This window comes from Paenibacillus sp. FSL R5-0810 (assembly GCF_038002285.1).
GTDB classification, from domain to species: domain Bacteria; phylum Bacillota; class Bacilli; order Paenibacillales; family Paenibacillaceae; genus Paenibacillus_AQ; species Paenibacillus_AQ lactis.
The window spans coordinates 3,635,657-3,693,327 of sequence record NZ_JBBOCF010000001.1 but is presented as its reverse complement, the minus strand read 5'-3'; the positions used below and the strand labels follow the sequence as shown (position 1 = coordinate 3,693,327).

The window sequence follows — 57,671 nt, the reverse complement described above, 5'->3', positions numbered from 1 at the left end:
ATAAGGGGGATGAACATTGACACGCCAATTGCAGCTGAAAAAATGGATGGGCAGACTCCTGATCCTTTTGTTGATCGTCGCGGCCCTGATGCTGTTCTTCAACCGGGGCAAGGATGATCCCGGCGAAATGCTGATCGGTGCTCCGGCGGAATGGAAGCTTGAACGTCCGGCCTCTTTGATACAGACCGGCGCTCAGGCCGGCAAAGCGATGCCCTACGTTCAGTATTTGTCGAAATATGAAGGTAGCGGTCGACCGGGACAAGAAATCATCATCCCCGCTTCCGAGTACAGCCGTTCAGAAGGCGGAGAATTCCGGAAGCTCGACCATTATGAAGGCAGGCCCGGCACATCGCTCTACACCGGCGAGAAGGGCGAGGTGGAGTGGAAGCTCCGAGTGCAGGAAGAGGGACTATACAATCTGTCCGTGCTGTACTACCCAGTAGAGGGAAAAAGCTCCTCGATCGAGCGCTCGCTTCGGATCGATGGCAGCATTCCTTTTCAGGAAGCCGCTTATTTACAGTTCGACCGGATTTGGGGCAATGCGAAAGACAGTGTGGACCGGGACAATCAGGGCAATGACCTTAGGCCAAGGCAAATAGAGCACCCCGCGTGGATCGAGGCGGTATTGAAAGATGCGGACGGCTATGAAACCGAGCCGTTTCTATTCTACTTCACGGAGGGCGAGCATACGATCTCGCTTACCGCCGCCAGGGAGCCGATGGTGATCCGGGAGCTGAGGCTGCTTCAGCAGCCGGAACCGCTTCCTTACTCCGAAGCGAGAGCCAAATACGAAGCCGAGGGAACACCGCAAACCGAGGGAATCCTGCTTGAGATCCAAGCGGAAGCGGCAACGGCCAAATCCTCCCCGACGCTGTATCCGCTGAGCGAGCGCGCAAGTCCGAGCGTGCGCCCGTACAGCGCATCCGAGGTACGGATCAATACGATCGGCGGCTTTAACTGGCGACTGCCGGGTCAGTGGATCGAGTGGGAGCTGGACGTGCCGGAAACGGGGCTGTACAAAATCGCCTTCAAATCCCAGCAAAATTTCGTAAGAGGGATATATTCCACGCGGAAGCTGACGATTGACGGGAAAGTGCCATTTGATGAGATGAATCGTATTCCGTTCCGCTTCAAGAACGGGTACCGGATGGATGTGCTTGGCGGCGAGGAGCCGTACCTGTTCCATCTTACACGTGGAAAGCATGTGCTGCGCCTTGAAGCGAGCCTCGGCGAATTCGCTCCGCTGATTCACGAAGTGGAGGACAGCTTGCTAAATCTGAATGCGATGTACCGCAAAATTTTAATGATCACCGGCACCAATCCGGATGAGTTCCGGGATTATCGGGTGGAGCAGCGCATTCCTGAGCTGATTGAGACTTTGCAGTTTGAAAGCGACAGATTGAAAGCGATCGCTGCCCGTTTGGTAGAGCTGTCGGGACAGTCCGGCGATCAGGAGGCGCTGCTGAAGACCATGGCGTTGCAGCTCGATGAGATGATTGCCAAGCCCGACACGATTCCGCGCCGGCTGGAGGCATACAAGACCAACACCGGAGGCCTCGGTACATGGCTGCAGCAGGCCAGGGAGCAGCCGCTTGAGCTCGATGCCTTATATGTCGCTTCTCCTGACGCCAAGCTGCCGAAGAGCGGAATGGGGGCAGGAGATAAAGTAAAGCACGAGCTGAATACCTTTGCCAGCTCCTTCTTCATCGATTACAACAACATCGGCAATGTGACGGATGGGAAGAATCAGCGTTCGATTACCGTATGGATCGGCAGCGGCCGGGATCAGGCGAATACGGTAAAGGCCATGATTGACGAGACCTTTACGCCCGAGACAGGGATCAGCGTCAATCTGAAGCTGGTCAACATGGGTACGCTCCTGCCCGCAACGCTGTCCGGTCAAGGATCGGATGTTGCCATGCAAATCGGCAACGACCTGCCGGTGAACTTCGCGATGCGCAATTCGGCGGCGGATCTGACGCAGTTTGCAGATTTCGATGCCGTTGCGGGCCGGTTCCGGGACAGCGCGCTGGTACCGTATCAATACCGCGGGGGCGTATACGCCCTGCCGGAGACGCAGACGTTCAACATGATGTTCTACCGGAAGGATGTGCTCGAGGAGCTTGGGCTGGAGGTGCCGGAAACGTGGGACGAAGTGGCAAGCATGCTGGCCGTGCTGAACAAGAACCATATGCAGTTCGGGCTTCCCGTCGTTGCGCAGGCGCCCGACCAGTGGACCACGCTGCCGCCAAACTCCATGTTTGCGGCCCTGCTCATGCAATCGGGGGGACAGTTCTACCGCAACCATGACCGGGAGTCGGATCTGGATTCGAAACCCGCGCTCGAAGCCTTTAAGCGATGGACCGAGTACTACACCGACTACAAGCTTGAGCGGGAGTATGATTTTGCGAACCGCTTCCGTACCGGTCAGATGCCGATCGGCATTTCCGATTACACGACGTATAATCAGCTGTCCGTCTTTGCACCGGAGATTCGCGGCGTATGGGGATTTGCCCCGATTCCCGGAACCGTACGAGAGGATGGAACGATTGACCGGACCGTACCGAGCGGAGGCAGCGCAGTCCTGATGCTCGAAGATGCGAAGGATAAGGAGGCCGCCTGGGAATTCCTCAAATGGTGGACCAGCGACATGACGCAGACGAACTTCGGGCGGGAGATGGAAGGATTGATGGGGGCCGCCGCGCGTTATCCGACAGCAAATATCAAGGCGCTGGACAGCCTGCCTTGGCCCGTGGCCGATTATGAAAATTTAAAAGCCCAGTTTGAATGGGTTCGGGGAATTCCGGAGGTGCCGGGAGGCTACTCCACGGGAAGACATCTGTTCAACGCGTTCTACCGTGCGGTGATCAGCGGTGTCGAGCCGCGGGAGGCTCTGATGGATTCTGTTCAGTATATTCATGATGAAATTCGAACCAAGCAAGAAGAATTCGGCGTGCCGGAGGGATAGGGGGGAATCCAAAATGCATAATGCCGGGCTTCAAGACCCTGAGACGGCGATGCCCGCCGCGGTTCGCCCCGTCAAGCCGCAAACCTGGCGGAGCCGGAAGCTGGCGGAAATCAAGGCCAGCAAGCATTCGTATATTTTGCTTGCACCATACATGATCCTGTTTACGTTGTTTACCGTGCTTCCGGTCGTCATTTCCATGATCCTCAGCTTCACGTACTTTAACATGCTGGAGTTTCCGCGGTTCGTCGGATGGGATAATTACACACGGCTGTTTCTCGAAGACGATATTTTTCTGATCGCACTTAAAAATACGCTTCTATTCGCTGCGATCACCGGGCCGATCAGCTATTTGGCATGCTTCCTGTTCGCTTGGGTCATCAATGAGCTCGGACCGAGGATGCGGGCCTTCATGACGCTGATCTTCTATGCGCCTTCCATCTCGGGGAACGTCTACTTCATCTGGCTTATGATTTTCTCGGGAGACCGCTACGGCATCATGAACGGGATGCTGATCAAGCTCGGGATCATCCTGGAGCCGATTCAATGGCTGAAGACGGAAGCCTTCATCATGCCGATCATCATTCTCGTGCAGCTGTGGCTAAGCCTGGGAACCGGATTCCTGGCCTTCATTGCCGGCCTGCAAACCGTTGACAAGACCTTGTACGAGGCCGGCGCGGTTGACGGGGTCCGCAACCGGTGGCAGGAGCTGTGGTATATTACGCTGCCGTCGATGCGGCCGCAGCTAATGTTCGGCGCGGTGATTCAGCTTACGACCTCTTTTGCCGTCGCCGACGTCTCCATTGCGCTTGCCGGATTCCCGAGCGTGAACTATGCGGCGGAGACGATCGTCACGCATCTGATCGATTTCGGCACGACCCGGTTCGAGATGGGGTTTGCTTCCGCGATTGCCACGGTGCTGTTCATCCTGATGGTCGGCACCAATCTGATCGTTCAAAAACTGCTGCGCAAGGTAGGTGAGTAGCACTCGTGAAAGCTGTATATGAACTGCCGAAGAAACGAAGCGGCCGCCTTCTAAGCCTATCGCTCAAGCGGCGCAGGAAGCGGGTAAACCGTTCTTTCATGGGCACCTTCTCCCTGTTTGCGCTCTTGGCGGTGTTCGGCGCCTTCATGGCGCTGCCGCTCGTGTACGCGATCAACAATGCGTTCAAGCCGCTGGACGAGATCTTCATGTTCCCGCCCACGCTGTTTGTCCGCAACCCGACATGGAACAACTTCTCCGATCTGATCAATCTGCTCGGACAATCGTGGGTGCCTTTCTCCCGATATATCTTCAATACCGTGTTCATCACCGGGATCGGCATCGTCGGGCATGTCATTCTGGCCTCGGCTGCGGCTTATCCGCTCGCGAAGCATCGATTCCCCGGGAAGACGTTTCTGTTTCAGGTCGTCGTACTGTCCCTCATGTTCACGCCGGTGGTGACGGCGACGCCGAACTACATGATTCTGTCGTGGCTTGGCATGATCGATACGTATTGGGCGGTCATTATTCCGGCATTCGCTTATTCGCTCGGCCTGTATCTAATGAAGCAGTTTATGGAGCAGATTCCCGATGCCCTGCTGGAAGCCGCGAAGATCGACGGGGCCAGCGAGTACCGGATATTCTGGTCGATCGTCATGCCGAACGTGAAGCCTGCCTGGCTGACGCTCATTATCCTGCTTTTTCAAATTTTGTGGGGGACCGACGGCAACGGCTTCATTTACAGCGAGCAGCTGAAGACGCTGCATTACGCGTCCAATCAGATTATTCTCGGCGGCATTTCCCGGGCCGGCGCAGGCGCCGCCGTGGCGGTCATCCTGATGAGCGTGCCGATCGTGCTCTTCCTGTTCTCGCAGAGCCGGATTATCGAGACGATGGCTACCTCCGGGATGAAGGATTAGGGGGGATAACATGTCAGCGAAACGATGGCTCATTTCGCTTGCGGCGGTCTCCCTGCTGACCGTCCTGATTCCGGGAACAGCCGCCGCCAGCGCTCCATACGAGAGCTATAACTACAATTATTGGGAGGAAGCAACGCCGGCTCCGGCACCGTATCTTCCGGTTCGCTCGGTTACGGGAACGGAGCTTGGGATCGGCGAATTCGCGGATCCCGGCGATATGCACGTGTCCGGCTCCGGCCATGTTTATGTGCTGGACAGCGGCAACGGGCGGATCGTCTGCCTGGACGACAGCTGGAAGGTGGTCCGCGTGATCGATTCCTTCATCCGGGAAGGGAAGGAGGAGACCTTCGCGAATCCATCCGGCATTTTTACGGACGATAAGGAACAGATTTATGTTGCGGATACGGATAACCAGCGGATCGTGGTGCTAAGCGCTGAAGGCAAGCTGATCCGGGTCATTGAGCAGCCGCAGTCCGACGTTCTGCCGCAAGGCTTTCAATTTATTCCGCTGAAGGTGACCGTGGACCAGGCGAACCGAGTGTTCGTTGTTGCCCGCGGGGTTTACGAAGGCATCATGCAATTCGAGGAGGATGGGACGTTCCTCGGCTATGTCGGCACGATCAAAGTGAAGCGCGATTACGGGGATTATTTCTGGAGGCTCATTTCGACCGATGCGCAGAAAGCGCAGATGCGGCTGTTTATACCGACGGAATTCTCCAATCTGGATATTGACCGTAAAGGATTCGTCTACGCCACGAACATCGACGTCGGATCGAAGGAGCCGATCAAGCGCCTGAATCCTTCAGGGGAAGATGTGCTTAAGCGGTTCGGTTATTTCCCGGTGGCCGGCGATATTTACTACCGGCGAGCCGTCGGCCCGTCGAAATTCGTGGATATCAAGGTGCTGGGCGACGGGATGTACAGCGCGCTGGATTCCACGCAGGGACGTATTTTCACATACGATGATACGGGCAATTTGCTCTATGTGTATGGCGGAATCGGCAACCAGTTAGGAGTATTCAAGACGCCCGCGGCAGTCGAAATGCTCGGGGAGCATCAGCTGGTGCTCGATCGAGGCAAGGGAAGCATCGTGGTGTTTGAACCGACGGCATTCGGACAGAACGTCAATCAAGCGGTTCGCCATCATTACCGCGGGGACGATGTGGAAGCGCAGGCTTATTGGGAGCGGGTGCTCCAGCTTAACGCCAATTACGACATCGCGTACATCGGGATCGGGAAAGCGAAGCTTATGAAGGGGGAGAACAAGGAAGCCCTGCATTACTTCGAGATGGGGATGGACCGCAAAAATTACTCCGTCGCCTTCAAACGATACCGCCGTGAAGTAATGAAGGAGCATTTCGGCACCTTCTTGTCGGCAGCGACAGGCGCCGTGCTGCTGTATGCCGTATATCGGACGGTTCGACATCGAAACAAGAGGAGGGTGAAGGAGGCATGAGGCAGGAGTATTTTAAATTCCCTCTGCATTTGATCGTTCATCCCTTTGACGGATACTGGGATCTGAAGTATGAGAACCGCGGACGACTCGGCGTGGCGTTCTCCGTGCTGGCCCTTGTCGTCATCGCGAGCATCGTGCAGCGGCAGTATGCCGGGTTCCTCGTAAACTTCAACGATCCCCGGAGGCTCAACAGCTTCGATGAGCTGCTGTATATCGTGCTCCCGTTCTTTCTATGGTGCGTGTCAAATTGGTCGGTGACCACGCTGATGGGCGGGGAGGGAAAGTTCAAGGAAATCGTGCTCGCCAGCGCCTATGCGCTCATTCCGATGGTGCTGATTAACCCGCCGATGACGCTTGCAAGCCGGTTCATGGTTCAGGAGGAGACCGTGTTCTATTATCTCCTCACCATGGTCGCGACGATCTGGTTCATCGGGCTGCTCTTCGTCGGATCCATGACGATCCATCAATACTCGGCGGGCAAGACCGTTCTGACGATGTTCCTCAGCGTCATCGTGATGCTTATCATCGTGTTTCTTGGAACGCTTGTCTTCAGCATGATGCAGCAGATCTACACGTTCCTCGTGAACGTCTACCGCGAGATCATATTTAGACAGTAAAGGAGGCCTTAAGCCGTGAAATCAAGAAAATGGCTCTACACGGTGCTTGCATGTGTCGTCATCGCCGGCATTGCAACGGGCTTTCTGATCGGCGCGAACCGGGGCGCGCCGGCGGTGGACGTTGCTGCTTATGCTGCAGGAGCCTCGGAGCCGGCGCCGGGGAAGGAGCTTACCGTTCTGCCGGACCGGACCGAGGGCGTACCAGGCATGAGCCTGGTCGCAGAGACGGCCGGGCTTGGCCTGTACTACCATCCGGAGACGACCGAAATCGCGATTCGGGACAAACGAAGCGGCCGCATATGGTACAGCAACCCGGCGGACCGGGCGGAGGATCCGATCGCATCGCCGTTCGAGAAGGAGGCTCTGTCCTCGCAGCTGACGGTGACGTTCCGCGATTCGATCGGCACGCTCGAAACGTATCCGAACTACACATGGAGCGTAACGAACGGGAATTTCCAAGCCGAAAGCATTGAGAACGGCATCAGGGTTACATACACTCTGGGCGATGTGTCGCTGGGCATCGATGCCCTGCCGAAATATATTACGCCCGATCGGCTGCAGGAGAAAGTGCTCAGCAAGCTGGATGCCACGTTGGCTAAATACGTGCAGGCCCGCTACTACCCGATGAAGGATAACCCCGCCGTGCTGGAGCGCCTGGACGAACAGATCAAGAAAGAGCTGGTCCTGAAAAAAATGCTGGGGGCGTTCGAGCAGGCCGGATACACCGCAGATGATCTGGCCATCGACAATGCGTCCGGGGGTGGGGAGGCGGCAAGCGCAGATTCAAAGCCGCGGTTCACCATTCCGATCGAATATCGCCTCGACGAGGATTCCCTGATGGTGTCGGTGCCGCTTGGCCAGGTAACCGAAAGCGAGACCTACCGGCTGCGCAGCCTGGAGCTCCTCCGCTATTTCGGGGCGGCTGGTACGAAGGAGCAGGGGTATATGCTCGTTCCGGACGGCAGCGGCAGCCTGATTATGCTGAATAACGGCAAGGTGAAGGAAGAGCAATACGTGCAGCGGATATACGGCACCGATCCGAACCATAACAGCGAAAGCCGGGGACAGGTTGCCGATCCGGCCCGCATGCCCGTATTCGGAATGAAGAGCGGAGACGGCGCATGGCTTGCCATCATTGAGGAAGGGGATGCCGTCGCGAGCGTGTCGGCCGATATCAGCGGCAAGCAGAACTCGTACAATCATGTGTTCAGCAGCTTTGCCGTCCGGGGCGAGGATATGCTGGAGCTGTACACCGGAAGCACGGTTCAGGAAATCCAGCTGCTGAGCGACAAAATGTACGACGGCCATCTCTCCGTCAGGTACAGCTTCTTATCCGGCGGGGATGCGACTTACTCGGGAATGGCTCGCTTATACCAGCAGCGGCTGGTTAAGGAAAACAAACTGACGCCGCTGGCGGAAAGCGATTCGCTTCCGTTCTATCTCGACATGCTCGGCAGCGTGGATAAGCAGCGATCCTTCCTCGGCGTGCCGTATCATGCCGTCGTCTCCATGACGACATTTGACCAGGCAGGGGAAATTGCCGGTAAGCTTATGAAGGATGGGGTATCGAATTTGCGCATGCGCTATCTCGGCTGGTTCGGCAAAGGCGTTCATCATAAGCCGCCGGTCAACGCCAAGACGGACGGGGCCGTCGGCAGCGTCTCGGAGCTGAAGGAGCTGGCGGCGGAGCTGCAGGCCGCAGGCGGCGGATTGTACCCGGATGTTGCGTTCCAGCATGTTTACCGGGACGATGGTTCCTTTACGCCGGCATCGGATGCCGCCAGGTTCGTCACCAGGGAAACGGCGGAGCTGCATCCTTACGACCGCAACATGAACCGGATGGATTCGTATTACGGCACCTACTATCTTATGTCCCCGGCGAAGCTTCCGCATTACGTGAGCCGGTTTGCGGATTCCTACGGCCGTTACGGCATCGCTTCATTATCCTTGCGGGATCTGGGCGATGTTCTGAGCTCCGACTACCGGGTACAGCGGGTCGTATTCCGGGAGACGGCCAAGCTGATCGCCCAAGATCAGCTGGAGCGGCTGCGGGAGGCGAGCCCGGATCTGATGGTATCGGGCGGCAATGCATACAGCTGGCCGTACGCGAAGCATCTGATCGATGTTCCGGCGGCAAGCAGCAAATTTGGCCTTACCGATGCCGAGGTGCCCTTTTACCAGATGGTCATTCACGGCTACATCGATTATGCGGCGGGCGCGTTCAATATCGGCAACGAGCAGAATCCCCGCAAGCAGCTGCTCCAGTCGCTGGAGATGGGCTCGGCTCCTCGCTATCTGTGGTCCTACGAGAAGAGCTCGGAGCTGAAATACACGCGGTTCGACGAGATGTATGCAGCCGATTACCGGGATTGGTACGAGGAGGCCGTTGCCCTGTACAACGAGCTGAACGAGGTGCTCGCTCCGGTCCGAACCGAGCGGATGGTCGAGCACACGCAGCATGCGGATGGCGTGGTCGAAGTGAAGTATGAGAGCGGCATGTCGATTCTGATCAATTATACCGACAAGCCGGCCTCGGTTCGCAGCATTACGGTGGAGCCGCAATCCTATGCAGTAGGTGGTGACCGGGCATGAAATTAAGACTGTCCTTAACGCAAAAAAGATCCATGCTCGGCCTGCTGTTCATTGCACCATGGCTCATCGGCTTTGTCTTTCTGTTCGCCGGGCCGCTGCTTCAGTCCATTCTGTTCAGCTTCAGCAAGCTGGTCATTTCCCCGGGAGGGTATGAGCTGGAGGCTGTCGGCTGGCAGAACTTCAAGGATGCGCTGTTCGTGGACGCTAACTTCAACCGGATTTTGACGGAATCCATTCTGGGGACGGTCGTGGATGTGCCTTTAATCCTGTTCTTCAGCCTGTTCTCCGCAGTCCTGCTCAATCAGAAATTCAGGGGCCGGGCGCTGGCAAGGGCGATCTTCTTCCTGCCGGTCATTCTGGCCTCCGGAGCGATTTCTGCTGCCGAAACATCAGGGCTCATCAACCTGGTCGGAAACGCGTCCGTGGCGGAGGAGCTCGGCACGGCATCCGGACAGTTTAACGTGCTCTCCATGGTGCGGATCTTGACGGAAGCCGGATTCCCGATCACGATCACCGATTACATCGTCGAGGCCGTCATGCGGATCTATGACATCATCAGCAGCTCCGGCGTTCAGATTCTGATCTTTCTGGCGGCGCTGCAGGCCGTGCCGAGCTCGATGTACGAAGTGGCCAAGATCGAAGGCGCAACCGCTTATGAATCATTCTGGAAAATTACGTTCCCGATGGTGAGCCCGCTTATCCTGACCAACATGATCTACACCATCATCGACTCGTTTACGGACAGCACGGTAACCCGAACGATCTATGAGACGGCCTTCAAGACGCAAAATTTCGGACTCAGCGCGGCGATGGCCTGGCTGTACACGATCGTGGTGAGCCTGCTTCTGGTCATCATGGGCATCATCGTGTCCAGAAGAACCTTTTACCAAAACTAAGGCTGTCACATTTACGATCGGAACAAGGAACGGGAGGAAGGGAGGAGCAACGCATGGCAATTATTCGGGATCCGTCGAAAGAATCGGTTCAGGCACGCATGAACCAATCGGTTAAGGCGCGCGTGAACCAATCGGCTCAGGCACGCATGAACCGGATCAGGAACAAGACGCTGCCGATCCTATGGTCGGTATTCCGTTATCTGCTGATCATCGGCATCACCTTTATCATTATTTATCCGATCATCTCCAAATTCTCGGTTGCGTTCAAGGATAAGCAGGACATTTATAATCCGACGATTTACATGATTCCGGTACATTTCACGCTGGATAATTTCAAAATCGTGCTGGACCTGCTTGATTATTGGCCGCTGCTGCTCAATACGATGATCTATGTGTTTATTACGATGCTGCTTACGACAATGTCGACGGCGCTTGCGGGCTATGGATTTGCACGGTTCACCTTTCCGGGGAGCAATCTGTTGTTCGCGCTGGTCGTTCTGACGATCCTGATACCGATGAGCACGCTGATGGTGCCGATGTATTTGCACTTCCGAAGCTTTGACGTGCTCGGGCTGGTCCGGCTGTTCAGCGGCCAGGAAGGAATCAATCTGCTCAACAGCTACTGGCCGTCCATCATTACGTCGGCTACGGCGACCGGGCTGAAAGCCGGGCTGTTCGTATATATTTTCCGCCAGTTCTTCCGCGGCTTGCCGAAGGAGATTGAGGAGGCGGCGCTGATCGACGGAGCGGGCGGGCTCAAGACCTTTTTCGCGATTATGCTGCCGAATGCGATTCCGCCGCTCATTACAGTCACGCTGTTTTCGTTCGTATGGCAGTATAACGACACGTTCTATACCTCGCTCTTCATGAGCGAAGGGGCGCTCATGCCGCTGAAGATCGCCTCGCTGCCCGCTGATGCGAATCAGTTCCTGCCGTCCATCATGGGGCTCGGCTCGTCGGCCAAGGCGGATCCGAACTATGTGGCCTTGGTGGTGGACACCGGCATTTTGCTGGCGATTTTGCCGCTCATCGCCCTGTATCTGTTCGTGCAGCGCCATTTCGTGGAAAGCGTAGAGCGTACGGGGGTTGTAGGCTAAGCGTGAAAAGATGGAGCATATCAGAGTCGTAGGCTAAGCGCGGCAAGATGGAGCGTCCGGAGTAGTAGGCTGCCCATGAAAAGCATGGGGTATGGGCTTTGTGGACTAAGCGTGATGTTGTGCAAAGAGTGGCATGAAATTAAGGGTGTGCGCGGAAAGCGGATAATTGAGGGCCGGTAGCTACTGCCAAGAATTGTCCCATAACGACAGGTCAGGAGAGAAGACAATGGCGAAAGCTAATACTTCCCGATTCGAGGTTGCGCCCGAGTTGATTAATCCAAGGGCCTCCGAGGGCGCGAAGCGATTGATGCGTTATTTGTGCAGCATTTACGGAAAGCGGATGCTGACCGGACAGCAGATCGGCGTCGTATCGACGCCTGAATTCGAGATGATTCACAGGGTAACGGGAAAGTACCCTGCGGTTGGCGGCTTCGACTTCATGAATTACTCGCCGTCCAGGGTGGAACGCGGTGCTGAATGCCGCGACACCGATCTTGCAATCGATTGGTGGAACCGCGGCGGGATCGTCACCTTCTGCTGGCATTGGAATGCCCCGAAGGATCTGATTGATCTGCCGCCGGACCGCACATGGGGGAGCGGGTTTTATACGAAAGCCACAACCTTCGACGTTCAGCGGGCGATGTCGGATCAGGACTCGGAGGAATACCGCCTGCTTATCCGCGATATCGATGCAATCTCCGATCAGCTGAAACGGCTGCAGGACGAAGGGGTGCCGGTGCTGTGGAGGCCGCTGCATGAGGCGTCGGGCGGATGGTTCTGGTGGGGAGCGAAAGGGCCGGAGCCCTGCATCGCTTTATGGAAGCTGATGTACGAGCGGATGACCCATGTTCACGGGCTGAACAACCTGATCTGGGTATGGAACGGCCAGCATAAGGACTGGTATCCCGGGGATGCGTACGTCGATATCATCGGCGAAGATATTTATCCGCCCGCTCAGGATTACGGCTCCCAAGCGGAGCGATTCCGCATGGCGGAGTCGTATACAGCTGCGAGGAAGATTATCGCGTTGACCGAGAACGGGGTCGTCCCCGATCCAGACCGGATGCTTGCGGATGACTGCCCTTGGGCATGGAACTGCACCTGGTACGGAAGTTTTGTTTTCACCGGGGAAGGAGACGAGCGTGTCTATTCCGAAGAATATACGGATGCGGAGCAGCTCGTGAAGACCTATGCGCATCCCTTTACGGTTACGCTGGATGAGCTTCCGAATTTGAAGGACTAGGGAAAGATTGGGCGGAGGCGATTTTGGCGCTGCCCATCGAATGCTAAAAAAGGATTTTGAATCTATGTGTGTTATGGTGCAGCAATGTCTTTTCGGAGTGGAGAAAACGATGCTGGATCGAAGCCATGCCGCATGCTAAACGATGAGTTCCATACAAAATATAAAAATAGGGCAAGGTGACTACCATGAATAAAAACATTCTGACATTAACGAAGTGGAATTTTAAGGCTAGCGACGAGACGGAGTGGCTTCCAGCCCAAGTGCCGGGCTGCGTTCACACAGATCTGCTGAGAAACGGCAAGATCCCGGATCCGTTCTACGGAACGAATGAGCATGATCTGCAGTGGATTGACAAGAAGGATTGGGAGTACGAAACGGTGGTTGAAATCGATCCGCAGCTACAGTCTCAAGCCAAGGTTGAGCTGGTATTCGAGGGCTTGGATACATATGCGGATGTGTACTTCAACGGGGTGAAGGTGCTGGAAGCGGATAATATGTTCCGCTCATGGCGCGTCGACGTAAAATCACTCGTCAAGGCGGACGGCAACGCCATCCGCATCCGGTTCCGCTCGCCGATCCAGGAGGATTTGCCGAAGCTGGAGAAGCTGGGATACCCGCTGCCGGCGAGCAATGATCAGTCCGAGCTTGGGGGACTGGGCGACCGGAAGGTCAGCATCTTTGCGCGGAAGGCGCCGTACCATTACGGCTGGGATTGGGGTCCGCGGTTCGTCACGAGCGGAATCTGGCGGGAGGCCCGCATCGAAGCCTGGTCGGAGGTGCGTCTGGATGATGTGTTCATCCGCCAGGATGAAATTACGGCCGTATCGGCACAATTGACGGCTGTGGCATCCATTGAGGCCGAGCAGGCGTGGCAGGGCAAGCTGCGCGTGTCGGCAGCCGGACAGGTATGGGAGAAGGAGGTCCAATTGGCGGAGGGCAGCAACACCGTCGAGCTGGAATTGGCCATTGCCGAGCCAAAGCTGTGGTGGTGCCGGGGATTGGGCGAAGCGCATCTGTATGATTTTCAAGTGGAGCTCGTCCGGGATCAGCACACTGCAGCGTCGTACCGGGTGAGAACCGGACTGCGCAGCGTCCGGCTCGTACGGGACAAGGACGAGAGAGGCACATCGTTCTATATTGAGCTGAACGGCACGCCGGTTTTCGCCAAGGGTGCAAACCATATCCCGAACGACAGCTTCATTACGGAAGTGACCGCTGAGCGTTATCGTCACGAGATTGCGTCCGCTGCGGAGTCCAATATGAATATGCTGCGCATTTGGGGCGGGGGCATTTATGAAGAAAAGGTATTCTATGACCTGTGCGATGAGTACGGCTTGATGGTATGGCAGGATTTCATGTTTGCTTGCAGCATGTATCCCGGGGATGAGGCGTTTTTGGAAAACGTACGGCTGGAAGCGGAGGAGAATATCGTCCGGCTGCGGAATCATCCGAGCATCGTGCTCTGGTGCGGCAATAATGAGATTGACTCTGCTTGGGCCCACTATGACGAGAACGCTGGATGGGGATGGAAGAAGGATTATACGCATGAGCAGCGCGAGCGGATTTGGGCCGACTATGAGGCCATTTTCCACCGGATTTTGCCGGAAGCGGTCGCAAGCTATGCGCCCGGCGCGGAATATTGGCCGTCATCGCCACTCGTATCGCTGAGCGGTGACAAGGATCAGCATGCCAATCCATCCACCACAAGCGGTGACATTCACTACTGGGGCGTTTGGCATAACACTGAACCGTTCGATAATTACAACGTGTATGTAGGACGCTTTATGAGCGAGTACGGCTTCCAGTCGTTCCCGGAGCCGAAGACGGTCCGCACTTATGCGGAGGAAGGCGACATGGAGCTGGAATCGAAGGTCATGCTGGCGCACCAGAAGAATGGGGCGGGCAACAGGCTCATCAAGAGCTACATGGAGCAGTATTATCATGAGCCGAAGGATTTTGAAGCATTCCTGCATATGAGCCAGATTCAACAGGGCGAAGCAATGAAAATGGCAATCGAGGCCCATCGCCGCAACAAACCGTACTGCATGGGTACCCTGTATTGGCAGATGAACGACTGCTGGCCGGTCGCTTCCTGGGCAGGCATGGACTACCTCGGAAGATGGAAGGCGCTGCAGTACGTGGCTAAGCGCAGCTTCCGGGACGTCAGCCTGTCGGTTGATTCCAGGGAACAGGAGGTCCGCGTTCATCTCGTCTCCGACGTGAACGAACCGGTTCGCGGAACGCTGCGCGTCCAGCTGTTCGATTTTGACGGTAAGGAGCTGTACGCTTCCGAACATCCGGTCGATGCGGAGGCGCAGGCATCCTTTGTGGCGTTCCGGGCGGCAGAAGACGGGCTTCTGCAAGGCCATGACCCGTCCCGGGTAGTGCTGCTGGCGCAGCTGCTTCAGGAGGATGACGTGCTCGACAGCAAAACCCATTACTTCGTGAACGACAAGGCGCTCCGCCTTCAACGCCCGAACATTCGCGTAAGCGAGGTTGATGGCAGCGGGGGTACCGCGTTCGTGCTGGAGAGTGACGTGCTGGCCCGTCATGTGTGGCTGTCCCAGGAGGAGGAAGGCTTCTACAGCGACAACTTCTTCGACCTGATTCCGGGCATTCCGGTGACGGTATCCTTTAACCGCAGAAATGCTGCCGGCGAAACGCCGTTCGTCACGGGCCGCCCGGGGCAGGTCGAGGTCCGATCAATGGCGGACTGCATCGATCCGGCGGCGGTCGTGTCGGTATAGTCAGCTACCTTCTTACCGCTACCAGAATTAAATTCATTCGCACGGATTATACGGATGATTCATTAGCAGCCTCGTTCGTAGTGCATATTAGTTGACAGCGATCAACAGTTAGGGTGAGGGATAACCGCTTCTCCAGCCATATAGGCGAGAGGAGCGGTTTTGTTTTTATACAGAACTTCTTTTGGTAATTACCGTGACGGAGAGATTGGTGGGTGTAAGTTTATTTATTGAATTTCTGAGTGAGCTCTGCTTCAGTCAGGTTCACTTCCTGAAAATCCGCTTTGATAGTATCGTCATTGGTAATTGCGACAACCCTATTGTTTTTCAATTGAAAAATATATGGTTCAATCATACCGTAATAACTTGAAGGACCTGACGGTGAAGGAGCTAATGCAAAGATATACTCACCATTCTTTGTTAAAGTAGCCTGTAAGGGAGTGGATTCTCCTTTGTAGTTTCCTCCAGGAACAGCGACATGAATTTTGCTATTCGGTGTGACATCCCCCTTTAAAACTTTGGTTACCTCAACAGCATAATCCGTTCCTGGAACACTGACGTTCTGGTCTTCTTTCGTCGGATCGACCGAATCCCGTCTAAGGTTTCGGGTTGTTCCCTTATCATCGATAATCTTCCCAATAACTACAACCGGGGAGGTTTCAATTGCTAGATCGATGTTATTTGCCGTGGCTCTTCTTACTTCTCCATTCGACGATCCGCTAACCTGTGCATAAACAAAGTAAACCAGAGTAGCAGCTACAAAAGCCGCCAAAATCGTTAGAGCGTAACTCTTTATTCTATTAACCAATTATATTCCCTCCCTTCCATTGATTAAGGATACATGGCATTAGCACCGTTAATGTCATCTTGTAGTGGTTTAGTATCGGTATAAAGTCCTGTTGCCCACATCACTGTTGGGGAAACCGTAGAGTGCCCTAGACCGATAAAGTGTCCGATTTCATGCAGTGCGGTATTAATCTGCAAATTCGTTTTGTTTAGCGGTCCGGAGTAATTATAGAACCACAAGTTGTTTAGACCTGCATCGCCGCTGCTAGCTTCTGAGGTAAAAGGTTTACAGTATAGATGGGCTCTACCCATATTCGATCCTTCTTCGTTATATATGCCGAAAATATTTGCAGTAAGTAAAGAATAATCATGTGACAGACCAACTTTGGTTGGTGTATCATTCCACCCAACGACAGCAGTGGCAAAAATGTTTCTGTAATCACTTGGCGTGTCCCCGATAAATTTATATTTAATGCTTCCGGGAGAACTCCATTTGCCGCACATGTTGTCTTTGTTGTTGTAAGCAAAAGCATAAGAACCTAACGTAAAAGATAGAACGATTAGGAAAACTAAGGCGTGCATTACTTTTGATTTAGTATTCACCGGATTTCCTCCCATCTGTTTAATTTTTGCGGATTATCACTGAAGAATCCGCTTAATGAAAACAGCAGAACCAAATGTTTCTGGGTTATGCTATTTCCCTGTATAATACAAAACGCTTTCTTTGGAAAAGGTTACGGTAATATTTCTCTAAAAAATGGGAAAAAACCAATGGACCTGAGCCAGGAGATGCTCATAGAAGCATTGGGATCAGGTAAATGCATGTGTTCTGAACATCAAAATGACAAAGACCCCGAAAAGGGGTCTTTGTCTTAGAGCTCGAATATGATATATGACTGTCCGCCTTCTAGAACAAAAAAAGGAGATGGCGTTCATATGAATAAATTCATGATGAAGCTTGCGGAGTGGATAAGTAATCCTAAACATGGGTTCACCGCTGCTTATGAAGGGGAACATTTCGTTTTTGGAGCGCGCCGCCCTGGATTTCCTTTTGCTCGTGTTTCCTCCGTGCTATTGCAAAGGTGGATTGCATTTATGCGGACACAAGGCATAATACGCGTCATTTGTTTATTACCCCCACGTCAATTAGCCGCTTATGAGGATCTGCTTCGAAGTTACCACCAGGAGTTTGGTAAAGATAACGTGCTTTGGGTTCCCGTTGAAGATTTCCAGCTGGTAGAAGAGGACCAACTTATTTATCGTATTTTACCATTTTTGGCGGAGTCAGAGCAGCTGCAACTGAAAACGGTCGTTCACTGCTCAGGTGGAGTAGGCCGGACAGGTCATGTTCTTGCTGCCTGGCTCGTAAGCTGTCGAGGAATGTCCAATGAGGAGGCGATTACGGCAGTAAAAAGACAAGGCAGAAATGCACGTGAATCAAGAGACAAAAGATTGGATGAGCTGCTTGATCGATGCAGGGATTCCTTTTCTTAACGAGGGTAAACGAAACTAAAAAACATCACCATACAATCGTTGAAAAGATGTAAGGCGACAACCATACATTTATTGAGGGGAAAGGATGATTGTATTCCTCAAAAATAATTGTTAATATAAGAACATAATGATGAGAGGACTGATGGATGGACAATGGTTAACTAATCTATATTTTTATTTGAGTTGAATAACTTCCAAATACAAAATATAGGGTTAGTCTATCCATTTCTATAAATCAGTGTACATGTCATGAATTTAATGGCAAACTACAAACTTATTTATGAAAATTAACGGCTAATCCTTCCATATCCATTTGGGAGGATTTTTTATTCTCTCATAGGGTAAGCTGTGATGTTTTAAAATCTAAATATAAAGGGGAGAGAGAAATGAGTAGTTCAGACACGATCGTTACGCATGTAATACTCCGTATAAGTCGTTAATATCCATCAAACTTATGCGGAGTATGAAAATAGATGGATTTACCGACTTTGTATACAGAAAGAAGTGCGATATACAAAGGAGGAATTTTTCATGTCAATGATAAAAGTTCAAGACTTAACGTTTTCTTATCCAGGCAGCTTTGACCATATTTTCGAAGGGGTAAACTTTCAAATCGATACCAATTGGAAGCTTGGCTTTATTGGAAGAAATGGGCGGGGCAAAACAACGTTCTTTCAGCTGTTATTAGGGAAGTATGAGTATAGCGGGAACATCCTTTCTTCGGTCGAATTTAATTATTTTCCTTATCCCGTTTCGGATCCTAACAAGTTAACTTATGAAGTTCTTGAAGAAATTTGTCCCCAAGCAGAGGATTGGGAGTTTCTTCGTGAAATATCCTATCTGAAAGTGGATGCCGAGGTCATGTACCGACCGTTCAAAACCTTATCCAATGGAGAACAAACCAAGGTATTGCTGGCGGGACTATTTTTGAATGAAGGCCAATTTTTATTGATTGATGAGCCAACGAATCATTTAGACACCGATGGACGAAAGGTTGTCTCTGATTATTTAAGGAAGAAAAAAGGGTTTATTCTAATCTCGCACGATCGAAGCTTCTTAGACGGATGCGTTGACCACATCTTGTCGATCAATCGAGCGAATATCGAGGTTCAAAGCGGCAACTATTCTTCATGGAAGTTAAATTTTGATAGGCAGCAGGAACACGAAGAGGTAATCAATCAGCGTCTGCAAAAGGACATCGGGCGGTTAAAGGAGTCTTCGAAGCGTTCAGCAAATTGGTCTAACCAAGTGGAAGCCTCCAAAAACGGGACAACGAATTCGGGTTCTAAACTCGACAAGGGTTTTGTAGGCCATAAAGCGGCGAAGATGATGAAGAGGGCAAAGAGCATTGAGTCAAGGCAGCAAAAGGCGATTGAGGAAAAGTCCAAGCTGCTAAAAAATGTGGAGAAAACCGAGCCGTTAAAATTAGAACCATTGGAATTTCAGTCAAAAGAATTGATCGTTTTGGCTGACTTGTCAGTGATGTACGATGATCAAATCGTCAATAAACCCGTTAGCTTCACGGTTGAACAAGGTGATCGCATCATACTTGATGGAAAGAATGGAAGCGGCAAAAGCAGTATCCTCAAACTAATATTGGGGAATGAGATACAGCATACAGGCTCAATCAAACGGGGGTCTGGACTTATCATTTCCTATGTCGAACAGGATACTTCTCATCTAAAGGGGCAGTTATCGGACTTTATAGAAGAACATGAGATTGATGAATCCTTGTTTAAATCCATCTTACGCAAGATGGACTTTGACCGAATCCAATTTGAGAAGGATATCTCCCATTATTCCGGCGGGCAGAAGAAAAAGCTTCTTATAGCCAAAAGTTTGTGTGAACGGGCTCATGTCTACATTTGGGATGAACCGTTAAATTTTATTGATCTGTATTCGCGCATGCAGCTTGAAGAACTAATTCAACAATTTAATCCCACCATGATTATGGTGGAGCATGATCAGGCATTTCAACAATCAGTTGCAACCAAAATGATATCTGTGTAGTTGAATACGAAGAATGGAAGGACATTACATGTTTAGCGACAACTATGTAATGTCCTTTTTCGTTTTTCAATGTTCCAGGCGGGGGAATCATTCCACCCACAACTTTTTCCATCGGCCCCCTAAACAGTATCACTTTTTGACATGATTAAAAGTTATTATAAAGTCAACAAAAGCGATAAGACAATTCAAGCGAAGCTAAAGAAAAGGAAGGGATTAAAAATGGCAAACTACAGTATTGCGGAAAAGGACAGCTTTATCGTAGTAGGGATCGGAACCGAGCTTCAAAGCGATTATACGGATTATGCCGGTATCAACAAGGAAAAGGCAGATTTCTGGGAGGAAGTACAGCAGGACGGAAGGCTGGATGCATTAAAGGCGGCAGCCGCGAATGAATACTTGTTTGCCGTGAACGAAGCGGTGAATAACAAGATGATGTATTATGCTGGCGTCATGACCGATGAAGCTCTACCCGAAGCAACCCGGGTCATTCAATTTCCTAAAGGGGAATATCTCGTTGTAAAAGGGGAAGGGAAGACGGCAGATGAGTTGAATCATATGCTAACTGGCATTGCTTTCGGGCAAGTCTTGCCGGAGGCAAAGGATATCGCCTATGTTGGCGGACCGAACGCCACGGTTGAGATGGGGGAGCGAAACGGATTGGTATTTGGTGAAATGTGGATTCCTGTTGTTAGGAAGTAATGCTTTCGATGCGAGTTTTGCTCGAAGTCGGTTCAAAGAAGTGCCTCACACAAAACTAAGTCTACGCTTTCGATGCGAGTTTTGCTCGAAGTAGTTCGAAGTAGTAACGCTCACAAAACTAAGTTTACGCTTTCGATGCGAGTTTTGCTCGAAGTCGATTCAAGAAGTACCTCACACAAAACTAAGTCTACGCTTTCGATGCGAGTTTTGCTCGAAGTAGTTCGAAGTAGTAACACTCACAAAACTTTGAGGAGAGATGAACATGTCCCATATCGTTGATTTCAAAAATGTATCCACCGCCGGTTTAGAATCTTCACCCGTAGCCGAAGCACTCGCTGGTTTACGAGCCAATGAAGCCCGTTATTTTATGAACAAATATAAGCATGAATTTACGGTTGTACCCGCCAGCGAGAGCCAAGAGGCCCTGGATTACGTGAACCGCATTTTGAAAAAGGAACGTGATATAGAGATTGCGGCCAAACCATTGGAAACATCGCGGTTCCAAGTGGAAAATATCCAATTTACCTATGTTTTTTATGAGGATGGGCTTGCGCTCAATGTCATGTATACGGTTGATGATCCTAAGAAGCGTGCCGTTGGTTTTAAGCTTTCTGAGGGGATGGAGGTACCCGAGGAGCTGGAAGGGAAGTTTAAATTTGCAAGGCAAAAATCAAAATTAGCTGGTACGATTCGTGGCTCGTTTTTTGTAATCAAGAGAGAATATAGCTATGAGGAGGAATCGAAATGAGTAAGCTGATCAGTGCGGAAACAACAATGAAAGGTAATACCCAACCCCGTGGAAGGAAGGTTGCTTATTGGTCGGTCACCATCCTACTCGCAGCAGCTATTACGTTAAGTGGTATCGGCCAGCTGATGCAATTAGGAGGAAATGTCGAATTAGTGACGAAGCTGGGGTACCCATTATACGTAATGACCATTCTCGGGATTTGGAAAGTGCTTGGAGCGATTGCGCTCGTCGTGCCAGGTTTACCGCGACTTAAAGAATGGGCTCATGCCGGTATCTTCTTTTTAATGACGGGTGCGGCATTATCGCATGCATTTGCCAACGACTATGGGGATTACGGGTTTAATTTTATCCTCCCCCTTGCCTATGCTGCATTAAATATCTGCTCGTGGGCGCTGCAGCCATCGAAGAGCCGCTTATCTTAAAGGATGGTAAATATCACGGACGGCTTCCCCTTCGTATCACCAATAGATTTTTAAATCCAAGAAAATCTATTGGTGAAGGGGGGGATATCAGAACAAAACTACGACAATAAGATATGACAGCAGAGCCGCATAACTGCGGCTTTTATGGGTTTAAGCAGCCAAGTTTTTGATCGAACTCATTAGCCAGCGGGTAGGTATATTCATTTAATCCGGTAACGGACATCTCCTAGTCGGAGACTAACTTTCCGTCATGGGTCTTGGACCTGTTCGCTAAGGACGTCAAAGGTTAGGCCATCAATGTTCGAGTGGCCACTTTCAAGTTGTCTTCAGTAATAGCCTAAGTGCTAATGGATTGGAGTAGTCTTTTAAGAAGGTATAAACGTTTTGCTTTCCTGTGCAAAAACAGAGCGATATCAAATTTGAATCGGTCTGTTTTTATACCATTACCCGGGAAATTGAGGAAGAAGATCACAATCTTCGAGTCGGACTGCCGGTTCATGTCGAAAAAGTGATGGGTTAGGGGAAGGGCAAAAGACTTCTAGTGCTGCATTTTTGTCTGCAACCAACGTTTGTGAAGCTCCATGCTTCAGGGTCAATATGATTCTACGAAGAAGTAACTGATTATACTCAGCAGGTACAATGCAATAATGATGCAGATTACGATCAGGGTTGATTTTTTCATAGGGGATTCTCCTTGGCAGGTATTAATAAAAAGAGACTGGCCGAGCTGATGCCTCCACAATATTGCCTACTCTCGCACTTTTATCGAGAGCTAGGGAAGGAATCAGTGCAGTATTTACAGAGCATTTGAGCAAACTCCAATGGAACAGCCCTCATGGAAATGAGCTACCATGGAGCCGGCTATCTTCTGACAGAGTCGTCTCGCTATATGCGAGGCTAACCTGTATTTACACATGGAGAAGGTCCCACAAACATCCTTCCTGAAAAAAGGGTCTACTAGTATTGAGATGACTAACTTCTCAACGATTTTATTCCTCTTCCCCTATAGGAAGGGGGAGAGTAGCCTTTGCGTTCTTACGATCCATTGCTGGAAGTGGGGAAAGGGATTAGCACCTTCTGCGGGCAGAGCAACGCAGCAGTGCTCTCGGGATCCCTGGATAGCCTAAGCGCAGCAGGCGGAAAGTTGCAGGAGAAGCTTCAGCGGAGCAGGCGGAATGTTCCAGGAGAAGCGTCAGCGGTCGCCTTTGTCTCCAGATTTCTACAATAGCTATTGCAAGTTCAAAGAAATCTGGAGACAAGAGGGATCGGAGGGAACATCCGCATGCGGAGCGATGCAGTACTGGGAGCAACATCCGCATACGCAGCGATGCAATACTTGGAGAAACATCCGCAGGCGAGCCAAGCTGGTTTTATTATTGAGACAACTAACTTCTCAACGATTATTCCATTCCTCCCACCTGTAGTAAGGGCGAGAGTAGCCTTTGCGTTCTTACGATCCATTGCTGGAAGTGGGGAAAGGGATTAGCACCTTCTGCGGGCAGAGCAACGCAGCAGTGCTCTCTCGGGATCCCTGAATAGCCTCGGCGCAGCAGGCGGAAAGTTGCAGGAGAAGCGTCAGCGGAGCAGGCGGAATGTTCCAGTAGAAGCGTCAGCGTTCGCCTTTGTCTCCGGATTTCTACGATGGCTATAACTAGTTCAAGGAAATCTGGAGACAAGAGGGATCGGAGGGAACATCCGCATGCGGAGCGGTGTAATACTTGCAGAAACATCCGGAAGCGGAGCGATGCTTATTTATGTTGGAGGCAACCGCATGCAAAGCGATGCCGAACCGTAGCGATGCTACAAGGCCCGTTCTCCTAACCCCGGCACAAAAAAGACGACACCAGCAACAGCTAGTGTCGTCCTTCCCACTTTAAAATTACTTGCTCGCCTTATAAGCAGCCAAGTATTCCTTCACCTTCGCCGGATCCGCTACGAGCTCGTTGCCGGTTTTGACGATCGGGCTCACGGTGGAGTAGGCTTTGATTTTGTTATTGTTGTAGTACGCAAGAATTTCATCCTGGTTGATCGAGTAGAGCACCGCTCTTCTCAGATCTTCGCTGCTTGCCACATCGCGATTCTTCGTATTGAAGAGCAGGTAAGATACCGCGTTGCTCTCAATGGTTTGCAGCTTCAGCTTGCTGTCGCCCTTCACAACGTCGTACTTCGTTTCAGGCACGCCGTAGTAGAGGTGAATCTCGCCGCTGCGCAGCGCGGAGAGCGTGCTGTCGGCGTCCTTGATGAAGCGCACTTTCACTTGCTCGATTTTCGGCTCATGCTCCGTACCCTTCATGTAACCAGGGTTTTTGTAGAAGATGGCCTCGTAATCGTTCTTGTAGGACAAGATGTAAGGACCGCTTGCAAACAGCGTATTGTTGTATTTGTCGCCTTCCGTTACCGTGTTTTGGTCACCGTAAGGGATGTCTTTGTTCACATCGAATTTCTCGACGTCATAGGTGTTGATGGATTCAACTTGTTTCTTCGACACGATCCCTGCGGATTGGTGAGCCAGGTAGTTCAGAACTTGCGGGAACGGCTCAGTGGTCGTCAATTTGATGACCTGATATTTGCCGTCCTTGGTGCTGGCCTGGTTTTTGTCGCTGACCAGGGAAGTGATTTTGGTGTCGAGGCCTTTCTCCAGCGCTTCTTTCACGCTTTCGCCGCCACCGGACACTTTCGTGTTCTCCAGTACGCTCAGATCCGTGACCGCTTCAACGGTATTGATGTGCTCGTGAAGGGTGTAGGTACGGTGATCCGGCACGGAGTTTTTGTCCTTCGCACGGTTCATCGAGAAGATGACATCGTCTGCGCCAACGCGCTCGCCGGAGTCAACGGCTTTTTTATCCGTGATTTTGGCGAAGTTGATATCGTCGCGAAGAATGAAATAGTACTCCGAGTTGCCTTCCGCAATGGCATGGTTATAAGACAGAGAGCCTTCGGACGTGATTTTGTCGTCATCGGTCAGGTTGATCAGACGGACGTTCATGTTGGTGTTGATGATATTGATGGAACCGTCGTTTCCTTTGATCGGGTCAAGGGAAGTCAATTCGGAAATCGATTGGGACAAAATAAGCGGCTGCGTTGCGCGCTTCGACTGGTCTTTGAAATCAACGGCTTCCCATGGCAGGGAGCGGGATTTCGACAGACGGACGGAGTTCTCGTCAAGAACGTCCTTGTTGAACGCCTGGCTCTTCAGAGAGATGTAAAGCGGCGCGATATAGGCTTTTTCCGTCACGAGGCGATCCTCGAGTTTTTTATAAGTGGCAACAGCCTCTTCCGGCGTTTGGGTAGCGGCTTCGTCAATCAGCTTGTCCACTTCTTCATCGGACATAATGCTGTAGTCGCCGCCGGTTTTGAACAAGGAACGAACGGCATAGTCCGGGTTACCGGTAACCGTCGTCCAGCTGGACAGCGCGATATCGTAGTTGCCGGCATCCTGCTGGGCTTTGAAGCTGCCGTAATCAGGCTGAAGATTCAGCTTCACGTTGAAGCCGTTTTTGGTCAGCTGGTCACGGATGATATTGACATCGGATTCGTTAGAGCTCATACCGAGCAGCTCAATCGTCACCGCCGAAGCGTCCGTGGACGAATCCGCTGGTTCTTGTTGGTTTTGCTGCTGTGCGTCCTCTTTGGTTTTTACGTTGCATCCTGCCAGTACGATGACGAGCGAGAGGAACAGCAACAGCAAGGAACTCTTTTTCATGGTGATTCCCTCCTGAGTGATATATATATAAATTTGTTTGAAACCGTTAATTGGGTACTGCTAAGGCCGTCAGGCTAGTCCAGCTTCGGATCGAGCGCATCCCGCAGTCCGTCCCCCAAGAAGTTGAAGGACAGCACGAGGGCAATGATGGCAAGACCCGGATAAATCGCCAGGTAGGAGTTGGTCTCCAGATACGTGCTTCCGATTTTGAGGATATTTCCCCATTCCGGAATATGAGGCTCTACCCCAAGGCCCAGGTAACTCAAACTGCTTGTCGAGATGACCGCCGCACCGATGGTCAACGTCGATTTGACGATCATAGGCGCAAGGGAGTTCGGAACGATATGCTTGAAAATTATCGAAAAATTGCTGGAGCCGAAGGCTCTGGCCGCATCCACGTATTCATACGTGGAGACCAGCATGACATTCGCCCGCATCGTTCGGGCATAGGTCGGGATGGCCCCTACGCTAAGCGCAAGAATAAGGTTGACCGTATTCGCGCCGAATGCCGCGATGATCGCGATGGCGAGCAGGATGCCCGGTATCGCATACAGCACGTCAAGAAGCCGCATGATGATGTTGTCCGTCTGACGGCCGTAATAGCCGGATATGGCTCCAAGGATCCCGCCGATAATCACCGGGATGAGGGTGGATGCGAATCCGACGATCAGCGAGATTCGGGCGCCGAACACGATCCGGGAGAATAAGTCCCGCCCGAAATTGTCGGTGCCGAACGGATACTCCAGACTAGGCGGCAGCAGGATCGCGCTGTAATTGTTGTCGATCGCGATGCTGTAATCAAAGGTGAATACGCTGCATACCGACAGGCAGAACAGAAAGATGACAAAGAACAAACCGGCCATCGCCGTCGAGTTGGCAGTCAGCTTGATCCATACGTCGCTCCAGCGCGTCATCGCCGGATTGCCATTCTTGCGGATTTTTGCCAGCAGGTTAATCCCGAGCACCAGTGCAAAAATGTTGCCGGTTGCCGCTGTAACAATAATCGGCAGCGCGAGCCACACAAGCTTCGGATGCGCATAGTGGCTCGTAACGAACTTAGCAACCAAAAGCAGTGCGATCAGTTGAAGGATTGCAACCACGACGAGGATGAACATCGCCGGTAGAAAAGTGTTCGATACATAAGGCTTGAACAAATTGAGCGCCGAGATAGCGATGACATAGAGCTGGGTTAGCAGCATGTACACCGCAATGGTGTACTCGGGAGGCTTCTGCTGTTTGACGAGGTTAAAACCGAACGTAACGGTAAACAGATTCCCGGTTATGATGCTTAGCAGCTGGATGTATCCGAGCAATCGGGTTGATCGCCTGATGTCCCCGGTCCGAAGAAGGTCCCGCCGGATCAGGAGCGTAATAATCATCTGAACGATCGTAAATAGGGCATACGCAGCAAAGGCGGTAAATACCCAAGGCTTCAAGGCGCCTCCAGCGAAATCAAAGCTGTTCAGCAGCAGGATCACGGACAGAGTCAATGATATAACCCATGTGAAGCTGGCTTGACGGTACTCCGGTGATGATTTCAGCTGGTGTGCAGTGCCTTGCTTAGATTGTAGCTTCTTGATCATGAGTACACCTGCTTTAGTATTGTTTCATCTTGGATCGGATCCGTGGATCGAAGAACGCGTACAAGATATCGATAATGACGTTCACCAGCGATATGGTGATGGCGGTATAAACGACGCCGCCCATAATGGCCGGTATATCAGGGATGAATTGCTTGTCCACGATGTAGCTCCCGATACCGCTAATGTTGAATACCTTTTCCGTAACGGCCGAGCCGCCCATCATGCCCCCGAACTGGAGACCAATGACGGTGATGATCGGAATAATGGCATTGCGGACCGCATGCTTCATGAGAATCGTCTGTTTTCCGAGCCCCTTCGCTCTGGCCGTGATCATATAATCTTCATGGATGACCTCAAGCGTCGAGGAGCGCGTCATTCTGGCTACGGAAGCGGTAAGTCCCGTACCGAGCACAATAACCGGCATCACGATGGACAGCCAATTCTCCGGGTTGAAGGTTGCCGGCAGCCACTGCAGCTTAATCGAGAAATTCAGGATAAGGATTAATCCTTGCCAAAAGTTCGGGATAGACAATCCGATCAGCGCAACGAACATGAACGTATAATCGAAGAACGAGTTCGGTCTGGTTGCCGAAATAATGCCGATCGGCAGCGCGATCGCAATCGCAATAATGAGCGAGATGACGGTCAGCGTCAGCGTGATCGGGAATTTTCGGGCGATGCTGTTCGTAATATCCTCGTTGCCCGAGAACGATTTGCCAAGATCGAAGTAGGCAATGCCCTTGATGTTGTTCCACAGCTGCGTCAGATAGCCTTGATCGAGACCGTGCATTTTATTGAAGGCCGCGATCTGCTCCGGCGTTGCCGTCTCTCCTAAAATATTGGCTGCAGGATTGAACGGCGACAAGTACAGGATGGTAAATACGAGAACCGCTACCCCGAAGATGACGAGAATCGTCATCGCAAGCCGTTCCACAATATATTTCAGATAGGGACTGCGATATAAAAATATAAGAATATACATCAGCAGACCCGGGATCAGTGATATAATGAAGAATAACGGATTGGCGATCAGTCGGTCGAACGTATCGGCCATGGTCAAACGCTTCTTATTATTTAATAGAAGCTCCTTGGTCGTCCGGTCACGGAGCTCCTCCTTAAACCGGGCCTGTGCGATTCGTTCAACTTCCTGCTGGAGCTGCTGCTCGCTGATCTTCTGGTTGAAGAACTCATGCTTGCGCTTCTGCTGCTGGGCAATCTCGCCCTGGAGGGCTTCCAAATACCCGGATGCAAGCATCGCGCTGCGAATGCGGTTCTCAGCGGCTGTATAGTCGTCCTTCCTTCGCTGAACCAAATAAAAGAGGAAGACCACGAGATTAACGGGTGCTCCCAATAATAATAGTAAGTATTTATAAGAAGGATTCAGAAGGATCTTATGATAAGTGGTGCTTATCGAACCTATGAGTCCGCCTCTTCTAGCTGCTTCCGTCCCCCCCATAAGGTGTCTTTCCTCCTTGTTTCTAAATTGCATTATTCCGAGCGATATAGTATATTTTATTTTGAGATATATTAAAAGTCAATAGATTATTAGCGTCTTACGCGATGACATAATGCATATGGCAGGTGAGGAAGTTGGAACCGATCTTACAGGTTAAAAATTTGAGCGTCGCCTTTCAATCCCGGGATACCGAATTCCATGCGGTGCGCGGCGTCAGCTTCGAGGTGCGTAAAGGAGAGACGCTCGGCATCGTTGGGGAGTCCGGAAGCGGCAAAAGCGTGACCGCTCGCTCGATCATGCGTCTTCTGCCATCCCCGCCTTCTTATATGAAGGATGGGGAAATCCTGTTTCTCGGCCAAAACCTGGCAGAGAAGACGGAGAAGGAAATGGAGAGTATCCGCGGGCGCGATATCGGCATGATTTTTCAGGATCCGATGACCTCGCTCAATCCGACCATTCGAATCGGCGAGCAAATCTCCGAAGGCTTGGTGAAGCATCTGAAGCTGTCCAAGCAGGAAGCGAAGCAGCAAGCGCTGGAGATGCTGAAGCTCGTTGGCATCCCGAACAGCGAAGCCCGGTATAATCAGTACCCGCACGAATTTTCCGGCGGCATGCGCCAGCGGGTCATGATCGCCATCGCCCTGGCGTGCCATCCGGCGCTGCTGATCGCCGATGAGCCGACAACGGCGCTCGATGTAACCATTCAGGCGCAGATCCTGAATTTGATGAAAAATATGCAGGAGCGTTTCGGCTCCTCGATTATTTTAATTACACATGATCTCGGCGTCGTTGCCGGGATGTGCGACCGCGTGGTTGTCATGAAGGACGGCGTTATTGTCGAGACGGGAACGACGGAGGAGATTTTCGAGAATCCTCAGCATCCCTACACCCTGAAGCTGCTCAACGCGCTGCCTCGACTGGACGAGAAGAAGAAGCCGAAGCCGGCCCCTCTGATCGTTCCCGGTACGGATTACAAGGGACCGCTGCTTGAGGTGAAGTCGCTGAAGCAGTATTTTGACATGGGAAAAGGCAAGGTTTTAAAGGCCGTGAACGATATCAGCTTCCATATCCAGGCGGGTGAAACGCTCGGCGTTGTCGGGGAGTCCGGCAGCGGCAAATCGACGACGGGACGAGCCATCCTGCGTCTTCATCAGCCGACGGGTGGCGAGGTGCTGTATCAGGGCATGTCGGTGAACCGGCTGTCGGCTTCGGAGATGAAGGCGATGCGGCGCCATATGCAGATGATCTTCCAGGATCCGTATGCGTCGCTGAACCCACGGCTTAAGGTTCTCGATATTATCGGTGAAGCGCTGGATGTCCACAAGCTGAGCGGCAGCAAGCAGGAACGCAAGAAGCGGGTCGAGGAGCTGCTCGATATGGTTGGTCTGGATCCTTCGTTCGCGACGCGGTATCCGCATGAGTTTTCCGGCGGGCAGCGTCAGCGGATCGGCATTGCCCGGGCGCTGGCGGTAGAGCCGAAATTCATCGTCTGCGACGAGCCCTTGTCGGCGCTGGATGTGTCGATTCAATCCCAGATCGTGAAGCTGCTGGAGGAGCTCCAGCATCGATTGGGCCTGACCTATCTGTTCATTGCCCATGACCTGTCCATGGTGAAGCATATCAGCGACCGCGTCGCGGTGATGTATATGGGGAAAATCGTGGAGCTTGCGGAGAGCGAGGAGCTGTACTCCAACCCGCAGCATGAATATACGAAGTCGCTGCTGGCTGCCATTCCGGTGCCTGATCCGAAGATCGAATCGAAGAAAAAGCGGGTAATGCTCGAAGAGCGGACCGGCGAGGATAAGTACAATCTGGAGCATTCGGAGCTGGTGGAGGTTTCGGAAGGCCACTGGGTGGCTATGCCGACCGGGGCTTGACGGTTTGCGGGTTTCCTGAGGCATTCGAGCGCATTGCTCTTGTGAACAGCTTTTGTGAACAGCATTTTGTGAACATATAAATCGTGAACAGCCTCTTCCGGCGGGTTTTGCTGGGAGAGGCTTTTTTGATATACGCTACGTATCTTTTAATACTAATAATGAAGTGCTGCAGCTGCTCATTGAGCAGGCTTCTCCGATGAATTTCTTGAATAAACGGTTAAGTGAATCTCTTAAATAAGCGGTTAAGGAGGGCCCCGGCGTGGCCAGTCTGTCCTGCGTTATATTAGAGTTGCTTACGAGGGCTCGGCGTTGCTGTGCGGCTGTCTAGGGCTGGTGGGGAATTTGGTAATCGGGAGAAGCGCCGGTGTGGCATTTTCGCGGCCTTTCCCTCGATTTCTTGTGATGCCTGATTGCATTCTTTGGGATTTGGTGTATTGAGATTGTATCTTTAACGGCGACCGCGGAAGGCCTTCGTCGATCGTTGCTCGGTATCACATGAAGGTGGTCTAGAGCTGCTGGGGATGTGGAAAAAAACTCCTGAGGAGGGCCATAAAATAGAGGAGTTTGCGGACCGCATGACAAATATATAAAACGTAAAGCGTTCTCACCGGCTGTGACAGCCTGCTAGATTTCCCATTGTACGTACAACAGCTTCGCACTTATGAAGGAGGAACATGAAATGAATCGTTTGCAGCAAGGAGATATTGTACTTTTCCAAGGAGACAGCATTACGGATTGCGGACGTGACCGCAATAATCCGAACAGTCTGGGTAACGGGTATCCGCTGCTCGTCGACTCGTGGTTTGGCATGAACTTTCCTGAAATGAACGTGACTTTTCTGAATAGAGGGATCAGCGGGAACCGCGTGGTCGATTTGAATGCGCGTTGGGAAGAGGACTGCCTGGATTTGAAGCCGAATTGGGTATCGATTTACATAGGCATCAATGATTGCTGGCGCCGTTATGATAGCGGGGATCCGACCAGCACACAGGACTTCAAGAACGGATATCGGAAGCTGATCGAACGGACGAAGTCGGCCCTGGACGCGAAGCTCATTATGGTCGAGCCGTTCGTGCTTCCGCATCCGGAGGATCGGAGAGCATGGCGCGAGGACCTCGATCCGAAGATCCATGCGGTGCGGGACTTGGCTGCTGAATACGGCGCACTGCTGGTGCCGCTGGACGGGTTGTTTGCTGCCGCTGCGGTGCGGCGCGAAGCTTCCTTCTGGGCGCCGGACGGCGTACATCCTTCCCCCGCGGGCCATGGCCTAATCGCGAAGGCGTGGCTTGAAACGATGGGTGTGCGTCTTAGCTAATTTAGAATGAGCGTAGAACTTTGAGGTGCGGGAGTATGGCGGGCGGCTTATTTGGCTGGCGCTGGCTTTTACTTTCGGGGTGTGACAAGGCTGCGGGCGGTTGTGTATCGTCCGCAGCCTTTTGTATTTTAGGCAAGCCAGAATTTCTGGTTGGCTACTTATTAGGTAACTTTAACGGAACAAGTCCCTTTTAAGTACCTGTAGCGGGAGAAAGGCGGTAAGTAGGCGGAACAAGTCCCTTTTAAGTACCTGTAGCGGGAGAAAGGCGGTAAGTAGGCGGAACAAATCCCTTTTAGGTACCTGTGGTGGGAGAATGGAGGTAAATTAGCGGAACAAGTCCCTTTTAAGTACCTGTAGCGGGAGAAAGGCGGTAAGTAGGCGGAACAAGTCCCTTTTAAGTACCTGTGGTGAGAGAACGGTGGTAAATAGACGGAACAAGTCCCTTTTAGGTACCTGTGGTGGGAGAACGGTGGTAAATAGACGGAACAAGCCCCTTTTAGGTACCTGTGGCGGGAGAATGGAGGTAGATTGGCGGAACAAGTCCCTTTTAAGTACCTGTAGCGGAGAATGAGGTACACTGCTGCGGGCGAAGTCGCCAAAGCTAGGCCAGCGTAAGCCGTACCTTTGTTACTGCTGCCTCCCTTGAGGTCTCTTTTTTACTGCTACCTCCATTGCCCTCCTTTTTTTTTGCTGTCCCACCATTTTGCTGTTCCATCACTTTACTGTTATATCATTCTAATGCATCATCTTGGTGCTTTTACTGTCGCACATCCCACTGTCGCACCATCTCACTATCCTCTCCTACCTCTTACTGTCCCACCATTTCTGTCCCTCCATTTTACTAGACTACCACCTTTCTCACGCCATCCTTTTACCACCTATCCCTTGTAAAGCTTTAACGCGAAAAAATAAGTGTTGACGCTCCTTGTTAAATCCTATAGGATTACTTGTGTTAAAGTCTTTTTTAGGGGAAACAGGGGGAGAGAGAACATGAGGGGAAGTAAACATGTACGCAGTTTTACAGCGCTCGTGCTCGCATTCGTCATCGTCTTGACAGGCTGTGCCGAATCGGGCAGCGGCGGAGGCAGCAATGCCGGCAAGCTTTCGGACAAGGTGGAGAATCTGCCGGCAGGCATCGCCGAGAAGGATCCGGTCAAGCTGATGGTCGTCCGCAAAATCGGCGGCGATGACCACACGGCGCAATTTTTGGCAGGTGCGAAGCAGGAGGGGGAGGCGCTGGGATTCAAAGTGGATACCTTCTCCGCCAACGGAGACTCCGCGAAGTTTCATGATGCGATCGCTCAGGCGATTGATAGCGATTACGACGGCTTCATCATTTCGCACGGCGACGATCCGGCAACCGTTGAAGACGTGAAGAAAATTACCGCGAAGGGCATTCCGGTCGTTACCTTTGACTCCCTTCCGGAACTTAGCGAAATTGAAGGCGTGACCCAGACCTCGCAGGACGACGAGCAGCTGGCGAAGCTGGCGCTGGACAAGCTGGTGGAAGAGCAGGGGCCGGACGCTAACATTGTGTACCTATGGGTCGACGGTTTTCCGCCGATGGTACGCCGAAATGCGGTTTACCAAGAAACGTTGAAGAACAATCCGGGCATCAAAGAGGTGGAGCGCTTCGGTGTTGCAAGCAACCAAACCTCGCTCGACACGCAGAATGCCGTATCCGCCATCCTGACGAAATATCCGAAGGGCGAGATCGACGCGATCTTCGCGACCTGGGATGCATTTGCGATCGGCGCGGCGAGAGCGCTTGAGGAAGCGGGACGAACGGAGATCAAAATTTACGGCATTGACGTTTCGAACGCGGACCTGGAGCTGATCCAGAAAGAGAACAGCCCATGGATAGCGACGGCGGCGGTGGATCCGAAAATGATCGGAGCCGTTAACGTCAGACTGCTGGCCAAGAAGATTGCCGGCGAGGAAACGCCGGAAACCCACAACCTCGAGCCTGTGCTGATTGAACGTTCCAGCCTGGAGGGAGCTTCCGAGGCGGTCAATATGGTGAACCTGGCCAATATTATTCCTAACTGGGGCATCAGCACCGAGTTCGAGGAAGATTGGATGAAGGCCCTTAAAGAAGCAAACGGAAAATAAGCTACGGCATACAGGCGCTCTTATCGGTCATTCGATAAGGGCGCTCTATCCTATTTGAAGGGAAGAGGACATGTGCGAAGCGGTTTGGAGGCAACTAGAACACGCCCGGCTACGGAGCCTGGGGCGGCGCCTTTACTTCAAATGAAGCGAATATCGATTTCATTTCCGGGCGTTAAGGCGCTTGACGCTGTTGATTTTCAGGCGGTCGCCGGAGCGGCGCATGCGCTGATCGGTGCGAACGGCGCCGGTAAATCGACGCTTATGAAGGTTCTATCCGGCGCGTACAGCCATTATGAGGGGGAGATATGGCTGGATGGCCGCCAGGTGAATATCAGGTCCCCGAAGGAAGCGAAGGATCTGGGCATCCAGATCGTCTATCAAGAGGTGGATACGGCGCTCATTCCGAACCTGTCGGTCGGCGAGAACATCATGCTCGACCGGATGGTCCATGATATGGGAGGCCGGCAGGTTATTCGCTGGAACGGGCTGCATCAAGAGGCAGAGGCTGTGCTGGCACGCATGAACATCCGCGTTCCGAGCCGTAAGCTCGTGTCGGAGCTGACCTTGGCGGAGAAGCAAATGGTGCTGATCGCCAGAGCCGTGTCCAAGCAGTGCCGGATTCTGGTGCTGGACGAGCCGACGGCGCCGCTCAGCCACAGCGAAACCGAGCAGCTGTTCAAGCTGGTCCGCAAATTGAAGGAAGACGGGGTAGCCATCATTTTCATATCGCACCGGCTTCCGGAGCTGTATGAAATTTGTGATGATATCACCATCATGCGGGACGGCCGGCATGTCGTAAGCCAGCGGATTGCGGACATCGCTCAGCCGAAGGTGGTGGAGCACATGCTTGGCGCCAAAATGGAGCAGCAGTTTCCGCATATCGAACGGGAGATCGGCCAGGTAGCGTTCGAGGCACGCAGCCTCCAAGACCCGGGGAAAGTCCAGCATGTCGATTTCCATATCCGCAAAGGGGAGATCGTAGGCCTGGCAGGCCTCGTCGGCGCCGGAAAAACCGAGCTGTGCCGAGCGGTGTTTGGCGCTTCGAGCACATCCACGGGTGAGATGTCCCTGAACGGCAAGCGGCTGCGCATCTCTTCTCCGCACGACGCCGTGCGTCAGGGTATTGCGCTTGTTCCCGAGGAACGGCGCCGGGAAGGCGTGTTCGTGGAAGAGCCGGTATCCGTCAATTTAACGGCTTCTGTACTGTCGCGCTTTACCAAATGGGGCTCGTGGCTCAGCTTCGGCAAAGAGAAACAGGCCGCCAGGGACATGATAGACCAGCTTGGCATTAAGACACCGAATGAAAAGGCAAGGGTGAAAAATCTGTCCGGCGGCAACCAGCAGAAGGTGGCGATCGGCAAGTGGCTGCTGGCGGATGCGGATGTGTATATATTTGACGAGCCGACGAAGGGCGTTGACGTAGGCGCGAAGCGGGACATCTTTCAGCTGGTAGCGGAGCTGGCGAAGCGCGGCAAATCCGTACTATATGCCTCGAGCGAGCTGTCGGAAATCGTCGGCATTACCGATCGGGTGTACATCATGTATGACGGCGCGATTACGAAAGAGCTGGATACGCGGGCATCCACGGAAGAGGAAATTTTGCTTTATTGCACAGGAGGCGGGTTGACATGAATACAGCAAAACCTTTGAAGGAGAAGCCGGCGGCGAGTTTCGCGTTTGATTTTCTATACAAATACGGCACGCTGATCACGGTCGCGGTGCTCATTCTCGTGTTCGGCACGGTTGCCGACAGCTTCCTAAGCACCAGCAATATCATTAACATCCTCCGCTCGATTTCGATTGTAACGATCATTGCGGTCGGATTAACGGTATCTTTATCGGTTGGCGGCTTTGACCTGTCCGTCGGCTCGACGGCCACCCTTGCCAATGCATTGGTCATCTCCATGTTCGTCTGGCACGGGCAGCAAATCGGCATCGGTATCGGCCTTACGCTGCTGATCTGTTTGGCGGTTGGCTTAATCAATGCCTTCCTGGTCATCAATTTCAAGATCGACGATATGCTGATGACCCTTGCTACGATGTTTATCTTCCAGGGAGTGGCCATGACCTATACCCGGGGAGCAACGATATCGCAAAACATGATCATGCCGAGCGGCGACTTTGCAACCGGAAAAATACCGGCGGCATTCGAAAAAATCGGGCAGGTGCCATGGATCATCGTCATCATGGTGCTCGTGGTCCTGGCCGTCCACCTGTTCCTGACTTATACGAAGCATGGGCGATATATGTACATGATCGGCGGCAATCGCGAAGCGGCGGCGTTATCCGGCATCCCGGTGAGCCGATATCGGTTGATCGCATACCTCGTATCCGCCCTGTTCGCGACCATCGGCGGCATTATTCTGGGCGCGCGCGTCATGACCGCTGAGGTGAATTCAGGCGGCCCGTACTTAATGGACGCGGTGGCAGCCGCATTTATCGGCTATTCCGTCTTCGGGGCAGGAAAACCGAATGCGCTTGGAACATTCGTCGGCGCGGTGCTGATCGGAATTTTGCAAAACGGGCTGATCATGCTGTCCGTGCCGTACTATGCCATGGACATCGTGAAGGGCTCCGTACTGGCGCTTGCGCTGGCCCTAACCTATTACAGAAAGAGAAAGTGACGTCCGAGGCGGCAGCCCCTTTCCTTGAGCGGCCCGATGCAGCATGTGAGGAGATCATCAAGACGAACATTCCGATGTTCGAAAAGGAACCCATTTAAGCCCGGAGCTATAAAGAAAGTTCACAGAACATCGATTACAACCTCAGAATAATCAAAATGCAGCCGGCGTAACACGGCACCAGAGCAACAGAGCAACAGAGCAACAAAGCAATAGAGCAACAGGCAACAGGCAACAGACATCAAACAAGTTATATATCAAGGAAAATAACGATAGAGGCAGTACGGCATAACCCGTGCTGCCTCTTTGCTTGTTCTGGAGAGAGGCTTGCCGACGTGGAGAAAAAGCCGGTAGGTTGGCGGACCTTCCGGCTTTCGCAGCCACAAGGCAGTTGACGGGTCCGGCGCGGATTCATTATCCTTGTAGAAGGCTGACAGATCGGATGAACAATAGAATGAGATGCAGGCAAGGGAGTAAAATGATCCGTAGAAAAGGCAGAGATCGCCTTTGTAAACGGATTTTCTTCCCGAATCATCAGATCAAAATATCGCGGAGCACGGCGATTCAAACGGCATACATTATGGTCTTGCCCACATCCGGTTCAAATGCACCCGCGACTTCTTTATTACATAGAAGGGGGACTCATCATGAAAAAACCAACCTTTGTACAACCCGATCCGCAAACCTGGATCGATTCATTCCATTTCGAGATTCCAATCAAAATTCGTTATTGCGAGACGGACATGCTGGGTCATGTCAATAATGTCAGCTACTTCATGTATTTTGAACAGGGACGGATTGAATACTTCGAGCATTTGGGCTTAACCGAGGATTTATTCAGCGAGAAGCATGTATCGGTTGTGGCTGATCTGGAATGCCAGTACCTGGCGCAGCTGTATTTGAAGGATCCGCTTAAGCTGCGCGTCAAGGTGGCTGAGATCGGACGCTCCTCCATGGATGTGCACTACGCCGTAGTCGTGCGCGGCGAGCTGAAAGCCGCCGGGCGGGGGACGATCGTGCTCATCGATACGGCTACCGGCAAGAGTACGCCGATACCGGATGCGGCCAAGGAACGGATTCTCGCTTTTGAAGGAACAAGAACCTAGAGGAAGGGAAGGGATATAAGGATGACTACCCGATTTGCCGTCATCGGCACAAACTGGATAACGGAGCGTTTTCTTCAAGCAGCCCTGGAGGCGGAGGAGTTTCTGCTCGCAGCGGTTTATTCACGCACGGAGGAGAAGGGACGGGCGTTTGCGGCTAAATATGCAGACCCCGATGTGTACACCGATCTGGATCAAATGCTGCGAGAAGCGGAAATCGACGCCGTATATATTGCAAGCCCGAATTCATACCATGCGGAGCAGGCGATCCGGTGCATGAATCACGGCAAGCATGTGCTGTGCGAGAAGCCGATGGCCTCGAATGCAAGCGAGGTTCAAGCCATGATCGACGCCGCCAAAAGAAATAACGTTCTGCTGATGGAGGCGCTTAAGTCCACTTTGATGCCGAATTTTCAAACGGTGCGGGACAATCTGTACAAGCTTGGCCCGATCCGGCGCTATTTTGCAAGCTACTGCCAATATTCTTCGAGATATGATGCTTTTAAGCAGGGGACTGTATTGAACGCCTTCAATCCCGAGTTTTCCAACGGATCGCTGATGGATCTGGGAATCTACTGTCTTTATCCGATGGTTACCCTGTTCGGCAAGCCGGATACCGTGAAGGCTTCGGGCTATATGCTCTCCTCCGGGGTGGACGGGGAAGGAAGCTTGATTCTGTCATACCCTGAGATGGACGCTGTCATTATGCACTCCAAAATCAGTGATTCCTACGCGCCGGCTGAAATCCAGGGCGAGATCGGGACGATGATCATCGATAAGATCAACCAGCCGTATGACGTGAAGATTCATTACCGGGACGGGACGATCGAGAACGTGACCCAATTGCAGACCCACGAATCCATGTATTACGAAGTGCGGGAATTCATCGATCTCCTAAAATGCGGGGAAAGGGAGAGCGCAGTCAACACCCTGGCGAATTCTCTGATTACTGCAGAAATCATGGAGGAGGCCAGAAGGCAGATCGGACTCGTGTTCCCGGCGGATACACGGAGTTGAGCGGGACTCGAACTTATCCTAACGAGTCAAAAACCAAGCGGTATATGATATTTGTCATCCCCTCGAAATGACGTTTATGACTACGGTGCACACCTCCCACTGTCTATAATTAAAGAAGACAAGTGCGTGACCGATTCATTTCTAACGTCCTTGCGCCTTAAAACGAGGGGGAAGACAACGATGGCTAAGCCCGATAACAGATTGTCCAGCTTGAAAAAAAACATGACTCCTTTCGAAGTAATTGATACCAAAGCGAGCATTCGCCAGCTGTTGAATACACTGATTCCGTTGATACTGCTCTGGTATGCAGCTTACCTGAGCCTTTCGGTATCATATTGGCTGACGCTTCCGATTACGCTGATCGCTTCCGGCTTTGTGGTCCGGACGTTTATTATATTTCATGACTGCTGTCATCAATCGTTCTTTAAGAGCCGCCGCGCCAACCGGATTCTCGGCACGATTACCGGCATTCTGACGCTGTGCCCGTATGAGCAATGGAAGAGTACCCACTCGATCCATCATGCAACGAGCAGCAATCTCGATAAACGGGGAATCGGGGATATGTGGGTGCTGACGGTGGAAGAATACCGCAATGCATCGCTGTGGCAAAGGCTGTCCTACAGAATTTACCGGAATCCGCTTGTGATGTTCGGTCTCGGGCCGATCTGGGTATTCCTCGTCTCTTACCGCTTCAACCGAAAGGCAGCCGGGCGCAAGGAGAAGCTGAACACGTACATTACGAACGGATCGATTCTCGTGCTATACGCTCTGCTGTGCTGGGCGACCGGATGGCAGGCATTCCTTCTGATCCAGGCACCGATTTTCCTTCTTTCGGGCATGCTGGGCATTTGGCTGTTCTACGTTCAGCATCAATTCGAGGACACCTATTATGAGCATGATGAAGAATGGAGCTTCGTCAATGCGGCGGTGGAGGGAAGCTCGTATTACAAGCTGCCGCGCCCTCTGCAATGGATTACCGGTAATATCGGATTTCACCACGTCCATCATCTAAGTCCCAAGGTTCCGAATTACAATCTGGAAAAAGCGCATGAAGCTTCTCCGCCTCTTCAGAAGGCAACGACCATCACTTTAAAAACGAGCTTCAAATCGATCAGCTTCCGATTATGGGATGAAGAGCGGAAAGTGTTTGTTACCTTCAAGGAGGCCAAGGCGCTGCTGCGCAAGCCGCAAGGATCGGCTTCCGTTCCGGAGGTCAGCGCGATCAAGGGTAGAACGGTCGTGCAAAGTAAATCTTAGCTTGGATTCAGGGTAAGAATAAGGATAGAGGATGTTACGGGGGCACGACGCCCCGCTCAGGCAAGGGAAAGGTATACGGAAGATGAAATTGACCTAATCGGCGGTTACTAAAAGGTGGGACTTCATGCAAAAATGGTATCAGATTTTTCATAGAAGCACGGGGCTGAGCCCTTATGTATGGGTCGTCTTTTATATTCTGCCGTTCTATTTCATCTTCCGGTCGACCTCCACCTACCAGATCGTTATGGGCATCTTGATGATCGGCATGTTCTTTCTATTCTACGTGCTGTCCTTCTTGTCGAAGGGCTGGCTCGTATATTTCTGGACAAGTTTGCAGATTCTCATATCGATTACGATGTCACTACTGTTCGGTTACGTGTATTTCTCGCTGTTTCTCGCATTTTTTATCGGGAATATTAAACATAAAGTCGGGTTCATTACGCTGTATTCCATTCATCTGCTGACGACGCTCATTACTGTCAACTACGGCCTGCTGACAAGAAACCCGCTCTTCATTACGCAATTGCCGTTCGTGCTCGTCAGCGTTGTCGGGGTCATCCTGCTTCCGGTCACCAACTATAACCGCAACAAGAACGACCGTCTGCAGGGGCAGCTGGAAGATGCGAACAAACGGATTTCGGAGCTGGTGAAGCTGGAGGAACGGCAGCGGATTGCAAGGGATCTGCATGATACGCTGGGGCAGAAGCTGTCGTTAATCGGCTTGAAGAGCGATCTGGCGGGCAGGCTGATCGTACAGGATCCGGAAAGGGCAAAGGCCGAAATCGACGATGTGCAGCAGACTGCCCGAACCGCCTTAACGGAGGTCCGCGAGATGGTGACCAGGATGAGAGGCACCCGAATTGCGGATGAGATGTTCCGGATTCAGCAGATATTGAAGGCAGCGCAGATTGAACTGGCACTTGAAGGAACTACAACGCCGGACAATATCTCGTTAATGAATGAGAACGTCATCAGCATGTGCCTGAAAGAGGCGGTCAACAATATTGTAAAGCACAGCAATGCAACGGTCTGCACCATTTCGATGGAGCAGACCGAGACGGAGCTTATCGTCAGGGTAAAGGATAATGGAACGGGCATTATGGGGCATGCTGTCCATCCCGGCAACGGGCTTCGTGGAATGAGAGAACGTCTGGAATTCGTCAATGGAAGCCTGGAGATTGTGTCGGGCGAAGGGACAACGCTCATTATTCGGGTCCCGAGCGTTCACAGAATGTCGGAAAGGGGGGCGGGGATATGATCCGAATCGTCATCGCCGAGGATCAACGGCTGCTGCTTGGCGCGCTAGCCTCGCTGCTTGATCTTGAACCGGATATGCAGGTGGTCGGAACGGCAGGAACGGGGAAGGAAGCGGTAGAGCTTGTCCGGATCCATAAGCCGGATATATGCATTATGGATATCGAAATGCCGCTCATGAACGGCCTTGAAGCGGCGGAGGCGATCAAGGATAGCGGCTGCAAAATCATGATCCTTACGACTTTTGCGAGACCCGGATATTTCGAACGGGCATTAAAGGCGGGAGCCAACGCCTACTTGCTGAAGGATACGCCAAGCGGGGAGCTGGCCACGTCGATTCGAAGCATTATGGCCGGAAGGCGGATTTATGCTTCGGAGCTTGTGGATGAAGCCTATAGCGGTGAGGAGAACCCGCTCACCGAGCGCGAGAAGGAAGTGCTAGGCCTGATCGCCGACGGCAAGAACACGAAGGAGATTGCAAGCCAGCTGTTTATTACGACGGGCACCGTCCGAAATTATATTTCGGTCATTCTGGATAAGCTCGGCGTGAGCAACCGGATCGAAGCCATTACGCGGTTCAAAGAAAAAGGCTGGTTCAAATAAACAACATAACGATATTCAAGCGATGCGCTTCCAACAGCCGGGGGGGCATCTTTTTTTTGCATATGAAACCTAGATGCTTGTCTGGTCAGGCTCGATCCATACAGATTCCTGTTGCTCGGTTTGCCTCCCCATACCATTTTGGATATTGATTCGTTAGTTGGAAATAATGTAGATGCTAATGACGATCTGCCGAAAGCAGCTGAAATGGATGTTCGATCCGTTATTATGATTGGGCAGAAGGAAGGAACTACAGCTATGGACCATATCGTATTTGAAGTCGGAACCGCGCTGCTGCTGGTAGCGATTGCTTCCATCATTGCAGGTAAACTGAGGTTTTCCATCATCCCGTTTCTGATTGTGCTTGGAATGCTGGTCGGACCGCATGCGCCTAAGCTCGGGATTCTGGACTTCCGGTTTATCGAAAGCCAGGAAATCATTCATTTTCTGGGACAGATGGGGATATTGTTTTTGCTATTTTATTTGGGTCTCGAGTTTTCCGTTCAGAAACTAATCAAATCCGGCCGCAATATCGTCGTCGGCGGCTCCATCTATGTGCTGTTGAACTTTGTTCTGGGCCTGGCTTACGGCTTTCTGGTTCAAATGTCTTTCTATGAGACGCTCATTATTGCAGGGATGCTGTCGGTGTCCTCCAGTGCGATCGTCGCCAAGGTGCTGGTGGATTTGCGCCGGACCGGGAATGCGGAAACCGAGCTGATTCTCGGGATTATCCTGTTTGATGATATTTTCCTGGCGGTGTTCTTATCGATTATGTCCGGGCTGCTGCTTGGCGGATCCACGACGGTTGGCGGGACGGTCCTTTCGGTCCTCATATCCATCGCGTACATGCTGCTGTTTTTTGTTATCGCGAGAAAAGGGCCTCCGATTCTTAATCGGCTGCTTAATATTACGTCGAGTGAGATTTTTATTATCGTCGTGTTCTCGGCGATGTTCTTTATTGCCGGATTTTCCGAAACGCTGCATGTGGCCGAAGCGATCGGCGCTTTGCTGTTCGGGCTTGCCTTATCGGAGACGGAGCATAGTGAACGCATTGAGCATCTGGTGATTCCGTTTCGTGATTTCTTTGGAGCAATCTTCTTCTTCAGCTTTGGCCTCAGCATTGATCCGACCACACTGGGAGATGCGATCTGGCTGGCGCTTGGAGCGGTGATTTTGACAATCGTCAGCAATATCGTGGCCGGCATGATTGCCGGACGAAAGGCCGGATTGCAGCATAAGTCGTCTCTGAACATCGGCCTTACCATTATGGCCCGCGGGGAGTTTACCATTATCGTGGCCAACCTGGGCCTGGCTGGAGGCTTGGCGGCGGTACTTAAGCCTTTCTCCGCGCTGTATGTCCTGATTCTGGCGATTCTGGGTCCGCTGTTTGCAAAAGAATCGAAGCTTATGTACCATGGAATGAATAAAATATTCAAATGGACCGACCCCGTAAAGAAAGAGAAGAAGAATGTCTAAGAAGATGAACCAAGCCGATTTACTTTCTGACAAGGAGTCTATATAATCAAGAGATTGAATGAACCCAGAACGGAGGATTTACAGATGAGTATTATTCGCGAATCGGACCTGCCGGGTATCGGGAAGAAGTTTGTGATCCAGGCGAGATCAGGGGATAAATTGGTTGTCGTCATCCACGATGACGGCCGCAGAGAAATGTACCATTTTGAAGATGATAACCCCGATGAGACTATTTCCCAAATCACGCTGGAGGACGATGAGGCTCGTCAAATTGCCGGTATTATCGGCGGCATGACCTACAAGCCGAAGGCGCTGGAGACGATCGAGGTTACGCTTGAGGATCTGATCATCGAGTGGGCGCGTATCGAGCCGCATTACAAATGCGTCGATAAGACGATCGCCGAGCTGGAGGTTCGCCAGAGAACCGGCGCCAACGTGCTGGCGATTGTGAAGCGGAATGAACAGAAGATCAATCCGGGGCCGAGCGATATTTTGACGGCAGGCTCAACGCTGGTTCTGGCCGGCGAGCGGAAGCAGATCAAGCAGCTGAAGGAGCTGCTCGTGAACGGCTAGTTAGAAGCATACGTGCTGCTATATATGAAAAAGTCTGTCCCAGGGCAATGGACCTTGAGGCAGACTTTTTTTGTTATAAGTCGTCTATTAAATAGAGGCGAGAACCAAGCGAGGAGCGAATATGGCGTAATGCTCGAATTCAAATCTACCGCGCTTCCGTAGTAGACATGCAGCCCAGAGCCGCACCTCACTTCCTGGCAATGATCATAAACCGGGCGGCGTTCGTCCGAATGCCGCGCGCTTCGCGGAACTCATTGATGAACTGCTGCAAAATGCGGTAATCCTGCTCATCCTCCCCGAAGCCCGGAATGATCGGCGTATGCTTCAGCAGAAAGAGCAGATCCTCGTCGCGTTCATAATATTCGGCAGCATCGTACTCGGCATATTGTACATCGCGAAAGCCTGCTTCCCGTAACTCTGCGATATAGCGATCCCTTAAGGCGCCGTCTTCCTGGTCTAAGGCTTGCCCTCTGCCGAAGGCCTTCTTCAGGTTCGACTTATCGGATTCTCTCACTTGCTGGGTGATGAGTACGCCGTCATCGGTTAATACCCTGGCCGCTTCCGCGGCAGAGAATGGTGCATGCCTGCAGGAGACCAGATTGAACAGCCCTGCCGGGAATTCCAGCCGATCGGCGTTCATCGGGATAAAGCGCGCGTTCGTCACCGAAGCCCGGCGCTGGTTCCGGCTCGCCGCCTCGATCATGGGGCGGGAAAGATCGATCCCGATCAGGAAGGCGAGGGAGGATGCGATAGACAAGACATTCTCCCCGCCCCCGGTTCCGATATCCAGCAGACAATCGGTTTTCCGGCACGCTTGCCGCACCGTATCGTAGAAATCCCATGCCGCGCCTTCGCTTATGCATCGGACTTGGCTGAAGTCCCAGCCGTTGATGGCCCCGATCGCATCATAAAAATGCTCGTAAGATTGTGAATTCATGGTTAGCTCCACCTTTCGTCAGGAGAATATTGGACGCTTGCTGTTGGTCACATTCGCCTTAGGAGGAGCGGATACCGGGTCATGGCGTGCCCGGATTGTTATCGTCCGGCAGGCGGGTGCATGCGGAAGACTTCTTTTTTAGCAGTGAATAAGGGCATATCCACCAGTCGGGTCATCCGGCTATATAAGAAATAGGCGAAGATATGCTTGCAAGGCCGGCATAGCTGTTTTAGCCTTAATTAGGCAGATACCCTTGACCAGCCCTTGGCTGCCAAGCCCGGTTCTACTCCTGCCCATGCCGTCTACTTCGAACGTTTGGGATCGACATTCCATTCACCCCGATTTTTAAAAAAGGTTATATTCATTGTACGCCAAGGAATTTGCTGGGAACAAGCCGAAATACATAAGAGGTGCGAACCCAAAATCTTAAGTAATTGTTAAGAACTTGGAAGCCTCGCGTTAAGAACTGTCATGTATACTGTGTGAATCCGAATCGGCCACAGAGAAAAATCCGGATGAAAATGAGAGGTATAGTTATGAACAAAAGCATTGCAACCCAAAGGGAGCGCCTGCCTGAACTGCAGCTCGTGCGCGCATTCGCGATTATCGGCGTGCTGTCCGTCCACTCGACGTCGTATGCGGTATCGGCCATGAAGGAATCCCAGTACTTTTTTCTCTACAATTTCATGAATATCTTCATGAAATACGGGACACCGACATTTATCTTTTTGAGCAGCCTGGTCCTATTCTACAACTACTACAGCCAGCCGATGACCAGGCAGCGGATCGGCGGGTTTTATAAGAAAAGACTGCTGTATATCATCATCCCGTACACGCTGTTCTCCATCTTCTATTTCGGTCTGCTGCACTTCCTGTACTACCCGGACCGATCGCTGGCGGATACGGTTGAAAGCTTCTTCACCAAGCTGGTTACGGGCAAAGCCTACACGCATCTGTATTTCGTATTCATCAGCATTCAGTTCTATGTGCTGTTTCCGCTTGCTTGGTGGCTGTTTAAAAAAGTGCCGCAGCTTACGAAGTGGGCCATCCCGATCGGCCTGGCGATCCAGTGGGCTTTCGTGTTTCTGAACAAATATTACTGGCAGGTGCCGAATAAGGGAAGCTGGGCGCTGACGTATATCGCATACTTCATGCTGGGGGCCTTCGTCGGCATTTATTATCCGAAGCTGAAGGCTTGGCTGGTAGTTAGCCGCTCGAACGCCACGCCGGTCCGCACCGTTTCATGGATCCTGCTGTGGCTGAGCTGGGCGGCTTGCGGGCTTGGGCATGTGTACATTTATTACACGAACCGTTTATACGGGACGGCGTACAATTCGACGCTGTACGAGCTGATGTGGAATGCGCATACGTATTTGGGGGCGATTGTGCTGCTTCAGCTGGCGTCGATCGTGTACCGAACCTTCAAGGGGGGCTTGACCCCAGCGCTGGAGCAGCTGGGCGCGGTATCCTTCGGGATCTATCTGATTCATCCGTTTTTCCTGCTGGTTTATCGGCAATTCCCGCTATCCACGGGTAATTCTGTCCTGACCCATGCTTGGTATGCGGGCGGCTTCCTGGCTGCACTGTTCTGCTCGTGGCTTGTCGTGGAGTTGACGGTCCGATATCTTCCTGCCTCGTGGCTCGTATTCGGGAATGTGCCAAAAACAGAGAAAAGCCGGAGACGGCAAGAGCAGCAGGGAGTGCCGTTATCCAGATAGTGCTGCGCGATGCTTACCGGCAGCGGTACAGGTGCTGCGCAGGAAGGCGGAACCCTGGGGAAGTGCGACGGCAGCGCGCATGTGGTAGCATGGTGGCATACAAACAACAACTTAGGGCCTGTGCGGGACTGTCCTGAAAGACACGGGGCATAAGGCTGCAGCATTTTTATAGGAGGGGCCATGTCTGGAGTAACCATACTGATGGTCGACGATGAAGTCGAAATTATTAAACTGATGGAAATCTATGTGAAGAATGAAGGCTATACGCTGCTTACCGCCAACAGCGGAATTGAAGCGCTGGAGATTTTGAAGACGCATAAGGTGGACTTGATTATTCTGGACGTCATGATGCCGAAGATGGACGGCATTCAGGCATGCATGAAAATCCGGGAGGAGAACAACACTCCGATCATCATGCTGTCGGCGAAAAGCCAGGAGATCGATAAAATCGCAGGGCTCAGCATCGGGGCGGACGACTATGTCACTAAGCCCTTCAGCCCGCTGGAGCTGATTGCCCGCATCAAATCCCAGCTTCGGAGGTATAAACAGCTGAACAGCAGCACCGCCCGGAATGAGAACGAAATCCAAATCGACGAGCTGATCATCAACGCCGCTTCCCACCGGGTCACGGTGGCGGGCGAAGAGGTCAAGCTGACGCCAAGGGAATTTGATTTGCTGCATATGCTGGCGATCAATCGGGGGCTCGTGCTCAGCATGGACAAGATCTATACGGAAGTATGGAACGAGCCGTTCATGGAATCGAAGAATACCGTCATGGTACATATTCGCAAGCTGCGCGAGAAGATCGAGAAGGACCCGCAGCATCCGCAATATATTAAAACGGTTTGGGGGATCGGGTACAAAATCGAGTAAACTAAAGCAGAGGTGACTGACTTGAGAAGAATACAGCCGGATAACATCCGCATCAAAATGCTGCTTATGCTGCTTGCAAGCATCGGCATAACGGCAGCCCTGCTGGTTACGCTCTATGCTTTAAGTTCCCTGATCCTGACGGTTCCAACGCTGAACGTTCCCTTGGCCTGGGTGGTCAACAATATCGGGTCGGGGCCGGTTATGATTGTGGTTGGCATGATCCTGTTCTTCGTCAGCTATTACATGAGCACGAAGTGGTTCGTCCGCGATCTGGCGAAGATCGAAACCGGCCTGCAGGAGGTCGTCAGCGGCCGCTTCGATTATAAAATCGACCTCTCTTCCCGGGACGAGCTGGGCCGCGTAGCCGAGGGCATCAACCGAATGGCTGACGAATTGAATGTTTACCTCGAAGAAATTACGCGCGGTCTCCGGGAAATCGCCAAGGGCAATTTCGATACCGAAATCCCGGAGCATCCCGGAAGCCAGCTCGGCGAGGTGGCGGCCAGCATCAATCAGATGAGCAAGCAGCTGTATCAATCGATACTGGAGGAGCGCCGTGCCGAGAAGACGAAGAACGATCTGATCACCGGCGTTTCCCATGACCTGCGGACGCCGCTGACGTCGATTCTGGGGTTTCTGGAAGTGATTGAGGAGGACCGCTACCAGGACGAAGTTGAGCTTCGATATTACGTGAATATCGCCTACGAGAAGGCGCAAAACCTGAAGAGGCTGATCGATGATTTATTTGAATATACGCGGATCAACAACGGATTGCCGCTCGAGGTGCAGGAGATCGATATGGCGCAATTCATCCGGCAGCTGATCGAGGAGTCGGTTCCGGCTTTGGAAAAATCGGGTATGGAATGCCGGCTTGAGGCCGAGGATGGGCTCACGATTATGGCTGACGGCAGCCAGCTCGTTCGCGCTTACGAGAATTTGATGTCCAACGCGATCCGGTATGGCGCCTCAGGCGGAGCTGTTGATATTGCGGTTTGGGAGGTGGACGGCTTCGTCCTGGTCAGCTTTACGAATTACGGCGAGCCGATTCCCGAACGGGACTTGCCGTTCATCTTCGACCGCTTCTACCGTGTGGAGAGCTCCCGTTCCAAGCAGACAGGCGGAACCGGCCTAGGTCTCGCAATCACGAAAAGCATTGTCGAGGTCCAGGGCGGCGAAATCTCGGTGCGCAGCGATCGCCAGAGCACAACCTTCGCGACGCGGTTTCCCAAAGCGAAAGCCAATCAAGAAACAAAAGGGAGATGACAATGATGAAGAACGTATACGAACCGGGGCGGAAGCGGCTGGCAGCAGTCATGCTGGCCGTTCCGCTCTTGACCGCCTCGTCCTGGGGCGGGGTTGCCGGCGCTGAGCCGGTTAGCGGGGCAGCAGTCCAGGAGAAGCAGAGCGCAGCTTCGGCTGGGGCTATTGCTCAAGAGTGGCAAGGCACAGCTTCGGGTGAGAAGGCAGCCCAAGAGGGGCAAGGTGCAGCTTCGGCTGGGGCCGCAGATCAAGAGGATCCAAGTGCAGCTTCGGTCGGGCAGGCAGCTCAAGACGGGCAAGATGCAGCTTCGGCCGGGACGGATGCCTCGAGCGACGCAGTACAACCCGCAGGCTCTTCCGCTGGGGCGGAAGCTTTAACGCAAGGCAACAAGCTGGTAATATCTACGGGATCCGCTTCTTATATATTCAATGGGAAGCCGGTAGCCGCCGCGCAGAAGATGATGATCCGAAAGGGGTACAGCTATGTGCCGGTCAGCACGATGGCCAAGCTGTACGGCTGGGGCTTGTCTTATGACGCGAAGACCGAAGAGGCTGTCGTAAAGGGAAGCGAAGGAGAGTGGCGGTTCAAGAACGGAAGCTCGGCGGTCCGTAAGGATGGATCGACGGTTCGAATGGATGCGCCTGCTACTACATACCGGGGGAGCATGATGGTGCCCGTCCGGAGCTGGGCCAAGCTGACGGGAAGCAGTCTTGCGGTGACAGGTAACAAAGTTACGTTAACCTGGGGCAAGCGATCGACGGCAGCTTCACCTCCCGTTGCCGACTTCACGACGGACAAGATAGAATACCGTCTGGGCGAGCCGGTGGTCTACCGAAATACGAGTCATGATCCGAAATATAAGATCGTGAAGGAAACGTGGAAGGGAAATGAGCCGGCATTCTTCACACCCGGCGAGCATGAAGTCACGCTGGAAGTGATAAACAGCGAAGGCGTATCGGCCTCGGTCCGCAAAACGGTGAGCGTGGTGGATGAATGGCTGTACACGAAGGAGCAGTATGATCGTTTATATACCCCCGTGGGTAATAAAATCGATATCGACGGCGCATCTGTACTGATGATGGACGAAATTTCTTATTCAGTCACCCCGGACGAAAGCCAGCAGTTTATACGCAGCAACAGCCCGGAGCATTTAACGGAAGAGGGCATTGCTTACGAGGATACGCTAACCGGCAACGTGCGGATTAATATTCATAATCAGAACCGCTCGAAAAAGGACTTGAACGTCTACCTGATCGCTACCAACCCTGGTAACTCCGCTGCTTCGGTCAAGGTGGGCGCGGCCGGGATCGGCGGCCCGGCCCAGTATGTATCCACAAGCGGAAAGGCGGCGGTGACCCGCTATTTGGAAGCCTTGAGCTCCGGCGGAATATCGGATACGGTACACATTCCGGCCGGTGAATCGGCCGTGCTGCTGCAGGAGGGGACGAAGCTTCCGTTGAAGCCGAGCCAGGTCCGGACCATCTACGCGGATCTGGAGCTCGAGGGCGACATCAAGCTGTCCGTCGTAGCGGTCGACCCATCGCGCGATCCGGTGGCCGCGCTCAAAGAGCTGCCGGTGCTTCCGCGGGACGGCAAGCATGTACGCGGAACGTTTACCGGCGCAGACCGGGAGGTCCAGGTCGACGGCGTCGTCGGCGAAAGCCCGCAGCGGCTTGTGCTCGGGGATCCTTCGCTCGACGGGTATTTGGAAGGCGTGGATGCCGTTACCGGCGAACCCGAGAAGAATATTGGCAACACCGGCGTGCTCTATTCGATGAGCCTGAAAGTAGCGCCGAATACCCTGGTCGCGCTGAATGCGCGTGGCGGGCATTATGCGGGCGCCCTGCTCGTGAACGGCGAAGTGGTGCAGATGACAAGCGGCAGCATTTTGAAGAATTCATCCGAAGCCGGCGTCCTGTACCGGACCGGAGCGCAGGAGGAGACGGTTCGAATCGGCTTCATTCCCGCGTCGGGCAGCAACCTGCCGGTGCATATGCTGTTTATGCCGCTGTCTGAGCAACACGATTGATGAAGCTCGTGAACGCCCCCTTGATAGGGGGCGTTTTTTTTGCTAGTTCGGCAGTAAGACGGTCGGGCAGAGAGCCTTGACCATCTTTCCTGGGCCGGTGTGAACTTTCTCGTTCCCGGTCTCATTTCCAATCCTGCTCCCTGATGCCCTCCGCATCTCGGCATCGACTTTGGGCCTGTTGGAGAAACAGCGGGACCCACAGCCGGTTGGTTGTCTTTTATCCTCCATCCTTAACATGATCTTGCCAAGCGGCTCCATTTATTCAGCAACCTTTAAGCGCTTCTTAAGATCTGCCGGCGGCTTCCGTTAAGATGTCTTCCTTATACTGTGTCTCAGATACAGACAAGGAGGCAGTGGAATGAAGAAATCATGGGGTACATTCACGAACAAATTCAAACTAACGAAGATATTGCCAGCATTGGTGCTCGCGGCGACCGTCCTTGTGACGGGATGCGGGACGCCGGTACCGGATGAAGTGACGATATCGCTGGACGGGAAAGAGTTCAAAGAGCCTGCTGCGGAGATTTATGAGGGACAGCTGATGGTTCCCGCATCGTTTATACAGCAAGCGTTAGGCAAGCGGGTGGAATGGGAGAAAGAGACCGATAAGAAGGGTGAGGAAGAGAAAGAAAAGGCCAAGGCCGTACACTATTCCGGCAAGGTTGGCGTCCTGATGTATCATGACATCATGGAAAAGCCGGACCGGGACGACATCTTGTCCACCCAGCAGTTCAAGCAGCAGATGGAGCTGCTTCGTAAGGAAGGGTTTGTGCCGATCAGCATGGATGATTACTTGGATTTTATCGGGAAGGGGAAACCGGTCCCTGACAATGCGGTACTGATTACGTTTGATGACGGGTACGAAAGCTTTTACCAACTTGCCTACCCGATTCTCAAAGAATATAAATATCCGGCCGCAAACTTTATCATCGTATCGAGCATCGATAAGCCTGCTGCCAGCGGCAGACCGAAGCTGACCTGGGATCAGATGCGGGAGATGGCACAGCATGACATTGGCTTCTATAACCATACCTATGATATGCATCGATACGGGGATACCGATGGGAAGGGCAGAAAGAAGCCGGTAACGACCCGAAATCTGTACCTGCCGGATGAGAAGCGAGTCGAGACGGAGGATGAGTATAAACAGCGGGTGAAGGACGATCTGATTCGCGCCGAGGCAAGGCTGAAGGAAGAGCTCGGCAATACGCGGAGCGCGGTAGCTCTGCCGTATGGGGCATACAACGACAAGCTGCTGGCCGTGCTGGATTCCATTGGCGTAGAGGCTTCGTTCATGGTGAAGGAAGGCCGGAACGGAATCGGTGACCGTAACGGATTCCGAATCAATGGAGGAAGATCCGATCAAAGTCCGGAGGCGGTCATTGCGAAGCTGAAGGGGCAGGATCCGACCAAGCGCAAGCTGGTGACAGGAGAGGGAGCCAAGCTCAAGATTGACGGGGAGGCCGTCCAGTTTTCCAAAATGCTGACCGGTGTGGCGACGGAGGATATCCTCGTTCCGCTTCGAGAGATCTGCAAGAAGTATGAGATCAAGGTGGATTGGAACCATAAAAAGAAACGGGCGGTCATGACCACATCCCAGGCCGCGGATGCGGGCGGCAAAGAATAGGAATTTCGCAAGCTCCCTTCGGAGGAAGGGAGCTTTTTTCGTTTCCAAATGGGAACGCATTGCCTTATAATAGCGTTTACATGGTAAAGGTTTGTATTCGAAAGGGTGATTCCTGTGCGCTCACGTTTATCGATCAAGAAACGGCTATGCATAGTTCTAGCAGCAGCGACCTGTCTCTCGCTGGTCCTGCTGCCGGTTCAGCCGGTGAAGGAGGCCGGCCCCACGGTATATGCGGATGGTCCGGGGAGCTTGAAGCCCGGAAAAGTCACGCTTCGGCAGAAGGCAGTCTTTTATGAAAATGCTCCGTCCCGAAGCAGAAGTCTGCGCAATCACAACGCCGCCTATTACGGCCTACCGGGCCAGACGTTCCGCGTTAGCGATGTCAAGGGAGAAATGGCTTTCATTGAATCGGATGAGCTGGGTAATTTGTGGCTCCCGGCATGGTATTTGTCCAAGGAAGCCGGGCAGGTCCGGAATATCGATCCGCTCTCGCTAAAGCTTCCGGACAGCAGCAGCATCTACGCGGCTCCGGGCAGCTCGGTCCGCTGGCCAGCCTCGCAAGCGGGCAGCATGCCGCTCATTGCCGTATCGAAGTGGCAGGATTGGTACGGGGTGCTGATTAGTCCGGATCCATGGAAGAAGGAGCGCACCATCTATCGTCCCGCGGTCATGTGGGTTAAGGCCAAGGATGTGAAGTCCAAGGAGAAGCTCCCTGCCGGGCTGCTGGAGCCTTCATCGGAGCTGCCGATCGAAGCTGTGCGAAATTTGACGGATTACCTGGTGGATGAAGGTGACAGCAAGTCATATGTTAAGCAGCTGCTTGGCGAGCCGCAGGTGAAGGAGCATTCGCGGAATCAGGAGCAGCGCTCGGGCCGGCCGCCGGTGATCGGCGAGACGTGGAGATATGAGGCACGGGAGGCGTTGTTTACGGCGACCTTCTCCCCGGCCGGGAAGCTGACAACCTGGGAATGGACCTTCCCGAACGCCGCAGCATTTGAGGGGAACTATTATGCGGGCAGCCATGATCCATTCAGCTATCGGTTCTCGGCCATGCCGCTGCTGCGGACCATCGAAGCTGCGCCAGTCTGGAGAAATCAGGGTAACCTGAATTTCACCTTCCTTCTGGAAGCCAGCCGGAACGTCCTGCTCATCAAGGGGGATGACGGCGGATTCAGCGGGATGCATGACAACTCCTCCCTGTACGCGATTGACCGGAGCACGGGGAAGAAGCTGTGGCAGCAGGATGCCGGTTTCGGCTGGTATACGGCTGTCCCGGATCGGAAGCGGGAACATGTCACCATGTATTCAGCCTATAATCCAGAGAAAAAGGCGTACGAGTCCAGAGTGCGGCATATCCGGTTAACGGACGGGCGCATTTTGTGGGAAAGAAAGCATAAAGCGGAGTTCGGGCTTACGATGACCGCTGCCTCGGGCGCGATCCTTTTGTTAGAAGGGCTGGACTTGAATGCCAAGAAAAGCATGCTCAGTGTCGTGGATCAGCAGAACGGCAAGCTTCGCTGGAAAAAAACGCTGTCCGGCGAGTATCGGCTGCTGAATCAGGGCCCGGAAGATCCGTATGTGCTTATTGAGCAAAGCGGCAAGCTGACGGCGTACGAGCCGATGACCGGGAAGATCGCCTGGACGTACAAATCAGGTAAAAAGGTGATGGATGATCCGGCATGGGATCCTTACTTCACCGGCGGATACCGATATGAGCCGTTGTCGCCTCCCGGCACGACCTCCCGATGGATGCTGCTCGGAGACAAATGGACCCTGCTCAATATGAAGAGCGGGAAGCGGGAGGGCAGCTATCCCGTGAATGAGATGGAGCGGATCGAGGTGCTGGATGAGCACTATCTTCAGGTGCAGCGGGCGCTTGACGGGAATTATTTCACAGGGGCTAAATCATATGAGACCGTGCTGTACGATGCGGTGAATCAGCGGGAGCTGTGGACGGTGAAGGGCAGGGCCGCCCGCGGTATTATGGAGGGGGATGTCATTTATCTGACGCTGAACGGGATCCCGGCGGCCGTCGAGAAAGAGACCGGGGAGACGATCTGGAAGATGAAGACCTCTTTAAAGAGCAATGAAGATGTCACGCAGCTTGTCGGCAGCAGCTTCGGCATCCTGGACCGGTATTTGCTTATTAGCTTTGGCGGTGACCTAATCGTCCTGGACAAAGGGAACGGCAGGATCCTTGGCAGGTTAAGCGACATCGCCACCGGCAACGTCGATCTGCGCGAGCAGGCGGCAAGAAGCGGCGCACTGAATATTGCCGATGGCGAAGTCTATATCGGTACCGTCAACGGGGCGTTCGTCCGTTATGATGCGGAGGAGTTGAAGGAACGGCTGGATGAGCGGGGGGCGGAGATGGACGCTGCTGGGGGGCAAAATTAAGAAGTAAAGAAACGTCCCCCGTGGTCTGGTAGAGGCTGCGGGGATGATTTTTGCGTAAAAGGTTAGCGGTTGGAAAATTGGATATTGTTTAGAATCTGTTAGATGGTATAATATTCCTGGTTTGATTGAACTAGAGTGATAATATATTCCAATAAGAGAAGAGGTTCGTGCATGTTTAAGAAGTGGTTCGTTCTGCTGCTCGCGGTATGCCTGATGATTCCGACCGCGGCCGGCGCTGCGTATGGGGAATCCGCCAAGGACAGCGCCAATATTTCCATGCTGCTGCCAGACGGCACTCCCTTGATGAAGGATGGGACCGCGTGGATTACCTACACCCGGCTTCCATTTGATAAAATTCCAGTACCTATGGGAGAAGATTTGGAGCAAATTGCCGGCACAAGCGAATATGGCTTCGGTGTAGCCCGAACCGGCGAGCTCGCCATGTGGGACGAGAAAGGTTATCGTGCCATAGCAGGCCAGAACAATGTCAAGCAGGTGGGGGAAGGCTACTGGCTGACCAAGGAAGGGACAATCTACCGTTTGGTTAATGATGCGCCACAAGCTGTTAAAGGCTTTGAGGGGATCGCTGTGTTCGATGGACAGTCAGGAATCGTGGGCGGTATTACGCAATCGGGAACGGTGTTGTACCATAACCGGAGTTATACTCCAGAGCCGGTTACCCTTGGGCAAGTGCCGGATCCTTCGAATATTCGCAAAATGAAGGTTGCCGGCGATTATACGGCCGTCCTTTATCAAGACGGAAGAATCATTCTGTTCAGCACGCTCCGCATCAACGGCAGCACGACATATTTGTCCCAGACCTTGGTTCAAGACGGGGCGGATATTTCGTTTGGCAAGGAGCAAAAACTGCTGTTCGCCAAAAAGGACGGAACCGTATGGAGTGCAAAGCTGGATGTGTTTACCCAAACCTTTGAAACAAACCCGATATCCGGAATTAACGGGGTTCAGCAGATTGTCGGCATCGGGGGCACCAAGAGCTTTTTTGCCCAAATGTCGGACGGTACCTGGATTGAATATGAAAACGGACAGAAATATGATGTTTCAGTTCCAAGCATTACGGCCGTCACGCTCAAGGTAGCGAACGCAAAACCGAAGGTGGGCAGCACCATTACGCCATCGGTAGAGTTTCAATATGGCAGCGGGGAGAAACACAAAGCTCCTGCAAACCTCGTGACATTGTCGATCGATAAGCCCCATCTGCTCAAGGCAGCGGGGAACGGCACATATAAAGTGCTGGGTGTAGGCGAAATCAATCTGACGATCGAAGCGGCAGGCAAGAAGCAATCGGTGAAGGTCGTGTCAGGACTCGGAAAGCCGCTGCAAAATGCAAAGCAGGAAAAGGGCATCACCTACCTTCCGTTGAAGCCGGTTTTTGAAGCGTTGGGAGGTACGGTTCAATATCAAGCATCGTCCAAAACCTTCAATATTGTTGTAGGGACGACGGAAATTTCCGTGAAGACTGGCAGCAAGCAGGCTAAGATCAACGGCAAGACCGTCAACATGAAAGGGGCTCCGATCCAGAACAAAGGAGAGACCCTCGTCTCGTCTGATTTGTTGGCGTCCGCCCTGGGTGCCAAGCTGAAGAGGGATTCCAAAAAGCAGCAAATGACCGTCACGCTGGGGTCCGCCCAGTTTATCGTAAAGGGCGAGCAGAAGAAGGGGCAGAGCACCAGTACAGGAGGAACCTCCTCGGGTAAAAGCAAAATGTCTGCCGTTCCCGCAAGCGGAAGCATGGCAGGCTGGAAGCTGCTTAAAGGGCATGAATACGAAAAGTCCCTGCGCATTTATTTTCAATATAAGAACGGGATATTGAAGACCAAAACCGAGGATATCCGCAAGGTGGATCTGAGCAAAAAAGTGACCTGGGTCGACGATTACGGGTACAAGCATACCAACACCGTCCGCGAAATCTATACGCTGCTGTTCTCGCTGAGCAATCAGTATACCTCGGATTGGTTGCATAAGAAGTTCGGCAAGCTGTATGAGGACTGGCTCCTCACCTCACTGGTCGATGCAGGACGCATCGTCGAGCAGTATCTTCAAGAAACCGGCCAAATGCCGAGCTATACGCCAAACGTAACGCTGACGCCGGAAGCTGAATTCGAGTATGAATAAGGCAAGACGTAATGAGAAGATGAGGCATCGTTTATCTATGAATGGTGACTTGGACTAATATAGCTAGTTACTGGATGGCTCCTGAATTGATCAGGGGTCATCTTTTTTTATGTATTGCGCGGAAGTGTAGTGACCTATGGAATCGGGAATGTGAGCCCTTACTTCTTTTATATGACTTTAATAATAAATAATCCATAAAATGTCCTTTCTTGGGTTGCAGTTCAGATGAAGCTGTCAGGAGTGTTTTCCAATAGATGTTTTGTCGATTAATAGAGTCCATATTCCTATCTAGGTCTCAAAGCGGTATACCGATATTTATTAGGTGTCCCAGGTAATGGAAGGAGGTGTGATTTATGCCTGCGACTATGAATAATTGACTTAGGAGGAAAATAATTGATGTCGCGAAGCAAGAAATATGGATTATGGCTGCTAGTCTTCATGTTATTCATCAGTGGATGGAATTCACCAATTACAGCAGCTGAAGATAACTATTTTGAAGAGACACCATCAGATATAATAGCTCCCCCAAGCGTCACCAATGATGTGTATCAACCAGTGGGTTTGGAGCTAATGGCTAATAAAACTGAGCTGACGGTTTACCCCGGTGAATCTTACCGTTTCTATAATACGGCTACGACATCCAAAGTAATTTCTAGCGATGGATCATCTGCCAGTCGCATCGTATATGATTACGTCAGATTTAATGCAAACGGGGAAATATCAGGTGAAGAAATTAACCATGGGGGCAATGTGTCGCTTCCTAAAGGGTATTCTGCTGTGTTTACCGTTTCAGGCCATTACCCGGTAACGTTCTCCCTCTATCCGGAGGTGAGCTATGTTCCATGGTCGACGCCAGCCCTTCACCGTGTAACGCTCAATCAAGGCCAGAGCTACATTTTTACGAATGAGGGGAGTACGTCGCAGACACTACTGAGTGATGCATCCAGCACTTATGATCGACGATACGACTACGCGGAATACGAGATGGATGGCACATTGGACAGCTCAGATTTCAACAGCGCCGGCAAACCGTCCGTTGGAATCGGGAATGAACTGATTGTAACGGGGGCCTCGG

Annotated in this window: 41 protein-coding genes (1 of these 41 cut by a window edge); 35 read left to right on the top strand and 6 right to left on the bottom strand. The window is 52.4% G+C overall.

Going from position 1 to position 57,671, the window contains the following annotated elements; all coding sequences use genetic code 11:
• Nucleotides 1-16 precede the first annotated feature (16 nt).
• From MKX76_RS16625 to MKX76_RS16580, 10 genes are all read left to right on the top strand, one after another.
• A complete protein-coding gene (locus MKX76_RS16625; RefSeq protein WP_341034232.1) occupies nucleotides 17-2,968 on the top strand; it encodes an extracellular solute-binding protein in 2,952 nt (983 codons plus the stop codon).
• Between the two features lie 13 nt (nucleotides 2,969-2,981).
• Nucleotides 2,982-3,950: a carbohydrate ABC transporter permease gene (locus MKX76_RS16620; RefSeq protein ID WP_007131553.1), complete on the top strand. Its 969-nt coding sequence runs from the start codon at nucleotides 2,982-2,984 to the stop codon at nucleotides 3,948-3,950.
• Nucleotides 3,951-3,955: 5 nt separating this feature from the next.
• Nucleotides 3,956-4,867, top strand: coding sequence for a carbohydrate ABC transporter permease (locus MKX76_RS16615; protein WP_007131554.1), 912 nt, complete (start codon nucleotides 3,956-3,958; stop codon nucleotides 4,865-4,867).
• Between the two features lie 10 nt (nucleotides 4,868-4,877).
• Nucleotides 4,878-6,323 carry a hypothetical protein gene (locus MKX76_RS16610; protein ID WP_007131555.1) on the top strand — a complete coding sequence of 482 codons (1,446 nt, stop codon included), beginning with the start codon at nucleotides 4,878-4,880 and terminating at the stop codon, nucleotides 6,321-6,323.
• Nucleotides 6,320-6,940: a Yip1 family protein gene (locus tag MKX76_RS16605; RefSeq protein ID WP_007131556.1), complete on the top strand. Its 621-nt coding sequence runs from the start codon at nucleotides 6,320-6,322 to the stop codon at nucleotides 6,938-6,940. The genes MKX76_RS16610 and MKX76_RS16605 overlap by 4 nt, the downstream gene beginning before the upstream one ends.
• Before the next feature lie 15 nt (nucleotides 6,941-6,955).
• Nucleotides 6,956-9,532 carry a DUF5696 domain-containing protein gene (locus MKX76_RS16600; protein WP_007131557.1) on the top strand — a complete coding sequence of 859 codons (2,577 nt, stop codon included), beginning with the start codon at nucleotides 6,956-6,958 and terminating at the stop codon, nucleotides 9,530-9,532.
• On the top strand, nucleotides 9,529-10,428 hold the full coding sequence (locus MKX76_RS16595; RefSeq protein ID WP_007131558.1) for a carbohydrate ABC transporter permease: 900 nt from the start codon (nucleotides 9,529-9,531) through the stop codon (nucleotides 10,426-10,428). The genes MKX76_RS16600 and MKX76_RS16595 overlap by 4 nt, the downstream gene beginning before the upstream one ends.
• 98 nt (nucleotides 10,429-10,526) lie before the next feature.
• The gene (locus MKX76_RS16590; RefSeq protein WP_040739841.1) at nucleotides 10,527-11,525 is read left to right on the top strand and encodes a carbohydrate ABC transporter permease; all 999 of its coding nucleotides are present in this window, start codon (nucleotides 10,527-10,529) and stop codon (nucleotides 11,523-11,525) included.
• Nucleotides 11,526-11,751: 226 nt separating this feature from the next.
• The gene (locus MKX76_RS16585) at nucleotides 11,752-12,768 is read left to right on the top strand and encodes a glycosyl hydrolase (RefSeq protein ID WP_007131560.1); all 1,017 of its coding nucleotides are present in this window, start codon (nucleotides 11,752-11,754) and stop codon (nucleotides 12,766-12,768) included.
• 185 nt (nucleotides 12,769-12,953) lie between these two features.
• Nucleotides 12,954-15,515, top strand: a complete 2,562-nt coding sequence (locus tag MKX76_RS16580; RefSeq protein WP_007131561.1) for a beta-mannosidase — start codon at nucleotides 12,954-12,956, stop codon at nucleotides 15,513-15,515.
• A gap of 220 nt (nucleotides 15,516-15,735) precedes the next feature.
• On the opposite strand, the gene MKX76_RS16575 is transcribed toward MKX76_RS16580, so the two are convergent.
• Together MKX76_RS16575 and MKX76_RS16570 are read right to left on the bottom strand one after the other, a co-directional pair.
• Nucleotides 15,736-16,320 carry a hypothetical protein gene (locus MKX76_RS16575; protein WP_007131562.1) on the bottom strand — a complete coding sequence of 195 codons (585 nt, stop codon included), beginning with the start codon at nucleotides 16,318-16,320 and terminating at the stop codon, nucleotides 15,736-15,738.
• A 23-nt stretch (nucleotides 16,321-16,343) separates the two neighbouring features.
• Nucleotides 16,344-16,901, bottom strand: coding sequence for a matrixin family metalloprotease (locus MKX76_RS16570; RefSeq protein WP_007131563.1), 558 nt, complete (start codon nucleotides 16,899-16,901; stop codon nucleotides 16,344-16,346).
• Between the two features lie 333 nt (nucleotides 16,902-17,234).
• Here MKX76_RS16570 and MKX76_RS16565 point away from each other — a divergent pair, with 333 nt between their 5' ends.
• From MKX76_RS16565 to MKX76_RS16545, 5 genes are all read left to right on the top strand, one after another.
• Complete coding sequence (locus MKX76_RS16565) at nucleotides 17,235-17,792, top strand: protein-tyrosine phosphatase family protein (RefSeq protein ID WP_007131564.1); 558 nt, start codon at nucleotides 17,235-17,237, stop codon at nucleotides 17,790-17,792.
• 531 nt (nucleotides 17,793-18,323) lie between these two features.
• A complete protein-coding gene (locus MKX76_RS16560) occupies nucleotides 18,324-19,802 on the top strand; it encodes an Lsa family ABC-F type ribosomal protection protein (protein ID WP_007131565.1) in 1,479 nt (492 codons plus the stop codon).
• 219 nt (nucleotides 19,803-20,021) lie between these two features.
• Nucleotides 20,022-20,501 carry a GyrI-like domain-containing protein gene (locus MKX76_RS16555; protein WP_040739768.1) on the top strand — a complete coding sequence of 160 codons (480 nt, stop codon included), beginning with the start codon at nucleotides 20,022-20,024 and terminating at the stop codon, nucleotides 20,499-20,501.
• A 262-nt stretch (nucleotides 20,502-20,763) separates the two neighbouring features.
• Nucleotides 20,764-21,249 (top strand): hypothetical protein, encoded by a 486-nt coding sequence (locus MKX76_RS16550; RefSeq protein ID WP_007131567.1) that lies wholly within the window; start codon nucleotides 20,764-20,766, stop codon nucleotides 21,247-21,249.
• The gene (locus tag MKX76_RS16545) at nucleotides 21,246-21,671 is read left to right on the top strand and encodes a DoxX family protein (protein WP_007131568.1); all 426 of its coding nucleotides are present in this window, start codon (nucleotides 21,246-21,248) and stop codon (nucleotides 21,669-21,671) included. The genes MKX76_RS16550 and MKX76_RS16545 overlap by 4 nt, the downstream gene beginning before the upstream one ends.
• A gap of 1,879 nt (nucleotides 21,672-23,550) precedes the next feature.
• Here the strand turns inward: MKX76_RS16545 and MKX76_RS16540 are convergent.
• The 3 genes from MKX76_RS16540 to MKX76_RS16530 all read right to left on the bottom strand — a co-directional run bounded on the left by MKX76_RS16540 (nucleotide 23,551) and on the right by MKX76_RS16530 (nucleotide 28,413).
• Nucleotides 23,551-25,374: an ABC transporter substrate-binding protein gene (locus MKX76_RS16540; protein ID WP_028407038.1), complete on the bottom strand. Its 1,824-nt coding sequence runs from the start codon at nucleotides 25,372-25,374 to the stop codon at nucleotides 23,551-23,553.
• A gap of 74 nt (nucleotides 25,375-25,448) precedes the next feature.
• A complete protein-coding gene (locus tag MKX76_RS16535) occupies nucleotides 25,449-26,957 on the bottom strand; it encodes an ABC transporter permease (RefSeq protein WP_340901355.1) in 1,509 nt (502 codons plus the stop codon).
• Nucleotides 26,958-26,970: 13 nt separating this feature from the next.
• Nucleotides 26,971-28,413, bottom strand: coding sequence for an ABC transporter permease subunit (locus tag MKX76_RS16530; protein WP_028407036.1), 1,443 nt, complete (start codon nucleotides 28,411-28,413; stop codon nucleotides 26,971-26,973).
• A 134-nt stretch (nucleotides 28,414-28,547) separates the two neighbouring features.
• On the opposite strand from MKX76_RS16530, the gene MKX76_RS16525 reads away from it, so the two are divergent.
• The 12 genes from MKX76_RS16525 to MKX76_RS16470 all read left to right on the top strand — a co-directional run bounded on the left by MKX76_RS16525 (nucleotide 28,548) and on the right by MKX76_RS16470 (nucleotide 43,618).
• Nucleotides 28,548-30,290, top strand: a complete 1,743-nt coding sequence (locus MKX76_RS16525; RefSeq protein ID WP_028407035.1) for an ABC transporter ATP-binding protein — start codon at nucleotides 28,548-28,550, stop codon at nucleotides 30,288-30,290.
• A gap of 679 nt (nucleotides 30,291-30,969) precedes the next feature.
• Nucleotides 30,970-31,605, top strand: coding sequence for a GDSL-type esterase/lipase family protein (locus MKX76_RS16520; protein ID WP_028407034.1), 636 nt, complete (start codon nucleotides 30,970-30,972; stop codon nucleotides 31,603-31,605).
• A 990-nt stretch (nucleotides 31,606-32,595) separates the two neighbouring features.
• Complete coding sequence (locus MKX76_RS16515) at nucleotides 32,596-33,717, top strand: sugar ABC transporter substrate-binding protein (RefSeq protein WP_341034230.1); 1,122 nt, start codon at nucleotides 32,596-32,598, stop codon at nucleotides 33,715-33,717.
• A 141-nt stretch (nucleotides 33,718-33,858) separates the two neighbouring features.
• Nucleotides 33,859-35,349, top strand: coding sequence for a sugar ABC transporter ATP-binding protein (locus tag MKX76_RS16510; protein ID WP_341034229.1), 1,491 nt, complete (start codon nucleotides 33,859-33,861; stop codon nucleotides 35,347-35,349).
• Complete coding sequence (locus MKX76_RS16505) at nucleotides 35,346-36,341, top strand: ABC transporter permease subunit (protein WP_144871036.1); 996 nt, start codon at nucleotides 35,346-35,348, stop codon at nucleotides 36,339-36,341. The genes MKX76_RS16510 and MKX76_RS16505 overlap by 4 nt, the downstream gene beginning before the upstream one ends.
• Nucleotides 36,342-36,985: 644 nt before the next feature.
• Entirely contained in the window at nucleotides 36,986-37,444 is a 459-nt protein-coding gene (locus MKX76_RS16500) for an acyl-CoA thioesterase (protein ID WP_007131577.1), read from the top strand.
• A 21-nt stretch (nucleotides 37,445-37,465) separates the two neighbouring features.
• Entirely contained in the window at nucleotides 37,466-38,458 is a 993-nt protein-coding gene (locus tag MKX76_RS16495) for a Gfo/Idh/MocA family protein (RefSeq protein ID WP_028406907.1), read from the top strand.
• A gap of 180 nt (nucleotides 38,459-38,638) precedes the next feature.
• On the top strand, nucleotides 38,639-39,715 hold the full coding sequence (locus MKX76_RS16490) for a fatty acid desaturase (RefSeq protein ID WP_007131579.1): 1,077 nt from the start codon (nucleotides 38,639-38,641) through the stop codon (nucleotides 39,713-39,715).
• Nucleotides 39,716-39,839: 124 nt separating this feature from the next.
• Nucleotides 39,840-40,973 (top strand): sensor histidine kinase, encoded by a 1,134-nt coding sequence (locus MKX76_RS16485; RefSeq protein ID WP_341034227.1) that lies wholly within the window; start codon nucleotides 39,840-39,842, stop codon nucleotides 40,971-40,973.
• Nucleotides 40,970-41,572 carry a response regulator transcription factor gene (locus tag MKX76_RS16480; protein WP_007131581.1) on the top strand — a complete coding sequence of 201 codons (603 nt, stop codon included), beginning with the start codon at nucleotides 40,970-40,972 and terminating at the stop codon, nucleotides 41,570-41,572. Before MKX76_RS16485 ends, MKX76_RS16480 begins: the two co-directional genes overlap by 4 nt.
• Before the next feature lie 255 nt (nucleotides 41,573-41,827).
• On the top strand, nucleotides 41,828-43,045 hold the full coding sequence (locus MKX76_RS16475) for a cation:proton antiporter (RefSeq protein ID WP_007131582.1): 1,218 nt from the start codon (nucleotides 41,828-41,830) through the stop codon (nucleotides 43,043-43,045).
• 84 nt (nucleotides 43,046-43,129) lie between these two features.
• Nucleotides 43,130-43,618, top strand: a complete 489-nt coding sequence (locus MKX76_RS16470) for a cation:proton antiporter regulatory subunit (RefSeq protein WP_007131583.1) — start codon at nucleotides 43,130-43,132, stop codon at nucleotides 43,616-43,618.
• Between the two features lie 187 nt (nucleotides 43,619-43,805).
• Here the strand turns inward: MKX76_RS16470 and MKX76_RS16465 are convergent, their stop codons facing one another.
• Complete coding sequence (locus tag MKX76_RS16465; RefSeq protein WP_341034225.1) at nucleotides 43,806-44,555, bottom strand: class I SAM-dependent methyltransferase; 750 nt, start codon at nucleotides 44,553-44,555, stop codon at nucleotides 43,806-43,808.
• 536 nt (nucleotides 44,556-45,091) lie between these two features.
• On the opposite strand from MKX76_RS16465, the gene MKX76_RS16460 reads away from it, so the two are divergent.
• The 8 genes from MKX76_RS16460 to MKX76_RS16425 form a co-directional block, all read left to right on the top strand.
• Nucleotides 45,092-46,273 carry an acyltransferase gene (locus MKX76_RS16460; protein ID WP_341034224.1) on the top strand — a complete coding sequence of 394 codons (1,182 nt, stop codon included), beginning with the start codon at nucleotides 45,092-45,094 and terminating at the stop codon, nucleotides 46,271-46,273.
• Nucleotides 46,274-46,453: 180 nt separating this feature from the next.
• Complete coding sequence (locus MKX76_RS16455; protein WP_007131586.1) at nucleotides 46,454-47,146, top strand: response regulator transcription factor; 693 nt, start codon at nucleotides 46,454-46,456, stop codon at nucleotides 47,144-47,146.
• 57 nt (nucleotides 47,147-47,203) lie between these two features.
• On the top strand, nucleotides 47,204-48,409 hold the full coding sequence (locus MKX76_RS16450) for a sensor histidine kinase (RefSeq protein WP_208604306.1): 1,206 nt from the start codon (nucleotides 47,204-47,206) through the stop codon (nucleotides 48,407-48,409).
• A gap of 2 nt (nucleotides 48,410-48,411) precedes the next feature.
• Entirely contained in the window at nucleotides 48,412-50,436 is a 2,025-nt protein-coding gene (locus tag MKX76_RS16445; RefSeq protein ID WP_341034222.1) for a copper amine oxidase N-terminal domain-containing protein, read from the top strand.
• A 358-nt stretch (nucleotides 50,437-50,794) separates the two neighbouring features.
• A complete protein-coding gene (locus MKX76_RS16440; protein WP_341034221.1) occupies nucleotides 50,795-52,063 on the top strand; it encodes a polysaccharide deacetylase family protein in 1,269 nt (422 codons plus the stop codon).
• 114 nt (nucleotides 52,064-52,177) lie between these two features.
• A complete protein-coding gene (locus tag MKX76_RS16435; protein WP_341034220.1) occupies nucleotides 52,178-54,460 on the top strand; it encodes an outer membrane protein assembly factor BamB family protein in 2,283 nt (760 codons plus the stop codon).
• Nucleotides 54,461-54,631: 171 nt separating this feature from the next.
• On the top strand, nucleotides 54,632-56,596 hold the full coding sequence (locus MKX76_RS16430) for a copper amine oxidase N-terminal domain-containing protein (protein ID WP_341034219.1): 1,965 nt from the start codon (nucleotides 54,632-54,634) through the stop codon (nucleotides 56,594-56,596).
• A 570-nt stretch (nucleotides 56,597-57,166) separates the two neighbouring features.
• A protein-coding gene (locus tag MKX76_RS16425) for a hypothetical protein (protein ID WP_341034218.1) crosses the window boundary here: on the top strand, nucleotides 57,167-57,671 show its 5' portion. It continues 2,765 nt past the right edge of the window; 505 of the gene's 3,270 nt are visible here — the first part of the coding sequence; it begins with the start codon at nucleotides 57,167-57,169; the stop codon falls past the right edge of the window.

Bases quoted from the DNA above. Each gene is read 5' to 3' on its own strand.
- MKX76_RS16620 (WP_007131553.1), top strand. From the start codon at position 2,982: ATGCATAATGCCGGGCTTCAAGACCCTGAGACGGCGATGCCCGCCGCG.
- MKX76_RS16610 (WP_007131555.1), top strand. From the start codon at position 4,878: ATGTCAGCGAAACGATGGCTCATTTCGCTTGCGGCGGTCTCCCTGCTG.
- MKX76_RS16605 (WP_007131556.1), top strand. From the start codon at position 6,320: ATGAGGCAGGAGTATTTTAAATTCCCTCTGCATTTGATCGTTCATCCC.
- MKX76_RS16595 (WP_007131558.1), top strand. From the start codon at position 9,529: ATGAAATTAAGACTGTCCTTAACGCAAAAAAGATCCATGCTCGGCCTG.
- MKX76_RS16590 (WP_040739841.1), top strand. From the start codon at position 10,527: ATGAACCAATCGGTTAAGGCGCGCGTGAACCAATCGGCTCAGGCACGC.
- MKX76_RS16585 (WP_007131560.1), top strand. From the start codon at position 11,752: ATGGCGAAAGCTAATACTTCCCGATTCGAGGTTGCGCCCGAGTTGATT.
- MKX76_RS16580 (WP_007131561.1), top strand. From the start codon at position 12,954: ATGAATAAAAACATTCTGACATTAACGAAGTGGAATTTTAAGGCTAGC.
- MKX76_RS16565 (WP_007131564.1), top strand. From the start codon at position 17,235: ATGAATAAATTCATGATGAAGCTTGCGGAGTGGATAAGTAATCCTAAA.
- MKX76_RS16560 (WP_007131565.1), top strand. From the start codon at position 18,324: ATGTCAATGATAAAAGTTCAAGACTTAACGTTTTCTTATCCAGGCAGC.
- MKX76_RS16555 (WP_040739768.1), top strand. From the start codon at position 20,022: ATGGCAAACTACAGTATTGCGGAAAAGGACAGCTTTATCGTAGTAGGG.
- MKX76_RS16550 (WP_007131567.1), top strand. From the start codon at position 20,764: ATGTCCCATATCGTTGATTTCAAAAATGTATCCACCGCCGGTTTAGAA.
- MKX76_RS16545 (WP_007131568.1), top strand. From the start codon at position 21,246: ATGAGTAAGCTGATCAGTGCGGAAACAACAATGAAAGGTAATACCCAA.
- MKX76_RS16540 (WP_028407038.1), bottom strand. From the start codon at position 25,374: ATGAAAAAGAGTTCCTTGCTGTTGCTGTTCCTCTCGCTCGTCATCGTA.
- MKX76_RS16535 (WP_340901355.1), bottom strand. From the start codon at position 26,957: ATGATCAAGAAGCTACAATCTAAGCAAGGCACTGCACACCAGCTGAAA.
- MKX76_RS16530 (WP_028407036.1), bottom strand. From the start codon at position 28,413: ATGGGGGGGACGGAAGCAGCTAGAAGAGGCGGACTCATAGGTTCGATA.
- MKX76_RS16520 (WP_028407034.1), top strand. From the start codon at position 30,970: ATGAATCGTTTGCAGCAAGGAGATATTGTACTTTTCCAAGGAGACAGC.
- MKX76_RS16515 (WP_341034230.1), top strand. From the start codon at position 32,596: ATGAGGGGAAGTAAACATGTACGCAGTTTTACAGCGCTCGTGCTCGCA.
- MKX76_RS16510 (WP_341034229.1), top strand. From the start codon at position 33,859: ATGAAGCGAATATCGATTTCATTTCCGGGCGTTAAGGCGCTTGACGCT.
- MKX76_RS16505 (WP_144871036.1), top strand. From the start codon at position 35,346: ATGAATACAGCAAAACCTTTGAAGGAGAAGCCGGCGGCGAGTTTCGCG.
- MKX76_RS16500 (WP_007131577.1), top strand. From the start codon at position 36,986: ATGAAAAAACCAACCTTTGTACAACCCGATCCGCAAACCTGGATCGAT.
- MKX76_RS16495 (WP_028406907.1), top strand. From the start codon at position 37,466: ATGACTACCCGATTTGCCGTCATCGGCACAAACTGGATAACGGAGCGT.
- MKX76_RS16490 (WP_007131579.1), top strand. From the start codon at position 38,639: ATGGCTAAGCCCGATAACAGATTGTCCAGCTTGAAAAAAAACATGACT.
- MKX76_RS16485 (WP_341034227.1), top strand. From the start codon at position 39,840: ATGCAAAAATGGTATCAGATTTTTCATAGAAGCACGGGGCTGAGCCCT.
- MKX76_RS16480 (WP_007131581.1), top strand. From the start codon at position 40,970: ATGATCCGAATCGTCATCGCCGAGGATCAACGGCTGCTGCTTGGCGCG.
- MKX76_RS16475 (WP_007131582.1), top strand. From the start codon at position 41,828: ATGGACCATATCGTATTTGAAGTCGGAACCGCGCTGCTGCTGGTAGCG.
- MKX76_RS16470 (WP_007131583.1), top strand. From the start codon at position 43,130: ATGAGTATTATTCGCGAATCGGACCTGCCGGGTATCGGGAAGAAGTTT.
- MKX76_RS16465 (WP_341034225.1), bottom strand. From the start codon at position 44,555: ATGAATTCACAATCTTACGAGCATTTTTATGATGCGATCGGGGCCATC.
- MKX76_RS16460 (WP_341034224.1), top strand. From the start codon at position 45,092: ATGAACAAAAGCATTGCAACCCAAAGGGAGCGCCTGCCTGAACTGCAG.
- MKX76_RS16455 (WP_007131586.1), top strand. From the start codon at position 46,454: ATGTCTGGAGTAACCATACTGATGGTCGACGATGAAGTCGAAATTATT.
- MKX76_RS16450 (WP_208604306.1), top strand. From the start codon at position 47,204: ATGCTGCTTATGCTGCTTGCAAGCATCGGCATAACGGCAGCCCTGCTG.
- MKX76_RS16445 (WP_341034222.1), top strand. From the start codon at position 48,412: ATGATGAAGAACGTATACGAACCGGGGCGGAAGCGGCTGGCAGCAGTC.
- MKX76_RS16440 (WP_341034221.1), top strand. From the start codon at position 50,795: ATGAAGAAATCATGGGGTACATTCACGAACAAATTCAAACTAACGAAG.
- MKX76_RS16430 (WP_341034219.1), top strand. From the start codon at position 54,632: ATGTTTAAGAAGTGGTTCGTTCTGCTGCTCGCGGTATGCCTGATGATT.